Here is a 57671-nt window from a genome sequence, read left to right on the forward strand (position 1 = left end):
CTGCCCCGACGCTCGCGCCGGTGCCGGGGATAGACCTCGACACCTACATAGAGCAACTGCTGCAACGATTTTCGAGTCTGGCCGTTCGAGACACCCTCGAACGTCAGATCGTCGACGCCTCCGCGCGAATCCCGAAATTCGTGCTGCCGGTACTGCGAGATCGGTTGGCGCACGATCGGACCGTCGATCATTGCGCGTTGATACTCGCCGGATGGTGTGGGGTGTACGAGCGTGGGGACGTTCCCATGATCGACGCCGATGCGGAGCGTCTGCAGCGACTGTCGTGGGAGGACCACGACAATCCCGGAGCATTCCTGACCAATCGCGCAGTGTTCGGGGACCTCTCGGTTAGTCCGCGACTACGAGGTGCGTACCAGCGAGCCAAGCGTTCGCTGCAGGACAACGGTGCCAGGGGCGCGGTACGACGACTGCTGGAACAGTCGTCGGTGAGTCACACCTTGTAGTAGACCATCTGGTGACTGGTGGCCAGCAAAACCCCGCCCTCGGTCCACAATTCGGCAGTCTGGTCGAAGTAGCCCTGGTGAAATCGGCGTGCCCGTGCGGTGCCGAGGACGTATCCGTCGGAATGCTGCTCGAGATCCTCGGGCGTAGCGAAGTAATGGGTAGTCAACGAGATCGTCCCAGCCGGAACATACTTGCCGAGCCGCTGGAAGATCCGCGGATAGAACACATCGCTCAGCGAGGTCAGGGCCGCGAAGTCCATTGGCCGCGGTGGTGTATCGCGGATCCACAGAGTTTCGGTCGAGTCAGCGGACTCCTGATCGCTCAGTGCGCCGTGCACGAAACGCATCTCGTAGTTCTGTGCCCACGCGATGGCGTCGGGAAGACCGCCCTGCTTCGTGTCGGCGGGGGAGGGAACGTCAGGGACCGCCGCCTCGATGTTGTCCCAGGTCTCCCGACGCGAACCGAACACCGCGGTCGCGGTCGTCGCCACCGCACCGTTCTGAGTCAGTTCGAGATACCAGTGCTGGTTGCTTCGGTTGGTCCGCACAGGGCGAGCTGAGATCTCGAAATCACCCCCGGCGACAGGACCGGCGAAGTTCACCGTCAACGAGACCGGTGTTCCCTGGCCTTCTGGATGCAGTTCGACGGCCCGGATGAACGTGGCCGCGGTGATGCCACCGAACGGGCCGACCATGTTGTTGTACGACGGCGACGTACGTCCGGCGTACGTGCCCTCGCCGACACTCTCGAGTGCGACTGCTACGTCGAACGGGTGCATTGACTCTCCTACGGCCTCGGACGGTGTGCCATCCGATCGTAGTGTCGCCGAGAATCAGTCCAGGTCCTGGCCACGCTTCTCCGGCATCCACACCATCGTCAAGAACGAGATCACGGCTGCTGCAGCGAGATAGTAGAAGAACCAGTCGGCGTGGCCTGCGTCGGACAAGGCATTGACCAGTAGGGGAGCGGTGCCACCGAACAACGCAACCGTGAGGTTGTACCAGGCCCCGATACCTACACCTCGAAGCTCTGCCGGGAAGGCTTCGGCCAGAACGGCAGGAATGATGGCCGAGCACATCGCGAACAGCAGCAGGCCGACGCAGAAGACGATCAGCAGTTTGACGAACGACGGCCCGATCAGCTTGGAGAGCGGGACGATCAGAATCGCGAACAGTGCAGCGTAGGTGAGTAATTGCGGCTTGCGGCCGATTCGGTCCGCGAGAGCACCCATGGGGTACTGCAACGCGACGAACATCGCTGTCGCAATCGACAAGGCCACGAACACGTCGTTGGCCTCCGCTCCGCGCTGCTTGACGGCGTAGGGCGTCATCGCGGAGAAGAACGTGTAGTAGGCGAGAGTGGCGAGGAGAACGAATCCCACGACTTGCAGGACGGCACGAGGATGGTGCTTCATGGTCATCCACAACGGGTTTCGCACGGCCTTCGCCTTCACTGCGTTGCGTTCCTGGTTGTCGGCTTCGGCCATGCCGCGTCGCATCCAGAGTCCCACTACTCCGAGCAGCCCGCCGATGACGAACGGTACGCGCCAGCCCCACGAGCTCAGTTGGTCGTCGTCGAGCACGAAGGTCAGATACGCGCCCAGTAGTGAGGCAAGGAGAATGGCCGTGCCGGTGGAGATGTAATAGAAGGACGAGTATCGCCCCCGCCTGTCGTTCGGGGCGATCTCGGCGAGGTAGGCCGACGCATTGGAGACTTCACCGCCCATCGACATGCCCTGGACGATCCGGGCCAGCAACAGCAGAATCGGAGCGATCCACCCTGCTACGGAAAACGTGGGGAGGACCGCGATCGCGAACGACCCACCCGACATCATCGCGATCGTCAGGATCATTGCCTGACGTCGCCCTCTGAGATCGGAAAAACGTCCGATCAGCAAGCCCCCGAGCGGCCTGAAGAAGAACGCCACCGAGTACGTCGCCAAGGTGCTCAACAGAGCCACAGCCGGGTTGTCACCGGAGAAGATCTGGGTCGCGAAGTAGATCGAGAATGTCGCATAGACCGTCCAGTCGTACCACTCGACGGCATTGCCGATACTGACTGCGAGTAGTTGCTTCTTGGGCATCACGTGCCGAGTGGACGTCGATTCGGACTTCACTGACATGGCGATCTCCTTGTCGGGGGCGTGCGTCGAAAAGCCTATGCCTCCACAGCTCCCGGGTGCGGAACCACCGAGCCCGATTCGCTCAGGGAATGATTCGTTGCCGCCGGAGATCTGTGACGATGCCGGCGAACATCGCCTCGGTGTCCACGAAACGATGAAAACCCATACGGCGGGCCTTGGAGCCGTCGGATATGACGTCGTAGTCCCAGGAGAACACGAAGTCACCGAACGCCCAGGACGACACATCGCGGTAGGGAGTGGGCTTCAGCTCGTGCTCGGCAACGATCGAATTCCACAGTGGCTCTTTGTCGGCCATGACGTCGGCCAGCGACATCGGCAGTGGGGTGGCGGTGTCCAACCCGAAGATGTCCGCGATGCGCGGCCACATGTCGTTCCAGCGGAACAGGTCGCCATTGGTGATGTTGAATGCCTGGTTCGCGCACGCCGGCGTAGTTGCGGCCCAGACGGTCGCTTCGGCGAGCAACGACGCATCGGTCATTTCCAGCAGAGATCCGAAAGCGCCGGGCTTGCCCGGGAACCGCATGGGCACGCCCAGCTTCTTGCACATGGTGGCGTAGACAGCGATGACGGTGGCCAGATTCATCGGATTCCCCAGCGCTACACCGCACACCACCGATGGCCGGATAGCCGACCAGGACCACCTCTTTCCGACCTGACGGCTTTCGAGGAACTGTTGTTGGTCGACGTTGAACTCGGGCGGCATGTGCGGTGGATCGGATTCGCGCGCAGGGGTTTTGAACGGTCCGAGATGCGCGCCGTAGACCTTGTAACCCTGCATCAGGCTGACATGTTCCAGGTTCGGAGAACTGTCCTCGATCACGGTGACCACGTTGACGAGCATCGCCAGATTGGGAGGCACCAGCTCGGCCCACGTGGGGAGTTCCTGGTACGCGGCGTAGAAGATGTGCGTGACGTCTGTCAGGTGCGAGAGTCGGCGTCGAGTCTCGTCGCCGTCGAGCAGGTCCACCGCAATGTGCCGGACGCGTTCGCAGTCGATACCGCCGCGGCGGGACAGGCCGATGATGTTCCAATCCCCGGTCCGCTGCAGGTGTTCGACCAGATTTCCGCCGATCACGCCGTTGGCCCCCACGACTACTGCTGTCTTCATCGGCTTCTCCTTATCTGAATATCGCGATATTGCGATGTCCGAGTAAGTAGACCACAGATCGCGATATTGCGATATTGGAGTACGCTTCGAGGGTGGCTGACGAACTGAATCCAGCGGAGCTTGCGGCAGTGTTCGGTGCTCTCAGCAACCCGGCGCGATTGGCGATCATGCAATGGCTCAAGGAGCCGAGCGACTTTCCGCCGCAGCTCGAACCGGCCGAACAGGTAGGGGTGTGCCTCAAACACATTCAGTCGAGGGCCGGCGTCTCGCAGTCGACTGCCTCGCAATACATGGCGGTGCTACAACGCGCCCACCTGGTGACCAGCACCAAAATCGGGCCCTGGGTGCACTACAAACGCAACGCCGAGTACCTCGACCGATTGGCCGAAACGATCAAGACCGATCTGTGACGTCTCCACTGCGTCGGCGCGACCTCTGTATGTGGCCTGCCAGCAGGTTGATGATGCCGGACAGTGCGATGATGCGCCGACTCTGACGGGCCAGCCATGTCGAAGTGAGGGCTGCGAAACCGGCAAATACGCAGAGGAAGATAGATGCGATGAGTAACGCGTCCCGCTTCATTACAGTAGCCACGACGAACATGGCACCGCCGATTAAGAAGAGGATCAATTCCGTAACCGGTTGTCGCTGAGGCGGATCGGCAGTCACAGTGGGTGTCCCCTCGCGAGATCGACCGCACGAGTGAGCGATGCTGCCTCGAATACCAGACCGTGCGCAGCTGCCGCCGCGGCGGAACGCTCACTCAGTACGACGGGGTCGGTCGCCCGGGCGATCGTCGCGAGATCGATGCGTTGCAGCAGCTTTTTCGTCACGGGCCGCTTGCTGTCCCAGAAAGCCAGAGCAGCAATGAGATCGGTGGCTTCGGGCCCGGTCAGTAACGCGTGGGCGACGGAGCAGGTTGCGGGGTCCTCGAAAGGGAGCAGATAGGTGGCATCGTCGAACACGGCTGGTTTGCCGTCGTAGGGACCGACCATCCTGAATTGTGGAATCTTGTGGAACCCGGAGATCGCAATCTTGTAGGGCGCGAACGTGTACGGGCCTACACCGAAGATGCAGAACCGGGCTCTATTGCGATAGATCGACGACTTCCGCCCGTCGAGCGTCGCGGCGTTGGCGTTGAGGTATGCCCACAACTTCGGTGCGGTGTGCGCCAACTGCTCGGTGTCGTCACCGGTATGCGACTGCGGCACGATCATCCACCTGGATACCGAGTCCAGCTTGTCGCGGTAGACATCGGTGCACTTGAAGAGAGGGAACAGGTAGTCGGCTTCGATGTCCACGCCGGTTCCCAGTTTGGTTCGCGGGCCGCCATTCTCGGCCAACTCCATCACCGCGGTGGCGTCGTGCTTGATGCCTTGCCGCCACACCAGAGGGCTGGTGCCGTCGAAGTGCTTGCTGCGCTGATATGCATCGACGTTCGCGACGAGTTGGCCGTCGACGACTCCGATTCTGTTGTCCGGCTGCGACGCATCGATGCTCGGAAATGTCTCTGCGGTGTAGTCGGTCTGGCCCGGCCCGAGTTCGACAAGGAACCAGCAGGCATCGACCCCTGCGTCGAACCACTTTTTGGCATCGACCATTCGTAGGCTCGAACCGGTCACCGGAAGCTGATGCCGAGCACAGTGCAGCAGAACGTTTCGAGCTACCTGGGTCTTGCAGATCATCGCGATGGTTGCGGGTCGATCTGCGAATTCGGTGAGCAACTTGATCCAAATGAACTCTGCGATATCGAAGTTGGAGCTGCCGGTGATGGCGTCGATGCCGCGAGCGTTCTTCGTGTTCGTGCGTGCGGGTCGATTGGCGGAATCGAGCACCGACAGTTGCGAGTTGGTGACCCACGGTGGGTTGCCGATCACGAGGGTCGCGCCGGGCCCCGAACTCCACTCGATATCTCGGGCCAGATCGAAGTCGAAGATCGACGCTGTGATGATCCTGCCGAATTGTGCTGCTGACGAAGCATACTCGGGCTGCACCTCGATCCCGATGCGCTCTGCTTCGGGGTGACTTTGGGCTATCACCGACAGGAAGTTCCCGACACCGCAGGTGGGTTCGAGGACGCGGGTCCAGTCGCGACGAGGCAGGGCGTTGACCAAGGCGCGCGCCAACTCGGTCGGAGTCTGAAAGTCTCCGAACTCGTTGTTGGGCATCGATGCCTCCGGCAGTGGTGCGGATAGGTTCCTTCTGTGGCACTCAACCACACCACTGCCGGAGGCATTAAAGTGAACGGGGATGAAGTACTCGCGCGTTGCACTGTCGCTGACAACTCTTGTATTCATCGGTGCCCTCATGTGTGTCGCCGTGACTGCAGGTGACGTGTTACCTGCACACTTCACCGGCTCCGGAAGGGTCGACCGCGTGGAGTCCAAGTCATCGTTTCTGCTCACCACGGGTGGCATCGGGTTCGTGCTGATCGGGTTCTTCGCGAGTGTCGGGTGGTGGCTCCCCAGACTTCCGGCCCAGCTCGTGAACTTGCCGAGTCGGCGAATGCACGACTACTGGACTGCGCCCGAAAACAGGCCCACGCTCAATCGCAAAATGGCAGAGGATCTCGACTGGATGGGTGCGGCAACCGCCTTGTTGCTCGCGTGGATCGTCGGGGTGTCCGGTAGTACGGTGGGCGACTCGGTCAGCGTCTGGGTTCTCGCGGTACCGACGACGCTGTACCTGCTGGCCATTCTGGGATACGTGGTGTTCATCATCAAAGGTGGCCGGTACCGCGTTCCGAAGGACTGACTCAGGGAAATGGTTGCAGCATTGCCAGTTTGGTGCCCGACTGCACCAGATAGCCGCCATCGGCGGCGTCGACCAGCGTCTCGAAGCTCATCGATTCGTCGTCCGGAAACATCATCGATGTGGACGCTGTCCACTCGGTCTCACCGGTAGTGATGTCGACCGCGGACAGATCTGTGCCGGACGAGGTCAACAACAGATCGCCATCGTGTCCGAGAACGTTGCCGTTCAGGTCGGCCTGCCACAGATGCTCGCCGTCTCGCAGATCGAGCGCTGTGGTGCCGCTGGATGACTGCAGCAACCCGACATGGCCGATGATGTACCTCAGGGTGGCGTAGGTGCGGGGCTCGTTGAGTTCGTCTCCGGGAGAGTCGTACGACAAGGCGTCGTCGCGCCACAGTTGCTCACCTGTGGTGCGGTCGAAGGCCGCATCGCCGAGAACGATCGGGATCGACGTGTCGGTGGGCTCGTCGATCGAAGGCTGTTGCACGATAGAGCTATCCGATCGGGCTAGGACCGTGCCGTCCAGTCGGAATGCGACGGACCCTTGCGATTCGGAACCCGTACCCTCGCAGTCTTGTAGCGAGGCAATGGCCAGGTCGCCCATGGTGCGTCCCACTGCTCCGAGGCAATCCTCCAGGCTGTCCGTCTTCCACAGTTGCCGGCCGGTCGAGGCGTCGAACGTGGAGAAATCGCCTCCGACATCGAACGTTCCGATCTCTCCATTCACCTCGAGCGCGGTGGCGTAGTCGTCCTCCCAACCGGCCCAAGCATGCAATGGAGCCGTCCAGTCGGCGCTCGGATTTTCCAGCGTTCCGCGGTGCAGGAGTACGTCGTCGTCTTCGAGGTTGCCCGATGTCGTGTACACGCGGTCGTTCGCCACGGTGACGGCGAAAAGATCGAGATCGGTGGGATAGTTCCGCGATTCGCCGGTGGCCGGATCGAAGGTGACGTAGCCCGGAGTTTCGCCCCAGATGGGCTGGTGGCACACGAGTCGTCCGTCGAGCGGCTCGTCGGCGCATGCCGCCAGGTCCGGGGCCGGGGTCTTCCACAGAACTGTGCCGTCGGTGGTGTCGATTCCGACCATGACGGCCTCGTTGTTGCCGGATTCCGACGACACGACGGCCAGTGTGAGAGCTGTACGGCCGATCACTATCGAGCCGAGACCCCAGGCATACATGGAACCGGTACGAGGAGAGGCGAAGGTAGCTCCCTCCAACCCCATGTCCGCCGCATCGACGGCCCACGCCAGCCCGGGTGAGTCGTCCGAGGAGTCGGTGATCTTCTTGATGGTCGTCGATCGTTCCTGTGTCACAACGGCTACCGCAGCACCGACCGACAGCGTCGCGACGATCGCCGCAACGACCAATTTTCTGGTGCCGTTCCATCGCGTCATCGAAGGTCCAATCCTGCTGTGTTCGCCAGGTTTTCGAGCAGTGCCGGATCCTGCACCAGTTCAGTCGTCGACACCGAGATCTCGAGCCCTGACGGCGTGACGACGGAAACCGAGGAGCCTGGTCCGTACTCATCCGGCGACACGAGCTGGGGCTCCTCCGTTGTCGTCGAATCGGATTCGTTGTCAGGCGTGGCCCGGGTAACGCTGATCGTGAGTTGCCCGGCAGTGCTGTTCACCGTCTGACAAAGCCCCGAACTGAATTCACCGGTGTGCAACGCACCCAACGGTGGTGTCGGAGCGAGCGCCGCCGCATCTGCCCGCCGGAGAGCGTCATTGAGCCTAAGGGTCTCGTCGGGGGAGAAGAAGGCAGATGAACTGTCGTCCCAACCGGCGCTGCACTCGGTGACGTTGCCTGGCGTGCCAGGAGGTACCGGAGCTGAGATTCGCAGGTTCGGATCTGTGGCAACGCGAACGAGGTCGTCGAGTGCGAGGGTGAACGCGTTCTCGTCGTCTCCTCCGGCCAGGTAGACGGATACAGTCGAGCGGTCCGCGTGGTACGCGGTGGCCATCCGCGTGTAGGTGCGAGCACCGTTGGTTTCGCTCCACGTGTCGTCGGTATCGACCACCGTGCCGTCCGGCATTGTCCGACGTTCGTCGAGTTGGCCCGCGACGCATGCCGGCGGCTCCGCCGAATCACGCGGTCCCACACCGACGCTGAGGTACTCGGGGTTCTCGCCCCTGGACAGCTGCACCGACGCGTTCGCCGAGTCGAGGACGAAGTCCTGACCCTCCGATGTGGGAATCGGCCCGAAGTACAGTGATTTCGACGCAGAGATGTTCGAGGGAAGTGCGGCCATCAGTGCCTCGGACATGAGATGGGCTTTGGGGCCGCTGTACCAGGGCGCGGATGGGTTGTCGTAGGACTCCTCACCGGTGCTGATCAAGCTGGAGTACGACGGTTCGGTGGAAGCCTCGACGGTGTCGCATCCGGGGATGCTCGCCGACGGATCGACCTCCGGAGTGACGTAGACGTACTCCTGTTGCGGCGGCTCGGGCGTCGGAGTCACCGAAGTCTCTGGTAGCGAGGTCAATTCGGGCTCCTCGGCTGGGGTAGTCAATCCCGCTGCGACCACACCCAATGCCACTACCGATACGATGACGAGTGTGTTGAGCAGCGCGGAATGGCTGCGTTCTGCGGACTTCGTGTCCTCGTCCATGACCCTCGCTCCTCTCGGCACCAGTGCGACGAACGTCGCGCAGTATTCATACCATTCGTTTTGCTAATCGAGGGCTTGGCTTGTCCGCTCCATACCAAACTTTAGATCAGTAAGGTTTGGTATGGTTCATCGATGGCGGATGATCAGGACTCGAGCCGATGGCCTGCGGTCGAATTCGAGCGTCGACCATGGCAGGTGTCCGATACCTACACCTCGCGCGCCCAGCGTCGGCTGCATCAGGGTGACTATCGCGCGTGCGTGCCGGCGCGTATCGCGGACGTGGACCTGACACTGCCCGCGCAGCTGATCGCGGAATCGGAGGACGCGCTCCGTGAAATCGTTCGCTTCGACCAGTACGCCTCGGTGCAACTCGGCTCCTCCGTAGAACTCGCACCGATGAGTTCGATTCTTCTGCGAACGGAAAGCTCGGCGTCCTCGCAGATCGAGAATCTGACCGTGGGAGCCAGGGCACTTGCACTCGCCGAATTGGGTGCGCCCACAACGCGGAACGCCTCGATCGTGTCGGCAAACGTCCGTGCGATGGAAGCAGCACTCGAGGTCGGATCATCGATCGGAGAAGCAAGCGTGCTTCAGATGCACCGATCGCTGATGGAGTCCAACGGCGATCCGTTCCCGGGGCAATGGCGAACTCAGCAAGTCTGGATCGGGGGATCGGACATAGGCCCGCACCGTGCCGCTTTCGTTCCACCGCACCACGACCGGCTTCCGGGTGCACTTGCCGACCTGTTCGAGTTCGCAGCTCGTTCGGACTTGCCCGTCATCCCGCATATCGCCGTCACGCATGCGCAATTCGAAACGCTTCACCCGTTCACGGACGGAAACGGGCGAACGGGCCGAGCCATAGTCCACGCGATGCTGCGGAGGGCAGAAGTGACGGAGCGAGTGACGGTTCCACTGTCTGCTGGGCTCCTCACGGACACCGCAGGCTACTTCCGAAGTCTGGATGCCTACCGCGCCGGGGATGTCGAGGCGATCGTGCGAAGCCTCACCGCTGCCACGTTCCACGCCGTCGAAGGTGGGCGGCGATTGGTAGACGAGCTGTCCGACGTCAGAACCGAGTACACCGATCGCGTCGTCGCACGCAGCGACTCGGTTGTGTGGAAACTACTCGACGCGCTGGTGGCGCAACCGGTCGTCGACAACGCCTACGTACGAAACACTTTCGCCGTCAGCGAGATTGCGGCTCAGCGGGCAATCGACAAGCTGATCGAGGTGGGAATTTTGCACCAGACGTCGAAGGGGCGACGAAACAGGGTGTGGCAGGCCGAGGAGATACTTGCCGCTCTCGACGACTTCGCGGACGGCATCCGGCGGGTCCGATAACACGCACTCGGTCGATGCTCAGTGCACACCGAGACCGTCGAGGAGGAGGTCAGCGACGAAGTTCGCGTTGTCCTGCGGGCTGTTCTGTCGTCGTGTGAAGCATCGCATCAGCAGCGTATTGGTGATGCCTGCTGCGAGATCGACTGGGCTCGAGCTCTTTCGGAACACCCCGCTGTCCTGACCCCGCGCGATGACCGGCCCGATGATTGCCGGCAGGTTGAGTTTCTCCTTGATCGAGATCAACCCCTCCGGCTCGCCGTACGTGTCGTGTGCGACGGCGACGAGGAGAGCGTCCATGAATTCGACTTCGTCGGCGGCGAGCTGCGCGCACCGCAGCATGTGATTTCGTAGAATCGTGAGTTCATCGAGGCCCAGCAACTGGTCGTCGGCTACCGACTCGCGAAGATGATCGACCCGATTCTGCAGGGCTGCAACGATGACGGACGGCTTGGTCGGAAACAGTGTCTTGCAGGCCGTCCTCGGCACTCCTGCGATGTCGGCGACGTCGTCCATTCGCGTCATGAAGTAGCCGCGCTTTCCGAACTCGTCGCGCGCAGCTGTGACGATCGCAGCGCGAGGATCGCGAGGAAGCGGGCGTTCCTCGACCGGTGAATCGACTTCTCCCACATCATCGAGGTGCTGATGACGTCCGGACGTGTCGACGACGGCCCCGAGAAAGGCAAGCACCGCGTCGGACATCACCTCGGCCGATACGGACGCGGCGTCCGCCTGACTGCGGAGGCGAAATCCATCGATGATTGCGTTGACCGTCACTGCGAACGTTCGGGCTGTGAAGGGACGGCGAAAGGCCCCGCCGTCGGGGTCGAACAGTGCCTCGAATGCGTCCAGTACGGCTTCGTCTCGGACGCGGTAAGTGCTGGCGAGTGTCGGAGAAGAAGGCCCGCTGAAAACGTGGTCGAGAAGTGACTCGGTGACTCTGTTCCGGTCGACGAGCGCCGGAAAGTGAAGCGCAACGAGCGCCGACACCGTCGCGCGAATCGATGCACCGCTGGCCGTCGCCTGGGTCCGAACAGTCTCGTGAACGTCGGTGGGCAGCGGCGTGCGGGACAGATGCTCGACCACCTTGTCGAGAAAGTCGGCCTTGGTGCTGAACTTCCGGAAGAACGTCGCTGTCGACGAGTCGGATGCGTGGACGACGTCCTCGACGCGCACACCGCGTTCGAGAATCCTTCGAGGATCCGCGACCAACAATGTGACAGCTGCCTCAACAAAATGGGTGGCAGTCGCGTCGAGCTCGTTCATGAGGACGGTCTTTACCGAGGTGAGGCCGACCACGACGGTGCCGGTGACAGTATTCACTCTCGGGTGAGAGCTAACTCGGTCATTCGTCGGAGTGACGTCACGGAGCGAGTGCGATGTCATTGGCGGTGATCGCACCGCCGGGACAGCGGTGGTGCCCGAAATCAAGGATCTCCATGACAGTTCTCGACATCCGAATCGGCGACGCCCCCGATCCACGGCTCAGCGCTCGTGAAATCGAAGTACTCACCACATGGTTGGTGTCCGACTCCAAGTCGGAGGCGTCGCGGGCGCTCTACCTGGCGATGGGGACCGTGAACACTCACCTGACCCGCATTCGAGCCAAGTATTCCACGGTCGGGCGCAGCGCACCCACCAAAGCGACGTTGCTGGCGAGGGCGCTGCAGGACGGTTTCATCGACATCGACGAGTTGTGAGGGTCTACCGAACCTCAACGCGCCTGGACTTCATTTTCTTGACCACGAACCACGCGATCAACGCCACAACGATGCCGATGACGATGTACTGGAACACCGAGGCGTAGTTCTCGACGTAGTGCCAGTTCTCGCCGAGGAAGTAACCGGCGAGCACGAAGATCGAGTTCCAGATCAGGCTGCCCAGAGTCGTGTACAGCGTGAACTGCAGTATCGGCATCCGTGATACTCCGGCCGGAATGGAAATGCCCGAGCGGACTACCGGGATCATGCGGCCGAAGAACACCGCAGACCGACCGTGACGGGTGAACCAGTCCTCCGCTTTGGTCAGATCCTCGGTTCCGACGAACGGCATCTTCTCGACGATGGCGTACATCCGGTCACGTCCGAGTTTGATGCCCAGCCAGTAGAGAACCAGAGCGCCGAGCACCGATCCGGCCGTCGTCCAGAACAACGCACCGAAGAGCGTCATCCCGCCCTGAGATGCGGTGAAGCCCGCCAACGGCAGGATGATCTCGCTGGGAAGCGGCGGGAAGAAGTTCTCCGCAGCGACGGCAATACCGGCACCGGGACCGCCGATAGCCTCCATCAAACTCACCGCCCACCCGGCGATTCCGCCGAGTTCAGTGCTGGTCGCGGCAAGGGTGGAGAGCTCACTCATGACTACGACTGTACGAAAGGTCTCGACCGAAAATCTGCTCACCAGGAGAAATGCCAAGAAATTGAGACATATGGAACACTTGCGAGGGTGAAACGAGCCCTCCAGGTACTGCCCGTTGTTGCCGCCGCCACACTCCTGCTGGGTGCCTGCGGGTCCTCCGATCCGGAGCCGACCCCCGCTTCCGCTCCCACTGAATCGTCAGCTCCGGCGTCCTCCGCTCCGTCGTCTGTATCGGCTTCGTCCGGCCCATCGAACGCCGGCGTCTACAACCTGCCGGGCACAGGAGTGTTCCCCGAAGGCATCACCGCCGCCGACGACACGTTCTACGTCACCTCCACTTCCGACGGTGCCGTGTTCCGCGGAACCGTCGGATCGCCGGATGTATCGGTGTTCCTGCCCGGCGGTGCGGACGGACGCACTGGCGCTGCCGGGATCGATGTCACCGATGACGACGATCGGCCCGATTACTTGGTGATCGCCGGTGGCGCGACAGGCAAGGTGTGGGTGTACGACGCCAATTCCGGTGATCTGGTGGCAACGTTCACCAACGGTCTCGGCCCCGACGCGACGTTCCTCAACGACGTCGCGATTGCCGACAACGGCGATACCTTTGTGACGGACTCACGCAGCCCGGCGCTGTACCGCATTCCCTTCGATCAGATCGTGGCTGGGACGCAGGACGCTCCGTTGGAACCGTTCGTGAGTTTCGACGGCACTCCGTTTGTATATGGAGACGGGTTCAATGCGAACGGCATCGTCGAGAACGACAACGAGACAGCGCTGATCGTCGTGCAGTCGAGCACCGGCAACCTGTATCGCATCGACAAGACTTCCAAGGAGGTCACACAGGTCGATCTCGGTGGAGCGACGCTCATGAACGGCGATGGCATGGAGATGGACGACGACACGCTGTATGTCGTCCGCAATCGGGACGGTCTGATCTCGAAGGTCGATCTCGACGATGACGGCAGGACCGGCGCGGTCACAGGCGAGATCACCGACGCATCGTTCGCCTACCCCACCACCGTTGCAGCAGTCGATGATCGGCTGCTCGTGGTGAACAGTCAGTTCGACAAGCGTGGGGGAGAACCCGTCGAGCCATTCACCGTCAGCTCTCTTCCCGAGTAGAGCGGCTTCGCCGCATGTGCGCGGAAATTCGTAGCAGAGACCGACTTTCCGCGCACAACGATCCAAGGGGGTTCGAGCAACGGTTCGGGCACCATGGAGGTCGGACGCGACCGACGTCGTCCGTGAGAGGGGTCTTCGTGTCGATTCGTCCGGCCGAGGTCGGCGCCGTGTCGATCGTGTTGGGAGCGCTGGTCGTTCTGGTTCTCGATGCTCACACTGCGTTGCAGACGCCTTCGCATCTTCGGCGCACCATCAGTGAATATGGACTCGGCGCACAGCAGTGGGTGTTCTCGATCGGGGTCGTCCTGCTCGCGTTGGGTTCTGCTTTCACTCTGCTGGCCGCGGTGCGACAACGGCTCACCCGACCCACCTCGGTAGCGTCCTTGTGTCTGATGCTGTGGACTATCGGCCTTGTTGCCGTTGTCGCCGTGCCGAAGCAGGATTGGTCGAACGACGCGTCACTGAGCCTCGGCGGGACGATCCATCGACTCGGTGCGGCAGTGGCGTTCGTCAGCATCCCCGTCGCGGTCTTCGCGTTCTCGCGACCCTGGATTCGGCAGGGGCCATGGACTGTCCGGGCACGAACAACACTGTGGCTGAGCGTGCTGTCCATCTGCACGCTGCTGCCGATCGCATACGCACTTGTTGTCGGTGCCGTCGGCACGCGACCTTGGTATCGGGTGGTCACACTCGGATACGTGGAGCGGGTACTCGTCGTTGCCGAAGTGATCGCATTGATCTCGCTGGCCTTGTGGGTGTGGGCAGCCGAACGTAGGAGTCCTGCTTCCGTGAAGTCAGAGGAGATCGAGGCCTCGCAGCCCGCCTAGGGAACCGATCGCGCGTTGCGTGCGTCCAACCTGTCAGTGCCGTCGGCGTCGAGAGGTTGAATGAATGCGTTTGATGTCCGGACGTCGAATTGCTGTGGCGTGCAGCGCGGTGCTGTTGCTGACGGGATGCGCCGGGTCGACGAATGGAAGCCCGGTCGCGAGCGAGGACACATCCACGTCGGCGGTGACACCGGGTCCACGCGAGCCATTCGATCCATGCACTATCCCGAAATCTGCGGTGACAGCCAGCGGCTTGGACGTGAGTACTGAGCGACCCGACTTCGCGGGCATCACGACGTACCCCGGATGGAAGGGCTGTACTTGGGACGGCACTGCGCTGAACAGCTGGTACTACGTCGCCGTGTTGTCGTCGCTGGAGTCCATCAACGAACTACTGGGCAGTCCTTCGTTCGTGCGCGGTGCGGAGGTGAGCCTCTCGGGCCGCACTGCAGTTCAACTGCGGCACGCAGACGAATTGAAATCCCTGGGTTGCGCAGTTGCTTTCGGCACGGGTGACGGTCTGATCGTGCTCGACCTGCAGAAGAAGGGTTCGCGAGATCTCGAAGGTGAACCCTGCGCCGAGGTCAACCAACACGCGGTCGACTTCGAACCGTATTTGCCGAAGTGAATCAGAAGGGTGCTGACTACCTTGGAGCCATACGGTTTGAATCAGAATCTGGACCACTGGCGGAGTCTTCGAGACCGAGCAGCGGCGGGCGAAGTCGAGGTCGAATCAGGAGTGGCAGAGAGGTGCGACGCTGCGTGCGGCGACTACTTGACGAAGCTGGATCGCATGCTGGAGATGACCGCCTCCCTCGCGTGGCCTGAGTCCTGGGGTGACCTGGACTCGGCCAAACAGCTTCAGGCGAAGTTCACGCGGCTGGCGACAGGAGATGAAGGCTCCGCTCGCTTTGTGATCAAGCAGCAGATCGAGATCATCAAGACCATGCGCGAGTTCTTTCAACACTATTTCGCGAGTGTCGAAGCCGTGGACAGTGCCACCGCGGCAACAGTCGAAGCGCTGTCGCCACCGCGATAGACGAAAAATCCCGACGACCCAGTTGCTCGGTCGTCGGGATCGGTCGTTCGAAACGTCCTGCTAGCGAGCCAGTTCCACTTCGGCTTCCTCGTCGACGAAGGGATCGCCGTTTCGCGGAGCGTTGTAGCGCTTGAGATTCAAGATGCCTTCCCGCTTGGCGACGATGGTCGGCACCAGAGCCTGGCCGGTGACATTGACCGCGGTACGGCCCATGTCGACGATCGGTTCCACTGCGAGCAGCAGGCCGACGCCGGCGAGAGGCAGTCCCAAGGTCGACAGCGTAAGAGTCAGCATCACCGTCGCGCCTGTCGTTCCTGCTGTTGCCGCTGAACCGATCACAGACACGACGATGATCAGCAGGTAGTCGGTGATGGTCAGGTCGATACCGTAGAACTGCGCGACGAACAGTGCTGCGATGGCGGGATAGATTGCCGCGCAACCGTCCATCTTCGTCGTCGCCCCGAGCGGTACCGCGAACGAGGCGTACTCACGCGGAACGCCGAGGTTGCGTTCGGTGACACGCTCGGTGAGAGGCAGAGTGCCGATCGACGACCGCGAGACGAAACCGAGCTGGGTCGCCGGCCACACGCCCGAGTAGAAGGCGCGCACCGAGAGACCATGTGCGCGAACGATCAACGGGTACACCACGAAGAACACAACAGCCAGGCCGACGTAGATCGAGACGGTGAACACCCCGAGCGAACCGATCGCGTCCCAGCCGTAGGTGGCCACAGCATTGCCGATCAGAGCAGCAGTGCCGATCGGCGCGAGGCGAATGATCCACCACAGCACCTTCTGGACAATGGCCAGCAACGAGGCGTTGAACGCGAGGAAGGGCTCGGCCTTCTTGCCGACCTTGAGTGCAGCGATACCGATGGCAGCGGCGATCACCAGCAACTGCAGGATGTTGAAGCTCAACGACGTGGTCGCGGTACCGCTCTCGGCAACCGTGGTCTTCGCGCCGAGCGCGAGGAAGTTGTTCGGCACCAAACCGGTGAGGAACGACCACCAGGATCCGACGCTGGACGGATCTCCTGCCGAGTCCGCCCCAGCGCTGGTCCGCGATCCGGGCTGGGCGACCAGACCGATGACGATGCCGATGATCACTGCAATGAACGCCGTGATGGCGAACCACCACAGCGTCTGGATTGCCAGACGCGCAGCATTCGTGACTTCACGAAGGTTGGCGATGGAACTGACGATGGCCGTGAAGACCAGCGGAATGACCGCGACGGTGAGTAGTTTCACGTAGCTCGAACCGATGGTCGAGAGGGTACCGACCAACCAGTTTTCGTTGCCATCGGCCGCGTCGGGCATCGATCGAGCGATCAGCCCGAACACGACACCGAGTACGAGACCGGCAACGATTTGTGGACCGAACGCGGTTGCCCAGGTAGGGACACGGCGCGTACGGGTAGCGCTGGGCGCAGACATGGTTATGCCTTTCGAAAAGAAGAGACGCCGACACAGGTGGGCGAGAGAATGCTCATCGGGCCGATGTGCCCGACGGAGAGGTTGCGGTCTAGAGGACCGTCAACAGGTAGCGCTGGCTTGCAGACGCAAGTCGACGTAGCGTCGAGAGGTCAGCAGCGGATTCACTGGTAAGACGGTACTCGTCCGACAATCGCCGCGACGGGGCAGGGTTCACTGTGGAATCGATGAGGGTGCGCTGCGCGATCGACGGTTCCCCGATTTCGTGAGCTACGTTGAGGTCTCCGCAGCCGACGAAACGAGATCATGAGTACGACGACAAAGTCCCGAGGACCGGTTCGGCGACTACTGCAAGCGATGTGCGCTGTCGTCGCAGCGCTGGTCGCGGTCGTTCTGGCATCGGCCGGATGGGTTGCGTACGCGACGGCGGGCAAGGTCTACGACGTCGACGACGCACCGGACGCGCCAGTAGGGATCGTTCTCGGTGCCCAGGTGCGCGACGGCAAACCGATGCGCTTTCTCGCCGGTCGGCTCGACACCGCCATTCAGTTGATGGAGGCAGGAAAGATCAAGGCAATCCTTGTCTCCGGTGATGCAGACGGCAAGTCCGGCAACGAGATTCAGGCTATGACCGAGTACCTGATCGAGCATGGAATCGACCCTGACGTCATCATCGGAGACGATCACGGCATCGATACCTACGACACGTGCGCCCGCGCGAAAGAGACGTTCGGCGTCGAACGTGGACTCATCATCAGTCAACCCCTTCACGTCTCGCGCGCCGTGGCGCTGTGCGAGGACATGGATCTGGAGGTCGACGGCGTGACCGCCGATTGCATCGACTGCAACACGCTCGCTGTTGTGCGGAACTACGCACGAGAGTTGTTGGCACGCCCCAAAGCAGTTCTCGATCTGTGGTCCGGTCGTGATCCAGTCGTCGTGTCCCCGCCGAACGATTCACTTGCGACAATCACCGGCAAATGAGTGTGCCCGACGGCGGTATCGCGGTCCCGACCGTCGTACGAGAGTTGGCAGGGTGCGACGGAATCGAACCTGTGTGGTCGAATCTGTTGGGAGGCATGACATTCCGCCTCGGCCAGGCGCGCTACGTCAAGTGGACGCCGGTCGAAAGCTCGATCGACCTGGAAGACGAGCGGTGTCGTCTGGACTGGGTAATTCGGTACACCCCGGTTCCGAAAGTCCTCGAAACCGGTTCGGACGCTACCGGGTCCTGGATGATGACTGAGGCTCTGCCGTGGGAGAACGCCGTCGCCGATCGCTGGATGGAGGACCCGGCCACCGCGGTCCGAGCGGCGGCAACCGGCCTTCGCGCCTTTCACGATGCAGTCCCCGTCGCGCAGTGCCCGTTCGACTGGTCGGTGGTCTCTCGTATCGGCGATCGCGAGTTGCCGGTGAAATCTCCGTCGGTCGATCAACTGGTCGTGTGTCACGGCGACGCCTGCATGCCGAACACCCTGATCGCCGCCGACGGATCCTGCGCAGCGCACGTGGACATGGGCAGCATGGGCGTCGCCGATCGTTGGGCAGACCTGGCACCGGCAATCTGGAGTACCGAGTACAACTTCGGCCGGAGCTACTGCGATGCATTCTTGGATGCGTACGGCATAGACCTCGACCGTGAACGGCTCGATTACTACTTGTGGTTGTGGGAGTCGACCTGATCGGCGACGCGGAGCGTTCGCACCGACGCGACTACAGTGAGCGAGTCGGTTCGACGACTCAGCGAACCCCGTGTTTTACAGGAGTGGACGCTTGAGCTGGATTCGCTTGAACGACGTTGCCAAGGGATACGACCAGAAGGTGATGTTGCGTGAGGTGTTCTTCCGCCTCGCCGACGGCGATCGCATCGGTCTGATCGGCCGCAACGGCACAGGCAAGACCACTCTGCTGCAGCTTCTTCTCGGCCGAGAGACCCCGGATTCGGGGACCGTCGACGTCACCGAGGGCGCTCGCATCGGCTACTTCTCGCAGTTCTCCGAACTGGACGGCGATCGCAGCATTCAAGCGGAGCTCGAATCTCTCTTCGGTGCTGTCCACGCAATCGAGACCGAGTTGGCCGAGGTCGAGGCCGCATTGGGCGGTGACCTGGACGAGAAGCAGATGTACAAGCTCGTCGACCGCCAAGCCGAACTGCTCGACGCCATGGAGAACAGTGGCGGTTGGACCTACCACCAGCAGATCGACACCGTGCTGTCGATGCTGGGATTCAACGCCGAACGACGGGAGCTCCCCGTCGATCGACTGTCCGGTGGCTGGCGCAACCGCGCGGCGTTGGCCAAGATCCTCATCGAGGCCCCGGACGTCCTGCTCCTCGACGAGCCGACGAACTTCCTCGATGTTGCCGGAATCGCGTGGCTCGAACGCTGGCTACGAGACTTCCGCGGTGCGCTACTCGTTGTCTCGCACGACCGCGCATTCCTCGAGCAGGTCGTCACCAGCATCGTCGAAATCGAGAACCATCACCTGCAGACCTATGACGGTAGCTACTCGGAATACGTGCAGCAGAAGCAGTTTCGACTCAAGAACCTCGAACGTGAGTTCAGCAACGAACAGCAGCTGCTGGCCTACGAGCAAGAAGCGATCAGTGATCGTAAGGAAGCAGTGAAGAACCCCAGCGGAGTGCTCAAACGTCGACTGGCGAACATCAAGAAGAGCAAGAGCCCCCGCCCGGTCGACACGGTGGTCACCGCAATCTACGGCGGTTTGCATGTGCACGACAACCTCGCGGAGATCACGGGAATCTCGAAAAGCTTTGGCGAACAACGACTCTTCGAGAACATCTCGTTCACCGTGCACCGCGGTGACCGTATCGCCATCACTGGGCCCAATGGATGCGGAAAGACCACGCTGGTCGACATCCTCGTCGGTGCCGAGCAACCCGACAGTGGCAAGATCAAATGGAAGACCAAGGCACCGTCCTTCATCTATTACAACCAGGTGCTCGCCGATCTCGATCTCGACGACACTGTCTCGCACTCGGTCAACGCGATGCCGGGCAGTCTCGCTCTGACGGCGACGAAGAAAGAAGTCCACCGCTTTCTCACGTTGCTGCAGTTCTCCGAGATGGATCTGAAATCGAAGATCGGCGTGCTGTCCGGAGGGCAGAAGGCACGAGTTGCATTGGCGCAGTGCCTGTTGTTCGGCGCAGGCGTCATCGTGCTCGACGAGCCCACCAACCACCTCGACCTACAGAGCACCCAGGTGCTAGAACGTGCGCTGATGGCCTTCCCCGGTGCTGTGATTCTGGTGAGCCACGACAGGTTCTTCGTCGAGAAGGTGGCATTTCGGCAGCTGTCGTTCGACGGCAAGGGCGGCGTCACCGAAATCGCCGGTGTGCAGATGGCGTGACGAGAGAAGCTATCCGTTGATCTTGGACGCGGACGTGCCCCACTCGGCGTCGCGCAACTCCTTTTTCCTGATCTTGCCCGTCGATGTCTTCGGCAGCTCGACGATGAACTCGACGTTGCGAGGAGCCTTGTACGACGCGATGGCCGATTTCACGTGCGCCACGAGCTCGGCTTCCGAGACGTCCGCGCCGGGTACCAGCACCACGAACGCCTTCGGCCGCTCTCCCCACTTGTCGTCGGGCACCCCGATGACCGCAACGTCCGCGACGGCAGGATGGCTCGCCAGTGCCTGTTCCACCTCGATGGTGGAGATGTTCTCGCCGCCGGAGATGACGACGTCCTTGGCGCGATCGAGTAGCTGAACGTAGCCGTCGGGATGCATCATCCCGAGGTCACCGGAATGGAACCAGCCGCCCGCGAAAGCCTGTGTCGTTCCGGCCGTGTCGTTGTAATACCCCTTCATGACGTTGTTGCCGCGCATGACGATCTCACCCATTTCGGTGCCGTCGGGTTCGACATCGATCAAAACCCCACCGGGGCCAGGCTTGTCGCGGACCACCCGTAAACGGTCCGCAGTGAGCATGCCGACTCCCTGTCGAGCCAAGCGACGGGCCTGTTCGTCGGCGTCCAGTTCGAGCCATTCCTGCTTCGCCTCGCACACCGAATACGGACCGTAGGTTTCGGTGAGGCCGTAGACGTGTACGAGCGTTGCTCCCAATGCTCGAATCTTGGCGATGATCGTCGGGCTCGGAGGAGCTCCCGCAGTGACGATGGTCAACGGTCGATCGAGTGAATGTGCCTCTGCAGCAGTGGCGAGAGTGGTCAACACGGTCGGCGCACCGGCAAGGTGATCGACGCCGTTGTCGATGGCCGACCAGATGGCGTCGCCGCGCACTCCGCGAAGGCACACGTGTGTGCCGGACGCGGCCGTGACCGCCCACGTGGTGCACCACCCGTTGCAGTGGAACATCGGCAGAGTCCACAGATATCGGGTGTCGACCCCGAATCCCTGGTGGTGAAGTTCTCCCAGGGAATTGAGGTAAGCACCGCGGTGGGTGTACATCACGCCCTTGGGTCGACCGGTGGTGCCCGAGGTGTAGTTGATCGTGATGGTGGACGTCTCGTCGTCGACCTCCCAGTCCAGCGGTTCGTCCGTGCCCCGTTCGAGGAACGCGTCATATCGCGTGGTGTGCGGCAGCCTGTCGTACGTGCCGTCCACCGAGGGGGTCTCGACGATCTCGGTGACCGAATCTGCGATGGGATCTGTTCCGAGACCGGCCAGCAGTGCCGAATCACCCACCAACAGAACCGAACCGGAGTGATCGCAGATGTACCGAACTTCGTCCGGTGAGAGCCTGGTGTTGATCGCGACCAGAACGGCGCCGGCCAGTGGCACCGCGTAATGCGCGAACAGTAGCTCTGCCGAGTTCGACGCCATGTAGGCCACCCGATCGCCGTGGCCGACCCCCGACGCGCGCAGTGCATGCGCGAGCCGGGTGACGGCGGCGGCGAACTGCTCGTAGGTGAAGGTGCGCGGACCATCCTCCACGGCGATCTTGTGGGGATGAACCTCCGCAGCGCGTTCGAGAAAGCGAAGTGGTGTCAGCGGAGTATCCAGACCGGTCATGCCAGCCAATGTAGCGCGCACTACGAGGCCAGATCTGATTTGTCGATACGTTCGCGCCCACCGGTAAGGTCGGCGCGTTCGGCGGCGGCACGGCCTGCACGTCGACCCGCATGATCGCGTGCCTCGATACGCACCTCCGTTGTCGACGGATACATGGCCGTGAATGCCTTGTTCACGGCATCGCTGCGCTCGGCCAAGATCGGCAGCAAGGCGCTACCGTGATGCTCCGACGCCGCCTTTGTAGCTCGCTCCCGAGCTTCCAGCAAGCGCTGGCCGATACGGTGGGCGTACGCGATCAGAAAAGATTTTCTGAAGCTGCGACCTCGGGCTTCCGGTGATTCGGCGAGTTCGTCGAGTGCGCGAGAAGACTGCACGAGTAGCGATGTGAACAGCAGCTCGCACAAATCCAGATCGACTTCGAGCCCGACGATGTTGACCAGAGCGAATCGCTTGTACCACAGGGTTCGGGCACCATTTGCTTCGCAAACACTGTGCAGGAGAAGAGACTTGGCCTCCGAGTACGGACTGTCGACCAAGATGCGGCGGGTGGTTACGTCGCCGATCGAACCGCGCGGGTTGTCGGACTCGAGCAGCGCATGGTCGATGGCATAGCGGGTCATGAGATCTTGAGCCTTCGCCGAAAACGCCTCGGCCTCGGCTGGAAACTGGGTGGACTCCGCCTTTGCCAGTAACCCCCGGATCTTGCCCAGCATCTTGGAATCCGAGACGCCACTCTTGCGGGCCGATGACGGTGCGGGCGAGGATCGAACCGACGACCACTGCGATGGAATGGGAACCAGCTTGTCGAGTGAACCCAGTGAGGTCGTATGACCGAGGACGGTCAACACCGTGTTCCAGGAGTCGGACGTGGAGACCCGAGGCCTCGCACACCACATTCGGAGGCGTTCGACGGACACGCCTGCGGTGGAATCGATTTTCAGATCGATCAGTTGCTCTCGCCAGGAATCGGGTGCGTTGGTGAGGGCAGAGGAACGCCCCGCATGGGTGGCGATCGCCTCCACCACGAGCATCCCGGCCGCGCCCCCGACCATCTTTCGAGTAGCGTGCGCGAGTTCGGCCGGCTGCCAACCGATCTCGAACAACCTGTCGACAGAGTGGTCGAGTATCCGTGCTGATACGGCGTACGCAGGATCGACCTCGGGCGTGCACTCGAATTTCGCGAGACGGTCTGCAACCAGCCGAACGTACGCCTTCCACCCCGACCCTCGAGTGGCGTAGTCGAGGCCCATTTCGACGAGGCGAACCGGATCCGCGTCCGGCCGGATTTGACCGGTGCGGTGAAAATTTTGAAAGCTGTCCAGATCGATACGACTCATCGTCGTCCCCTCCACGTCCCCCGGTGTGGTCCCCGAACTTTTCGGTGAATCGCAGAGTAGGGGAGGGGTCCGACAAGTTATTCGAACATGTCAGCGAGGAGCGAGCATCAGCAGCAGTTCTTCCACCGACGGCAGGCCGGGAATCACGGGAAGGTTCGGTACGGGAGAAGCAGCGGGCGGTGCCGTCAACTCGACGCCGCCCAGCGCTGCCAGGACGTCGTCGGTCTGTGAGCGGCGCGGTCCATACGTGTTGGAAGCCACGACGAATTCGTCACCGATCGACGCGGACGCAACCACGCTCGATCCGTCGTCGGCCCATCCCCATTTGCTACCGGTCACGCCGGGTAGTTGCTGGGTGCCCCAGTCCTGCACGGTTCCGTCGGCTGCAACCGGTGCGGCGGAGTTCATCCAGCCGAGGACCGGGCTGGCGGGGTCTGTTCGCTTCTTCGCCGCCAGGAATCGCACAGTGTCGGCTGTGCTGGTGTAGGAACTGCCCCAGAAACCGCCCCGCGAGGTAGAGGTGAGTCCGAACTCCGTTGCCGTCGAATCGATGGCCTGGGGATATTTGTTGTCGAGTACCGAGGCGGCACCGTCGTCACTGACCTGGACCATGCGCGCGGCCAGGTCGCGATCTCGCGGCGAACCGTCTCCGAAGCGCACGACGTAGTCGGCCATGTAGAGCTTGACCGTCGACAACCCCGGGCGCGCCGAATTGTCCTCCGCGCTGCCGACGTACGTACCCGTCGGGACGTGTTCGTACGAGATCGACGTCCGTGCCGGCACATCTGCCAGATCGCCCGGTGTGGGCAGAGCCTGCGCCGGTGCGGCGCACGCGAGCGCCATGGCAATTCCGACAAATGGGACAGCGGCTGTGGCTGTGATGCGACGCAGGCCCGGCATCTCGGTCTCCTCGAGGTGTTGGCCCGCCGCGAATCGGTGGCCGATGAAAGTACCTACCCTAATAGTAGACGCTTCAACCTCACGCCCGGACCGGATGAATGTGGCTTTGTTGCACTCAGAACGACTGACAGTCGCATTGATCCCGACCGGGTGGGTGTCGGAGCCGAGCGGTCAGGATCGGCGCAGTGCCAGCAATTTGTCTTTCGAGCGACGCAGCGACCCTCGACCCGAGTTCGCCGTCCATGCGCTCGGCAGATCGATCGGATCGGTCAGGCGGCCTGCGTTGAAGTCGTCGACCAGATGTCCGACGGTCTCCTGAGCACACGATTTGTTGGTGCCGATGAAGCCCGAAGGCCCTCTCTTGATCCACCCGGTGACGTACGTACCGGTCGACGGGGATCCGCCCACTTCCTCGAGTACGCGGCCGCCGAGGTTGGGGATGATGCCGACTGCATGATCGAACGGAATTCCTGGCAGCGCGACGCCGCGGTATCCGATGGAGGTGAGGACGAGGCCGGCGTCGATCGTTTCGATCTCGCCGGTGGCGGTGCTGCGCACCACATCGTCGGTGTCGGCGGTCAGACCCATGCGCTCGAACTCGACCCCGGTGACCCGATCCGTGCCCAGGATTCGAGTGGGGGAGAGCAGGTAGCGCAGCGTGATGCGCTTTCGGCCGTCGATGTGCTCGGGTGACTCGTCGACGTGCCGCAGCAGTTGCAGCTTCTGGGCGACCGCGTGAGGCAGGTCGTTGGTGCCGGCCAGTCGTACCGTCACCGGATCCAGTGCGAGCTCGCTGCGATCGACGGTGAGATCGATATCGGGGACGGTCAGCAGTCCCGCGAATTCGGGCACGGTGAATGCGGATTGCGCCACGCCGCGCCGACCGACGACCATCACCTCTCGAATGGCACTGTGGCGCAGCGCTTCCAAGGCGTGGGGGGCGATGTCGGTCGCGGCGAGTGCGTCGGGGTCCATGGTCAGGATCCGGGCCACGTCGAGTGCGACGTTGCCGTTGCCGATGACGACCGCTCGTTCGTGTGACAGATGGAACGTGCGGTGAGCGTGATCGGGATGGCCGTTGTACCAGGCGACGAAGTCGGTCGCCGAAGTGCGCCCGGGCAGTTCGGCTCCGGGGATACCGAGTTCGCGATCCGACGACGCTCCGACCGCATAGATCACGGCGTGATGGGTGTCCATCAACTCGTCGTGCGTCACGTCTTTTCCTACCTCGACGCCGAGGTGATAGGTGAATCCCTCTTGCGCCGAGATGGTTTCGAACAGCCGTGACACTTGACGTGTCTTCTGGTGGTCGGGTGCAACACCCAGGCGTGCCAGACCGTGCGGTTGCGGAAGCCGATCGTAGACATCGACGCTGACCCCCGGCTGCGTGAGCAGCTCGTCGGCCGCGTACATCGCCGAGGGTCCGGACCCGACGATCGCCACTCGGAGCGGTTGGCGATCTCTCGACACCGAGGCGGCCGGCGTGACCGGGGCCAGAATCGGCCGTGGCGGCCGCTCCTGCTTGTAGAAGTCGGCGTTGATGGTCAGGAACGGAAGTTGAGCCTCGGTCAGTTTGGCCTGGGGAACGATGGCGTCCACCGGGCAGGCCGACACACAGGCACCGCAGTCGACACACGATTGCGGGTCGATGTGCAGCATTTCCGCCGTCAGGAAGTCCGGCTCGTCGGGGGTGGGGTGTATGCAGTTGACTGGGCACGCGTAGACGCACGACGCGTCGCTGCAACATGATTGGGTGACGACGTGGGGCATGTGGGGTTCCTGACGGCGGGCGCTGCTGTACGGATAACTGGCGCGTGGGGTGTCGAGAGGGCTATGCGGCGAACTGGCTGGAGCTGCGGTCCGGCTCACTACGGAAACGCGATGCCTTGCCGTCGATTCCACACAGCTTCCACATCAGGCGAGCCGCCCGGTTCATCATTCCGGTATCGGTGGCCAGCATGCGCACATCACCGAAGTAGTCCTGCAGAGCGTGCTGCGACTGCTCGGTTCCCCAGAAGAGGTCCGTCTTGACACTCTTCGGAATGTCGAACTTCGTCCAGAATTTCTTCGGCGGGATGACGATGACGTCGCACAGAATGCGCATCGTGACGGGGAAGGCCAGCGACAGCAGGAAGCGTCCGATCTTGGACATCTTGGGCACACGACGACGCAGGAGCTGGTGCGCGAAGGAGATGTGGCGAGCCTCCTCGGCCACGTGAATGGCCATCACGCTCTGCATGATCGGATGGATCTCTTCGCCGGAGCGAAGCACCGACTTCTGGATGTGGTCGATGGGTTCCTCGCCTGCGAGGACGCCGACGAAGAACAATTCGGGTAGCAGCGTCGCGAACAGGGGGATGAACGGCGAGAGCATCTTCATCGGTCGACTCATGCCGGGAGTGTCGGAACCCACCCGATTGACCATCTCCTGGAACATCAGGGTGTGGTTGCACTCTTCGATGGATTCGTGGGTGCAGTAGCGCGCCTCGGCCGAACCGTTGGGCAGCGAGAATACGTACTGCATCATGCCGCGGATCAGAATGTTCTCGAACTGCAGGCCGACCTTGGCGACATTGGCCTGACGCCACATGCCGATCTCGATCTGCCGGTCCAGCGGCAGGGACTTGTACCAGTCATGGCCCCCGATAGGGTCGGTCTTGGCGGGCAGTACCCAGCGGGGATCATTGGCGGGAACCGCGAACTTCTCGGACTCCCAGTCGATGTCGACGTAAGGATCGAAGTGTTTGTGCACCGAACCCTCGGACAGCAACGTGAGTGTTTCGTTGTACTGCTGCTCATCCGTGGCGTCGATGTCCACCGAAACGGACGTGGTGCCGGTCGTCAGTGTCATGGCTTCTCCAAACGTGATGCGAACATGGAGTTAATGTAACCCCAGTTAACATGAAAGGGAAGCCCGTCGAAACTTTGCTGTTCGGATGGCGCTACTGATCGTCCGAACGCTCGTCGGACACCTCCGCGACTTCGTCGGTCTCGAATAGCTGCAATTGGATCGCCGACGGATCGACCACAGGAGTGACCTGTTCGGGGGTGCTCCGCAGCACCTCCCGCAGGGCAGCCACTGCGCTGCCCCAATTCGCGGCCTCGCGATCCGCCTCGTCCACATCGCAGTGTTCGTCGCCCAGGTCCGCGGCTACCGCCATGCCGCGCCACGATGCCTCCTGCTCGGCGCTGATGCGGAGATACGACACGACCACGTCACGGTCCGAAGAGCAGCACTCGAGGACGGTGCGTGGCTCGACAGCATCGGGCGAATCCGCGATCAGCTCAATCAACGCGAGCAGACCGTCCGGGAAGTCGTCACCTTCGAGGACCGGAGGGGTCGGTTCGCCGAGCCTGCCCCCGAAGTCCTCGGCGAACTTGTCGTCGACCTGCTCCCACACGTGCGAGAGCATCCGGACCGCCCACAGCAGGTGATCGGCCACGAACGGTGATCCGCTGACACGTACCTGGGCCACAATGCAGTCCTGGACGAGATGCAACATCACATCCGGAAGCTGCACGTTGAGATCGACCAGCAACTCGGCCGCGCGGGTGCGACCGGTGACCGCGTGCACCAACGTCGAGTTGATCTCGACGACCGGCTCGGTGGATTTGACCGTGACGTATGCGGTGCCGTTGACGAATCGCAGAGGGATGTCGCCGTCGGGGTCGTGATCGGGCGGAAAGCCGAACCAGGGTTCGAGTGCACGATCGACGAGTTGCTGCAGGTGGTCCTTCCCTTTCGGCTGCACGCACAGTGGAACGACTGCCGAGACGGGTTCGGTGCTGGCCTCGAAGCTCGGCACGTCGTAGCGTCCGGTGGCCCGCGAACTCAGAAAAGACGGGTGTGGCAGGCCCCAGATGTCACGGAACACCGCGACCGTCTTCTTCGCCAGATCATCGGACCACGAGCGATTGCGGTCGACGTGGGGTGGCGTCGGCTCGGAATCCCGAGACGTTCGAAAGCCCAACGCGTTCAGTGCTTCTCGCTGAGCGTCAGTGATGGCGCGACTACTGTGTAGGTGCTCGTTGGCGGGCAGCTCGCAACGAACCATGTCGAGATCCCAGGCGTAGAACTGGACGCAGGCCGCGGTGTCCGGAACGCCGTCCGTGCTGTCGTATCGAGACTCGATCACCAAGGCGTCACCGTCGCGCATGGCGCTGACGTACTCGCCGAGCCGGCGCTGGAAGTGCATCCATGCCGAGTCGACGTCGAAGTCGAACTCGAGTGAATCGCTCATGTCGGCTCCTTACCCGAATCGCGCTGAGATAACGCGGCGTCGGTCACGCTAGCGGCGAGCACCGACAGAGTCTCGGCGCGCGCGAGTGCGTTCACGACGACGCCGAGTCCTCGAGCGGCCCGTGCGTCTCCTCGTCCAGCGCCCCGAAAGGGTGCGCCTCGGCCACCCCGTCCAGAACAGCGGGACGCAGCGCATGTGGAACCGCCAGGACCTCTTCGATTCGCACGAGAATGCCTTGCTCGATCAGAGATCGAACCCGGTGGTCAATCAGCTGCGCCGTCCGCAGGTCCTCACCTTCCAAATCGGCGTAGTCCTCGCCCTCGTTGTTCAGAGGCAGCTCGTCGGTCATCGCGGCCAGCAGGGTCTGAACCGCGAACGTGTTGGCCAGCGAACGGGACACGTCGGGGTCGTCGGCGTCTCCGGACAGCTGCACTCGGACGTGTTCGGCAACCAGCTCATGAACGGTCTCCGCCTCACGCTTGGCCAGAGACGGGGCGTTGTCGCCGAGCTTGGCCGTGTCGCCGTCGATCCGGACCAGTTCGGTCGCGATGGCCGTCGACCAGTAATCGACGGCTGCAACGTCCGAGGACTCGGTGAGTCCGGCGGGGTCGAGTGGAGCCGGGCCGACGGCGGTGCGTAGATGGACGTCGTCCGACACTGCCAGTCCGTCGGCGACGCGAGCAACGATGTCATCGAGCGCAGGCAACAGCGGCAGAGCCGAAATGGCCGCAAGCTCTTGGTCGAGCGAGACGTTCGGCAGATCGATGTCGTCTGCGTCGAGCATGTCGGGCTCGTCGCCTTCGAGGAAGTCGGAGAGGTCTTCCATGCAGTGTGCGTAGTCCTCCGGGCTGCCGTCCCACAGATCGGTCTCGTCGAGGAACGTCAGATACTGCAGTGACGTGAGAACGAGGTTCACTGCCGTGTCCTCGGCTGTCTCCGATTCCTCCTGCAGAATGCGTTCTGCAGCATCCACCAGCAGGTGCGCATCGGCGGGAATCCACGCGCTGGGGGAGAACCCGTGGCGCGCACCGGACAACTGGGTCAGTGTCGACGACACCAACCGTGAGATTGCCTCGGCCTGCTCCGACATCTCGCTCTCGTCGAGCCACTCGACGAAACCGTCGATCAGATCGCTGATCCGCTCGGATACGACACCGGTCGGTGCCGGCCGAGATTGCTGGTGACGCCGTTGCCGGGCCTTGGTCTTTTCTGCACGTTTCTGTCCGCGGTTGGCAGGCCGCTTCGATCCCATGGCTCGCAGCTTATCCGCTGACATGTCCGGTTTCGTCGCGTGACGCCTCTAGCCGCGAAGGAACGAGTCCGCAGAAGCGGCCAGTGCAGCATCGGGTGCCCGGCGATACAACTCGGCCGGGCGACCGCCACCTGCCGTCGTCGTCGTGCTCGTTCCCTCGAGTGCGGTGATGACGTGGCGGCGAAACGTGTCTTTGGAGAACGCGCGATCGAAGACGATTTCGTACAGCGACCGCAGTTCGAGGAGCGTGAAGGTGGAATCCAGGAATCCTGCAGGGTCGATCTCTCGCGCGTAGCGAGCTCGGAGGTCCAGCACTGCCTCGGTGACCATCTCGCTGTGATCGAACGCCAGCGTCGAGCCCGGCACCACACCGTCGATGGCGACCGATTCGGCTGTCGCAGGCAGTGATCGACTCGGTGTGGCTGCGCCGTGCGCCATCGACAGCACCCAACCGCGGTCGTCGCGGCCGGGCTCGTCGAAGAGCTTGAGTTGGTGGAACTGCAGATCGACGATGTTCGCCTTGGACTCGAGTGCGCGTTCGGCGGCTTCGGTCAGGGTTTCCGACGGGCGCAGAAACGTTCCGGGAAGTGCGAGGCCCCGCTCAGAGGGCACGACAACGACCTGTAGCTGCTGTTCACGGACCGTCAGGACCGCGACATCGACCGCAACCGAAGGTCGCGGGTAATCGGTCAGAGCCTTGCCGTCTCGGTCCGTCCACGTCATGGGTTGCAGCTTAGCGCAAGTCTGATCTATTGTTAGATCAACAACGATCTAAGGGGCAGCGAATGAACTTGACCGACAATCAGCGGGATCGGGCGCGTGGGGTACTGCTCGGCACTGCAGTGGGCGATGCGTTGGGCGCGGGGTACGAATTCGGATATCCGACGCCGGAGACTGCCATTGCGATGATCGGCGGCGGCGCGTTCGACTGGGCCCCGGGGGAGTGGACCGATGACACGTCGATGGCACTGTGCGTTGCGAGCGCTCTCGAGATCGGCGGAGACGTCGACGAGGTGGCAGCGAACTTCCGCGCCTGGTTCGCGGTGAATCCTCCCGACGTCGGCAATCAGACCCGGAAAGTGCTGTCGCAGAGAGCGAGCACCGGATCGGAGATGGCCGCGGTCGCGGCGTCGCTGTCCGGCCGGACCGGTGGAAACGGCTCGTTGATGCGCACCGCGCCCGTCGCGCTGGCCTATCTCGACGACGTGGCCGAATGCCGGGCTGCTGCGGAGCGGATCAGCGCGCTGACCCACTCCGATTCTCGTGCCGGTCAGGCGTGTCAACTGTGGTCGCACGCGATCCGGCACGCGGTGCTGCACGGAACGTACGACGGTATCGCCGACTTCCTGCGCCACGAAGAACCCGATGTCCGGGACTTCTGGCAGCCGCTGCTCGACAGCGCTCGGGAGGGCGAGCCGACCGACTTCCCGAAGAACGGTTGGGTCGTGCACGCGCTCCAAACGGCCTGGTGGGCGATACTTCGCGCGGCAGACGCATCGTTGCCCCTTCCTGCCGCGCTAGAACTGTGTGTCCGAGCAGGCGGGGACACCGACACCACCGCCGCGATCGCGGGCGGACTTCTCGGTGCACGGTGGGGCGCGTCGGCGGTCCCGACGCAGTGGCGCGAGCTGGTCCACGGCTACCCGGGGCTGCGCGCCGACGACCTCGATCGCATCGCCATCGCGATCGCCGAGAGAAAGGACGACGCATGACGATCATCGACGTAGTGCATGGTGATATCACCGAGGTGGCCGCAGACGCGATCGTCAACGCGGCCAACACCCGACTCCTCGGCGGTGGCGGGGTGGACGGCGCGCTGCATCGGGCCGGGGGTCCCACGATCCTCGCGGAATGCAAGGCGTTGCGGGCCACCACCTTGCCCCACGGCCTCGACACCGGTGCCGCTGTGGCCACCACCGCAGGCAGGTTGCGCGCCAGTTGCGTGATCCACACCGTCGGCCCGCGCTATTCGAAGAACGAAGACAGATCCGAACTACTACGCCTGTGCTACCAGCGCAGCCTGGCGCTGGCGGCGTCGATGAATCTGAAATCCATCGCCTTTCCGCTCATTTCGGCCGGGTCCTACGGTTGGCCGATGCACGACGCCATCACCCAACAGGTCGTTGCCGTCAAGGCAGCGCGGCCATCCGTGGACCTCGTCATGCTCGTCGCATACTCCCGCGAGGCTGCCGAGCTGACACAGCGGATGGTGAATTAGTTCTCGCAGCCGACCCCGTCCCCGTCGCGGTCGAGTTTGCTCGCGTATCCCGGGTCGCCGGCGTAGATAGGGGCTGCGCCTGCTGCACGCACCGCGGAGCAGTTTGCGTAGTAGACGCTCTCCGGCACCGCTGCCAGCGGCGCGGGAACGGTGTAGACGGGCTCGGGTGTGTACACCGGCTCCGGAATGTAGACGGGTTCGGGAATGAAGACGGGCTCGGGAGCGGGGATGTACTCCGACGTCGTCGGTATTTCCACGATCGCGGCGACGGGCTCTGTTGTGGGTGCGGCCGTGGTCGTCGTGGTCGGTGCCGGTGTGGTGGTCGTCGGACGTGCGGAGGTCGTCGTCACGGTGGGTAGCGCGGGCACGGCCGCGACCGGGGTGACGGCCACCTTCTCGGGTTCGGTCGATCCCGTCATTCCCATGACGATCAATGCCGGAAGAACAGCGATCGCCGGTACGGCCCAACCCTTGCGTCCACGCTCGGGGGACAACCGCAGATACGCGATGCCCGAGGCGACCATCAACGCTCCGACGAGTATTGCACCGAATTCGAACGATGCGATCGCTCCGATCAAGAAGACGGCACCGAAAATGATTGCGCCACAAGCAATGATCACACCGATGAGAGGGCGTCGAGAAGGAGCTGGCTCGGGTGCGGGGCGCTGGAACGGTGGTGGGTAGGCACTGGTCATGTCGGATCGTCCTCGGGTCACGGGGTGTCGGTCTCGCGGCGAAGGGTGTCCGCGAGACGGGAGCAACCCCACGTTCTTCCGAACCGGGCGGTCGCATTTCCTTCCACCATGTCGCACCGCGTGCGAGCGTCGTTACACCTCGAGCCGAGACGGCACGCCCCGGCTCAGTAGTGCTCGCGAAAACCGCCGATAGCGGTGATGGAATTGCCGTCGGGATCCGTGGCCGTGGACAGCCGAACGCCCTTGTTCGCTTCGACGATGTCGGCGAAGTCGATTCCGCGCGAGTGGGCCGCCGACACGAACGATTCGAGGTCGTCGACCGCCACATTGAACAGCGACGAGCCTGCACGCTCGAAATCCACAGTCACCTGCACCCATGCTCCGGGAGCGGCCTGCCACTCCACCAGTGTCGACATCGGATTGTTGTCCGCCGGACGGTCGAACAACTTCTCGTACCAAGCGTTCGCGATATCGATGTCCCGGACCGCCACGACCGCGAAAATGTATCTGAACATGCCGTTCTCCTCCGTTGCTGTCGGGTTCTGCATATACGGACCGGTGCCGAGGGCTCGACTCACCGGACAGAACTTGTCGGTGGCTCGAGTAGGGTCGTCACCAGTCCGAATTCGGGCGTTCTCAGACGAGCAGGCAGGGGACTTCGACCGTGTTGACGCTCCACCGCGCCGAACGTGCAGGAACGCTCGCTGCAGCCCTCGCCGATGTACTGTCCGAGCCGCTGCCCGATGCCTTCGTGCCCGAAATCGTGTCGGTGCCGGCAAGAGGTGTCGAGCGGTGGCTCACCCAGCGTCTGTCGAGCGTCCTGGGTGCTCCGGACGGTGATGGAATAGCTGCGAACATCGAGTTTCCGAGCCCGGCGAGGTTGGTCGCGCGCACCATCTCCGAGGTCGACGGCATCGATCCCGACGACGACCCGTGGTCTCACAATCGAGTGCTGTGGACCGCGCTGTCGGTGATCGACGACTGCCGCACCGAACCGTGGGCCGCGGTGCTCTCCAAGCATCTGGGTTCGGGATCGGACGATCATCGGGTAGGGCGCCGCTGGTCGACGGCCGCGCACATCGCGGAGCTGTTCCGCGGCTATGGATCTCAGCGACCCCAGATGCTGCGCGACTGGCGCGCCGGACGATTCACCGACGGGCTCGGCCAGGAACTGGACGACGGCCTGACGTGGCAACCGCGGATATGGAGCCTGGTACGCGAGCGGATCGGCAGTCCGAGTCCCGCCGAGCGCCTTCCCGATACGTGTTCGACACTGCGATCGGAACCGAACGCGGTGGACCTACCGTTCAGGTTGTCGGTGTTCGGTCCGACTCGGCTGACCGCCGACCAGCTCGACATCCTGCACGCGCTCGCGCACCACCGCGACGTCCACATCTGGATCCCACACCCCAGCCCGTCGATGTGGTCCACACTCGCCGACATCCCGGCGGCCACCCGACGGCGCGACGATGTGACCGCTCTGGCCGTCGAGCACCCGCTGCTGGCGAGTCTGTCGCGCGACGTGCGGGAACTGCAGGCAACCATCGGCTCGATCACCGATCACACCGTGCACCACGAAGGGCCCGGACCAACGCGGACCTTGCTCGGAACGATCCAATCCGACATCGCCGGCGACGAAGTGCCCTCCCACGCAACGACGGACGGCGATCCGGCGCTCGCAGACGGCACCGTGCAGATTCACGCATGTCATGGGCCTGCCCGCCAGGTCGAGGTGCTGCGCGAGTCTCTGCTGCATCTGTTCACCGACGACCCGACTCTCGAACCCCGTGACGTGCTCGTCATGTGCCCGGACGTCGAGACCTATGCGCCGCTAATCCGTGCCAATTTCGGCCAGGCCACGTTGGTGCATCCCGGTCATCGACTGCGGGTCCGGCTCGCCGATCGGGGCCTGCGTCGCACCAATCCGGTACTGGATGTGGTGGCTACGGTGCTCGACTTCTCCGAGGGGCGAGTGACGGCCAGCGAACTACTCGATTTCGCGGCGAGCGGCCCGGTGCGGCAGAAGTTCTCGTTCACCGACGACGACCTCGAACGCCTGCGCGAATGGGTCGCCACGTCCGGAGCTCGCTGGGGTTTGACGGTACGACAACGAGAATCCTTCGGTTTGAACAACTTTCGGCAGAACACCTTCAAGTCCGCACTCGACCGTATCCTCCTCGGGGTAGCGGCGGACGAGAGTGGGAACGACTATCTCGACCTCGCGCTGCCCCTCGACGACGTGGACAGTAACGACATCGGGCTTGCGGGCCGATTCGCCGAGCTGGTCGACCGGCTCGCCTCGGTACTACGGGCGCTGTCCGGGCGCGCCCCGGTGACCGAATGGACGCGGCAGCTCGGCCGCACCCTCGATCTGCTTGCCGACGTGCCCACCGCCGACGAATGGCAACTGGCGCAAGCGCATCGCGAGATCGCCGAGGCCACCGAACACGGCGACACCGCCGAGCTGCGGCTGGCGGACGTGCGCGCCATGCTCGGTGGCCGGCTCACCGGCCGCCCCACCCGAGCGAACTTTCGCACCGGAGAGCTCACCGTGTGCACGATGGTGCCGATGCGATCGGTCCCGCACCGCGTCGTGATCCTTCTCGGTCTCGACGACGAGGTGTTCCCCCGCGTCGGCAGCCTCGACGGAGACGACGTCCTCGCACGCGACCCGGCCGTCGGCGAACGCGACATCCGCAGCGAGGACCGCCAACTACTGCTCGACGCCGTGATGTCCGCCGAAGAAAAGCTACTGCTCTTCTACACCGGTGCCGACCCCGTCGACGGATCGACCAAGCCGCCCGCGATCCCGCTGCGCGAGTTGATGGACGTCCTCGACGTGACCGCCGGCAAAAGCGTCGAACACCGGCATCCGCTGCAGCCCTTCGATCCTCGCAATTTCGAGGCCCGACACCCGTTCAGCTTCGACACGGTGGCGTTGGCAGGCGCCGTGTCTCAGCAGCGACCGTCCGTACCGGTGCCGTTGTTCCTGCCCGATGCACTGCCCCCAGCGAATTCGGGCGACGTGGAACTCGCCGACGTGATCGCGTTCGTGGAGAATCCGGTTCAGGCGTTTCTGCGTCAACGTCTCGGGTTTCGAGTTCCCGAGCTCGAAGACGATCTGGCGGACAGTCTCGACATCGAACTGGATCCGTTGGCTCGGTGGAACATCGGCGATCGGATGTTGGCAGCGGTGCTGGCCGGCACGGACATCGGCGAATTCGCCGACGCCGAGTGGCGGCGCGGCACGTTGCCTCCGTTTCATCAAGGTCGACGCGAGATGTCCGACATCCGCCGAGTCGTCGGAATCATCGCCGACGCGGCCGCGCCGTTTCACGAAGGCCCGGCCGAGACCACCGACATCGTGGTCGATCTCGGTGATGGGCGACGTCTGACCGGTACCGTCACCGGCATTCACGACCGGACACTCGTGCGTTCGTCCTATTCACGGCTGGCGGCCAAGCACAGGCTCGCGGCGTGGGTGCGTCTGCTGGCGGTGGCAGCGTCCGAGCCGGGGGAGTGGAGCGCGGTCACCATCGGGCGCGCCAGCGGAATGCGTCCGCCTCGCCGGTCCCGCCTGACGACCCCTCCGAATCCCCTCGCGGTACTCCGCGACGTGGTGGACCTGCGGGATCGCGGATTGGTTGCGCCGCTGCCGATCTCGACCGGGACGGCAGCTGCCTACGCGGAGAAGCGGTTCGGCGGCGGATCGATCGAGGACGGTTACGAATCTGCCGGTTGGGCGTGGCGCGGCGATTTCGGTGACGGCACCGACCGATCGTTGCGATACGTGCACGGCCCGTCGCTCTCGTTCGGAACGTTGCTCGATCCGAGCCCTCTCGACGACGAGACCGACCCCGCGAACGAGCAGAGCCGCTTCGGAGTTCTCTCCCGCCGGTTGTGGGATCCATTGCTGACCGCAGAGAACATGGGGAACGCATGACCGCCGCACGCGGATTCGACCTCCTCGGTCCGATGCCGACCGGGACGACCGTGCTCGAGGCCAGCGCCGGAACGGGCAAGACGTACGCGATCGTCGGACTTGCGGCGCGGTACATCGCCGAAGGACTGGCCGAGATCTCGGATCTACTGCTGGTGACGTTCAGTCGCGCCGCGACCCAGGAACTGCGCGATCGCACCCGCAGCCGGTTCGCGTCGATCGCCCGAGACCTCGGTGATCCGGACTCTGCGCGTGGTGCGCGCGACCCTCTCGTCGCCTTTCTCGCCGCGGCAGACGACGAGGAAGTGGACAGGCGGCGCCGGCGACTGCGTAAAGCGCTGTCGGACTTCGACGCCGGGACGATCGTCACCACGCACAGCTTCTGCCAACGCATGCTCGACGGGCTGGGTATCGCGGGTGAGCGCGAACCCGAATCCACGTTCGTCGAGTCGGTGTCGGATCTGCTCGAGCAGGTGGTCGACGATCTGTATCTGCAGATGTTCAGCGGCGACGACGAGGCACCACCGTTCGGGCGACGCGACGCCCAACAACTGGCCGCGGCAGCCGTCGGAGATCAACAGTCGATCCTGTACCCCGACATCGACGACCTCGACGGTGACGACGGCAACCGGGAAGCCGCCCTGCGGGTGCAGTTCGCTCGGGAGGCCCGCCGTGAGGTCGAGCGTCGCAAACGTCTTCTCGGCATCCGCGACTATAACGATCTACTCGGACTGCTGCACTCGGTGTTGTCCGATCCCGTGCACGGGGAGGCAGCATGCGCGCGCGTGCGAGACCGGTTCCGTGTCGTGTTGATCGACGAATTCCAGGACACCGACCCCATGCAGTGGGACATCCTGCGCCGGGCCTTTCACGGCTACACGACATTGATCCTCGTCGGAGATCCGAAGCAGGCCATCTACGCTTTCCGCGGTGCCGAAGTGCTGAGTTATCTGGATGCGGTGCAGTCGGCCGATCATCTGTACGAGCTGACGGCGAACTGGCGTAGCGACTCCGGGCTCCTCGACGCGTTGGACCATCTCTACGGAGGTGCCGCCCTCGGACACGACGATATCGTCGTCCATCGCGTCGAAGCGCGGAACCCGTTCTCGCGCATGACAGGACATCCTCCGTTGCGGCTGCGCTATCTGCCCCGAACCGGAGCAGGACCGTTGCGTTCGGGATTCCCGGCGGTGGATCGACTTCGCTCTCGGGTGGCTGCGGATGTGGCGGCCGAGATCGTGACGCTCCTGTCCGGAAACGCCGTCATGGACCGGCCGGACGGGCCGAGGACGGTCGAACCGCGGGACATTGCGGTGTTGACTCGCACGACCAAACAGGTTGCGCTGATTCGAGATGCGCTCGACGCAGTGGGTGTGCCGTCGGTGGTGTCGAGCAGCACCAGCGTCTTCGGCACCGACAGTGCTCGACACTGGTTGTGGCTACTGCAAGCGATCGAACAACCGCACCGCACCGACCGCGTCAGACTCGCAGCCCTGACACCTTTGCTCGGTTGGACTGCCGCCCAACTCGATTCCGGGGCCGAGGACGCACTGTCGCAGGTGAGCAGCCGGCTGCGTGAGTACTCTGTGCTGTTCGACGAGGCGGGTTTCGCGGCAGTGTTCGAGCGGGTGTCGGCGCAGTCGGGTCTCGATGCTAGGTTGCTCGCGGTCGAGGCGGGGGAGCGCACGATGACCGACCTGCGGCACATCGCCCAACTGCTCAATCGTGCAGCGGTATCCGAATCGTACGGAATCACCGCTCTCACTCGGTGGCTCACCGATCGAATCAAGGAGCCGACAGCCGGCGGGTCCACCGATCGCAGTCGCCGGCTCGACAGTGACTCGGCGGCAGTGCAGATCATGACAACGCACGGGAGCAAGGGGCTGGAATTTCCCGTCGTCTACCTTCCGTACGCCTGGGACACTCTCTACTTCAGCTCACCGTCGATCCTGCTGCTGCACGAGGACGGCCACCGCATCCGGGACGTCGGCGGTCCCTCCGGGGCCGGCTACGCAGCACGGAAGCTCGTCAACGATCGTGAAGAAGCCGGAGAAGAACTACGGCTGCTGTACGTGGGACTCACCAGAGCCCAGTGTCAGGTGGTGTTGTGGTGGGCACCGGGACGCAACACTGCTACGTCGTCGTTGCACCGCATGCTGTTCGGCCGCATTCCGGGGATTGCGCAGCCGGAGCCGTCGTACAAGGTTCTCGACGACGCCACTACCGCCAACCGCGTGCAATCCTGGGGCGGTCCGTCAGCGGATCTGATCTCGATCGAGGCAGTCGGCCCCACACCACCCTCGGATCAGCAGTGGGTGCGCCCCGAGGAGGAACACCGCGACGTCACTGCCGCTCGCTTCGGGCGTGCTCTGGATCTGCTGTGGCGTCGAACGTCGTACTCGGCCTTGACCGCTCACGCGCACGATGCGTCGCCCGTCGAGCCGGAGGTGGGGGTGACCAGTGAGGCCGAGCGGCCCGAGAAAGCGGATGAGCCTGTCGAACCTCCGCTGGGAAGCGCGAAGCCGGACGAGTCCGTGGACGGGATTGCGTCACCGATGAACGGAATGCCGGCCGGTGCCGCATTCGGAACGCTGGTGCACGAGGCCCTCGAACACGTCGATACCTCCGCAGCCGATCTACTGCCCGAACTCGAGCAACGCTGCAGAGCTGCCGTTGCCTCACGGATGGCAGATGTCGATCCGACGGCTCTGGCAGCCGCTCTGTTGCCGGTGATGCAGACACCGCTGGGCTTCGGGACGCTGGCCGACATCGCGCCGAACGACCACCTGGCCGAGTTGGATTTCGAGCTGCCTTTGGCCGGAGGCGACGACCCGGTGGAATCGAGCGTGACTCTGACATCGGTTGCGCAGCTGCTGCGTCGACATCTCGACCCGGCGGATGTCCTCGCGGACTACGCCGATCTGCTCGATGCAGTGGAAGCCACCCCACTGCGCGGCTTTCTCACCGGAAGTATCGACTCCGTTCTTCGGGTACCCGGCCCTCGCTACATCGTGGTCGACTACAAGACCAACCGCCTGGCCCGAGGCGATCTGACGACCGGCAATTTCACGCGCGAGAAGATGGCGCAGGAGATGATGCGGTCGCACTATCCGCTGCAGGCCATTCTGTATGCCGTTGCGTTGCACAGGTATTTGCGATGGCGTCAACCGAACTACCGGCCGGAGACGCATCTCGGCGGAGTACGGTACCTGTTCGTTCGGGGCATGGTGGGGCCGCAGACTCCGGCCGGCTGCGGTGTGTTCGACTGGGATCCGCCTGCGGCGCTGGTGGTCGAGTTGTCGGATCTGCTCGCCGGAAAGGTGCAACGATGACGAGTGTCTCGACGGCGCTGCGAGGCAGCGGAATTCTGCGGTCCTTCAACGACGCCGGTGTACTGACAGCGGCCGACGTGCACGTGGCGTTGCGGCTCGGTGCCCTGGCCGGGGAAGCCTCCGAACCGGTGCTGCTCGCCACGGCTCTGACGGTGCGCGCAGTGCGATCCGGATCGATATGTCTCGACCTGCAGCGACTGCGTGATGTCACGGTGGACGAGGAATCGGACGTGGATCCAAGCCTTCTTCCCTGGCCCGATCTGTCCGACGTTCTCGACGGGTTGGCGGTCAGCCCGCTCGTGGTCGGCAGCGCCAACGGGCCGCTGACGCCGCTGAAGCTGGTGCGCACCGACCTGGGTGAACTGCTGTACCTGGATCGATATCACCTGCAGGAGAACACAGTTCGAGGCATACTCGACGCTCGATCGCAGTCGCACCCCGTCGTCGACGGTGCAAAGATCGACCGTGCGTTGGCCGAATTGTTCATCGACGAATCCGGCGCACCCACCACCCCTCCCGATCGACAACGCATTGCAGCAGCCCTGGCGGCGACGCACTGGACCACGGTCATAGCGGGCGGGCCGGGCACCGGTAAGACCCACACGGTGGCTCGAATTCTGGCGCTGTTGGTTCGAGAACACGGCAGCGATGTGAGAATCGGTCTTGCCGCCCCCACCGGCAAGGCTGCCGCTCGTCTGCAGGAGTCGGTGGCCGAGCAAGCGGGACTGCTGGGTCTCCCGGCAGAACTGAAAGCAATGACTCTGCATCGCCTGCTCGGGTGGAAACCGGGCAGCAAGACCAGGTTTCGTCATGACTCCCACAATCGACTGCCGTACGACGTGGTGGTCGTCGACGAGACGTCGATGGTGTCGTTGACGATGATGTGCCGGCTGCTCGAAGCAGTTCGACCGGAATCGCGGTTGATACTGGTGGGCGATCCCGATCAGTTGACGTCCGTCGACGCCGGAGCAGTGTTGGCCGACCTCGTCGCACGGCCGGTCACTGGCACCGAGAACCCTGTGTTGGCGCACCTGGTCGACGCGGATTTCGACGCAGCCGAGGATCCGGACGAGGCGGCGCTCAGTGCGTTCGAGCGAGACAGGTTGCGCGGCGGAGTGGTTCGGCTCAGCCGCGGTCGACGATTCGGTGGCGCGATCGCCCGTCTGGCCGTCGCAGTTCGAGACGGCCGCGGTGACGAGGTGATGAAACTACTCGAATCCGGTGACGACCAGATCTCGTTCCATGCACCCGAGGACACCGACGCATTGCGGGCCGACGTGGTCGACACCGCCGCCGAGGTCACAGCGGCGGCAACCCGCGGTGACGCCGCCGCGGCGCTGCTGGGACTGGAGAAGCATCGACTTCTGTGCGCGCACCGTGAGGGGCGGTGGGGCGTTGCGCTGTGGGATCGGCTGGCACTCGAGTGGGTGGGAGAAGCGAACAAGGCCTTCCTCGACCCCGCCTACTGGTACCCCGGTCAGCCGCTGCTGGTGACGGCCAACGATCACGAAGCGCGAATCTACAACGGAGACACGGGTGTTGTGGTGTCGGGTGAGAACGGAACTCCGATGGCTGCTTTCGCGCGGGGTCGCGGCCACGTTCTCATTCACCCGAACGTCCTCTCTGCCGTCCAGACCGTGTACGCGATGACGATTCACCGGAGCCAGGGAAGTCAGTACGACACCGTGTCGGTTCTGTTGCCCGCCGAAGCATCGACTCTGCTCACTCGCGAGTTGCTCTACACCGCGATCACCCGTGCGCGGTCGCATGTACGGGTGATCGGCACCGAGGAGGCCATCCGAGCCGGAGTCGAACGTCAGGTCCTGCGGGCCAGCGGATTGCGGCGAAGGATTCTGTAGCAGTTCAGCGACAGGCGTGCCGGTCCGATCCGGCTGCAGCTGCGATACTGCGGGCAACCAACAGCCAGGTTCGGGCCAGTCCCGTCCACACCGCGATCGAGGTGCCTGTTCCCTCGGCTGCGCTGCGGTCCGAGTGTGCGGCAGCCGAGCGATGCAGGGCGAGCGCGTGTACACCGAGTTCATCGATGTCCGCCCCCACGCACACCGAGTGCACTGTTTGCGCGTCGGCTTTTCGACCGGTCAATTGGCACAGGGTGTGCAGTGATCGCAGTTCGTCGGGAACGTCGGTGATGTCGGACGGGGGATCGGTCGGCGTCGACTCGGCACTGCCGTCCACGGCAGCGCTGGTCCGGACGCCGACGATTCCGCGCTGGAGGTCGATCGGCCCCGAGGCGGCTCCGTCTGCGGCGACGCCCCACACGCTGAGAAACGACGGATGGGGAACGTTCCACAGCTCGCGGAACGCCCGGGTCACCATCTCGGCGACGAGAGCAGCGTCTGCCCTCGAATCCGTTCGCGTGAGATCGATGACCGACCCGTCTGCGACGGGCTTGCCGCGGTCCAGCCACCCGAAGTCGAGCAGCTGAACGTCGAGGGTGACCGACTCGGGTGCCTGTGGATACAGCAGCGAGGGCAGCGACGCGATCGACACCAGAGCCCCGTCTCGAGTTGCTGCGATGTCGATGTACGGCCGGAGCCCGCGCTCGCCCGGGCTGGCTTGCGCGGCCGTCACAGTGATGTAGTCCCGCATCGGCAGCGACCGCAGGTGCGCGTGCAGATTCTCGGTGAACGTGCCCCATGCACGCGCGGTGGTGGAGTCGAAATGGTCGTTCTGCACTGCGTTCACGGTGCACACCCTCTACTCGGACGAGAACTTCATTGCTGTGCCCGTGACGGTAGCGAGGGGGTCCGACAAGAACGGCCCGTCAGTAGACGTCGCGCAGATAGCGCTTGGCGCGCTTGAGGTCGTTCACGTAGTCCTCCGCGGCGTCGGAGGAGTGCCCACCGTGTTCGGCGACAACCTCGTGGAGTGCCTCGTCGACTCCCTGCGCCATGCGTGACGCGTCTCCGCAGACGTAGATCTGTGCGCCTTCTTCGAGCCAGCCGTACAGCTGCTTTCCAGCCTCGCGCATGCGGTGCTGTATATAGATCTTCTCGAACTGGTCGCGCGAGAACGCCAGATCCAGCCTGGTCAACAGACCGTCACGCTCGAAGTCCGTGAGTTCGTCCTCGTAGAGGAAGTCGCTCGCTCGATGTTGGTCTCCGAAGAACAGCCAGTTTCGGCCCGATGCACCGCGAGCCCGACGTTCGTGCAGAAACGCACGGAACGGTGCTACTCCGGTGCCCGGACCGATCATGATGATCGGAGTGTCGTCGGAAGGGAGTCGGAACGACTTGTTGGCCGAGAGAAACACTCCCGCTTCCTGCGCGTTGCCGACGCGATCTGCCAGGTACGTCGAGCACACCCCGCCGCGATCTCGCTCGGCCGATCGGTATCTCACGGTCGACACGGTGAGGTGAACGCTTCCTTCGTGCGCTGTCGGCGACGACGAGATCGAATAGACGCGGTGCTGCAGGGGACGGAGCAGGCCCAGGAATTCGGCGGGGTCGAGAGCACCCGACCGATCGAGGTCGAGAACGTCGACGACGTCGCGTCCCCATGTCCACGCGTCGAACGACGCCCGGTCGCCGTTCTGCAGCACGTGGTCCAGTTCGGCATCACCGGCCCGCTCGGCGATGGCTTCTATCAGGTCCATCGACGGTATGCCGATTTCGTATTCGGTGGTCAGGGCCTGGGCGAGGGTGATTTCTCCGGACTTGGTGTGGACGGCCGTGTCTGCGGGGACACCGAGACGGTCGATGACGGCCGAGACCAGTGCGGCGTCGTTGACGGGTTTGACGCCGAATCCGTCTCCCGCCTCGTAGGTGATTCCGCTGTCACCGAGGTCGATCGAGAAGTGTCGTACTTCTTTCGCAGAGGTGGGACCGGACAGCAATCGGTTGCTCGACACCTGTGCGCGGTACGGATTCTTCCGATTCCACGGTGACCGCTTCGATGCTGTTCGGGTGGTGCCGAGGTCGCCGGTTCGAGCGTCGATGTCCTGTACCTGCCTTGCCGTAGCTGTCGTGATCGGTCGAATGTCGAGAGTTCGCGAACCCTGCGGTTTCGAAATGCCCGAACTGATCGAAACCTTAGTAGGGACCGCTCAGTTGCGGTGCAGCACCTCGATACCGTCCACGGAGTAGACGACGTCGTATCCGGTGGTCAGTGCCCGGTCGATCGCCTGCCGATCGCCGCGTTCGTCGGTCGGCCAACCCGCGGGCCGTTCTCGGTTGACGACGATCCAATCCGGGACGGTCGAGTCGGTCGGTCGCTGCGGAAACACCGAGACGTCGTGGTCGGCGACGAGTTGTGCCACGAGGTTGTTCGACGCCGCAACGCGGTCACCGGCCGGGATCCACGCCGAGATGTCGCGGGCAGTGGCTGCTTGTGGATCGACTCGCCACTCCTCGGCGTGCACCATCCGCGACATGGGCAGGAACGGTAGTGCCACCAATGCGAATGCAGCGACGAAGGCGACGATCGCTCGTCGACCTCGTTCGGTCAGCTGGGCGTGGCGCTCGCTGCGTGCCAAGGCGTCGATCAGGGCGATGAAGACGATCACCATCAGAATGGCGTTGTAGTGGTAGATCGGTTTCCAGAAGTTGGTGTTGTCGCTGAGGAAACGCCAGGCAACCGTCGGTACTGCGACCAGCAGGAGTGGAGAGCGCAGCGCGAAGAACCCCGTGACGGCAAGCAGTAGAAACGCCGTTGCGGCACGGGAGTCTCCGGCAACCAGCCCGTGCGCGGTATCGGCGATCCCTTCGCCGATGGGCGGCAATTTCGAGCCCTGGCCGTACGAGTCGTCGGAGCTCAGCGCCGGCACTATCACCTTGACGGCCACTATCACCCAGGTCAGCCCCCACACCGCGGTCATCGCGCCCAGGATGCGCGGGCGGCCGGTGGTGAACAGGGCAACCAGCGCGCCGATGACGACGACCGTCAAACCCATGTCCTCTTTGACGAACACCAACGGAAGAGCCCAGGCCAGAGCGGGCACCCAGCGTTCGCGAACGAGAGCCACCAGGGACATTGCCAGTAACGGCATCGCGAAGGCCACTTCGTGGAAGTCGAAGTTCAGCGCGGCTTGTACGCCCCACGACAGGCCGAACGCGCCGGCAATCACTGTTCCGACGACAGTGCCGAATTTCTGCACCGCCAATCGACTGATCGGAATCACCGCGAGCGCGAACAGAACCGCCTGAGCGACGAGCAGCGTCTCGGCATGAGGGAAGACGCGATACACCGGACCCAGCAGGGCCGTGATCGGCGAGAAGTGATCACCGAGGGTGTTGTAGCCGGTGCCCAGCAGATCGGAGGTCGGAGCCCGAAACTGCGAGTACGACGCGACCTGCTGCACGAATATTCCGAGGTCGAAGCCCGATGTGCGCAGTTGACGGTGGCCGAGAACGGACATCGTCGAGTACAGCGATGCAAGGAGTACGAACGCGACGGTCGGGACCATCTCATCGGGAGACCGGAGTCTCCTGCGCAGACGGCCGATGACACGTGTGCCGGTCGTAGTTGCGGCGACGCTATCGCCGTCGGTGACGACCTGGGATTGCTCGGTAGTGGTCACGAGATGGCATGTCTACCGGACCGACGTGAGATCTTCCTGAGAAACGCCGGTCAGCGCTTGCGTTTCTTTCCTTGCGTGCGCCGCGGCGGCTGCGAGGTCAGGTGGTAGTACAGCGCGTCCTCGGAGTCCTCCACGACGACGTCGATGTAGTCGCCCACCTCGAGGTAATCGTTGACTGCGATGCGATCGGTCGAGCCGATCACGGCTTTGACCGACCGTGCGGGGACGAGCCCACGGCGCCCGTCCGGACCGACGGCCAGGGCGTAGCGGGGGCCGGTGCGCGTGACGCGTGCCCGGATGAAATCGGGGTCCTTGGGGATCGGGTCGGGTGCCACCACGCTGCCGTCCTTCGAGGCGGCGGTCAGCGAGTCGAGCTGCGCGGCGAGATCGTCGGCCATGGCGTCGACTTGATCGAGCAGGTGCGCCATGTGCGCGGCGTAATCGGTGTGCTTCTTGGTCGGTTTGAGTGCTTCACCGGGCTTGTACATGTCCTCATGGGTCAGCTCGCCCCACGCGTCCTGCAGCCGCGTCTTGACCTGAACCTCCACCTTCACGTCGAGGTCGCCCTGATGAGTGGCCACTCGTACGACAAGCACAGCGTGATATGCCCGGTATCCGCTCGGCTTGGGAAACGAGACGTAGTCGGTGGGCGGCTGCGCGAACCGCACCGAGCATTTCGGATCGGTACACGCGCGCTCGAGTGCGGTGACGAACGAGAGCTGGTCCCGTGGGGTCTTGCACAGCACCTTGATGCCGACCAGATCGGGCAGTGCGTCGGCCACGGCGTCGGCGTCGTGCGGTTCGCTGATGCGTCCCTCGGACAGATATCGACGGAGTTTGTCGGCAGATCTGCCAGGGTCCTTGATCCGCGCGGTCTGGGCATTGAGTCTGTCTCGGTCGACATCTTCGAGTATCTCGTCGGCGATGGTCTCGAGAAAATTCTGTGCGGTGACGAGTGCGGCTTCCCACGCGCGACGACGATGCAGATACAGCTCTTCTACCAAGTCGTCGATGCTGCTGAGCGATGTCACGAGCCGAGGTTAACCCAGAGGCCCGACCAATCCCGGCGGTGGCGCGCGATCGGCCGTCGATGCGGGCGAACCCGGTTTAAGCTCTTCCGCATGACCGTGGCATCTGTGCAGAACGACGACTTCGTCGCGCAGTTCGATCCGTTCCGTCGCGAGCTGTTGGCGCACTGTTACCGCATGACCGGGTCCATCCACGACGCCGAGGACATGCTCCAGGAGACCTACATCCGCGCCTGGCGGGGGTACGCCAAGTACGAGGGCCGATCGTCGCTGCGCACCTGGCTGTATCGAATCGCAACGAACACGTGCCTCACCGCCCTCGAGGGGCGAGCCAAGCGTCCGCTTCCTACCGGACTCGGCGCGCCGAGTTCGGGCCCGACCGACGAGCTGGTGCAGAACAACGAGGTGCCGTGGCTCGAACCGATTGCCGACTCGGATCTGGCCGACTCGAACGACCCGGCCACGTTGGTGGTGGGGAGGGAGTCGGTTCGCCTCGCGTTCGTCGCGTCGCTGCAGCATCTGTCGTCGAGACAACGCGCAGTGCTGTTGATGCGCGAGGTGTTGCAGTGGAAGGCCTCCGAGGTCGCCGAGGTTCTCGCCACGACGACCACTGCGGTCAACAGCCTCCTGCAGCGGGCCCGCGAGCGACTGGAGGAGATCGCTCCGGAACTGGACAACGTGGAACCCATCGAATCTGCCGAACTGCGCCAGCTCCTGGCCCAGTACGTGGAGTGCTTCGAGCGTTACGACATCGACCGGCTGGTCACACTCTTCACCTCGGACGCGGTGTGGGAGATGCCCCCGTTCGTCGGCTGGTATCAGGGAGCCGAGACGATCGGATCTCTCATCCGAAACAATTGCCCCGCACAGGGAGCGGGCGACATGCGGATGGTGGCGACATCAGCGAACGGTCAACCTGCGTACGGGCTCTACATGGTGGGCGAGGACGGAATACATCGACCGTTCCAACTACACGTTCTCGACGTCGACGCTCGAGGCGTCGGGCATGTCGCCTGCTTCTTCGATCTGTCGCTGTTCGATCGATTCGGACTGCCCGACCGCCTCTGAGCGACATCAGCTCGTCGGAACGGCCGAGGGGTCCATCCACATCACTTCCCACACGTGATCGTCCAGATCACGGAATGCTCGGCCGTACATGAACCCATGATCCTGCGGTTCCATCCACTTCGATCCACCCGCAGCGATGGCCGCGTCCGTGAGTGAGTCGACCTCGGCGCGGCTGTCGGCCGAAATACACATCAGTACCTCACGAGCCGACGTCGTGTCGCAGATCGAATCGGAGATGAAATCCCCGAACCTCGATGTGGCCAGAAACATCACCGTCGCCTGGTCGCTGACGATCATCGAGGCGGTGTTCTCGTCGCTGAAAATGTCGTTGAACTCGAAGCCGAGACCCTCGAAGAATGCGCGGGTGGCCACGACATCGCGGACGGGCATATTGGCGAACAGCAAACGGGACATGGATGACACCTATTCGTCGGGTACCGGCACGACCGTCGAACAACGGTCGTGCCGGTACTGACAACGGTCCGTCGACAAATTCACCGGTGCCGTGTCCAGACACAACGCGACCCCGCCGAGACGTGCTCGACGGGGCCGCGGACTGCGAAATAAAGGGGAAGGACGTTACCGGGTGATCTGCGCGAGGCGGGAAAGCATCCGCGAGAAAACACGGCCGTCGTTGCCGAGATCGGCGTAGGGGTCTGCTGTGGTGTCCGACACGGTGGCGTCGGGCGTCACGGCAGCGAGGGTGCGCGCCAAGCGGGTGCGGCGCTCGATGGCGTCGAGGATGTTGGCGTCCAGCGTTGAAACTTCGTCGAAGAGTTGGTCGACGTCTGCGATCGCATTGTCGGCATTGCTGGTGCCGGCTGCGAGCGAATCGATCTGAACAGTCACATCGTCTCCTTTTGTTCGCGTCCTGAGGTGTGAGTCGTTCGTCCGAGCCGAACCGTTACAACCCAAAATGTGTGAACGCGATGTTTCGTCTCGCAAACCAAGATGCCCACTGGACGGGCCTGGGCCAACCTTTACGGGGTGTGATGCTGCATACAGTTCGTTCGGTTCGATTTGCTCCGGCCTTCCGAACCGAGGCGTCGGAGTGGTTGCGCTCACGCCGTTCCGGGTAGCCAGGTCGTCGATACCCCCACGTGCAAGGAGTGAGCGATGCGATACGACTACCTGATCATCGGCGGCGGAATGGTTGCCGACAGTGCTGCTCGTGGGATTCGTGAACACGACGCAACGGGTTCCATCGGGATCTTCGGAGCCGACTCCGACGAGCCGTACACGCGCCCCGCGTTGTCGAAGAAGTTGTGGACCGACAGCGACTTCGGCCGTGATCAGGTTCCGCTCGGCACCGCCTCGGACACCGGTGCCGAGGTCCATACGGGTACGCGTATCGCGTCGGTGGACCGGTCGAAGCAGGCGGTCACGACAGCGGCCGGTGAGACCCACGAGTACGGAACGCTCTTGTTCGCAACCGGCGCAGCGCCGACGCAGATCGACCTGTCGCCCAGTCCACGAGTGATCTACTTCCGCACCTTCGCCGATTACCGGATGTTGCGGGAACTGACCGAGACCGCGGAGCACATAGCGGTGGTGGGCGGCGGCTACATCGGAACGGAAATCGCAGCAGCGCTGTCTCAACAGGGTGTCAAAGTCACCCTCGTCACGTCCGACGACGTCGTGGGCAGCCACATGTTCCCCCGCTTGCTGGCCGCCGGATTCGACAAAGGGTTCTCCGATCACGGGGTCACCGTGCGCCGAGGAACCAAGGTCACGTCGGGTGCGGAGGCGTCGGCTCGTGTCCAGCTGCAATTGGACGACGGGTCCGCGGTGGAAGCAGATGGGGTCGTGTTCGGCCTCGGTGTCCGGCCCAGCACAGACCTGGCCGAGGCGGCAGGTCTCGAGGTGGACAACGGCATCGTCGTCGACGAGTTCCTGCGCACCGCGGACGAGCACATCTACGCGGCCGGCGACGTGGCCAACTATCCGGACGCCATTCTCGGTCGCCGACGCATCGAGCACGTGGACAACGCCACCGAGATGGGCAAAGCGGCGGGCCGCAACATGGCAGGTGCCGGCGCGGCCTACACCTACACTCCGTACTTCTACTCCGACGTGTACGACGACGGCTACCAGGCAATCGGAACGGTGGCAACGTCGCTGAACACGGTGGAGGACTGGAAGACGATCGGCAAGGAAGGCGTCGTCTACTACCTCGACGACGATGCCGTCGTGCGCGGGGTACTGATGTGGAATGTCTGGGAGGGGCTGGACGAGGCGCGCACCTTGCTGGCCGAGAAGAAGCCGCACACGGAGGAAACCCTGAAGGGGTTGATCTGAACTTTCTGGAACACTCGACGGCGAGCACGCCGGACCGCGGTGCGACCGAGGAGAAATCATGTCTCAGTTCGATGCAGGCGATTCGGCACAGCAGCGCGCTCGATTCGATGACCGGGTGCATCGCCTCTGTGCCGACTGTCGGCTACCCGGCCATTCCGAGCCCTTGTCCGACGCCGCCGCAAAGGCCGTCGCGGCGGGCAGGGTCGACGGAGCAACCAGAACGGTGCTCATCGCTCGGTGGCGTGCGGGGCGTTCTCTCCCGTCGGTCGGGGGATTCGGAACCTTGCGGCAGTTGGTGGACGAGCGAGATCGATGGCGTGCCAAGGATTCGTCGGGTAAGCCCGGCGCGGCCTTGGTCTACAAGTTGCGAGCCGCGGAGTCGAACAAGCGGATCGAGCATCTGCGAACCACGGTGGTGATGTCGAACCGGCACTACGCCAACGGCGTCCGCGCGGCACGTAAGGAACGTCGCGAAGGTATTCATCTCGACCTGGAACAGCGCGACGCGGTCTTCGATGCATTGATGCACACGCCCGCACCCCTCAAGTACGGGGTGCTCGCCGAGCGAGGTCTGACGTTGGCGGACGCCGCAAAGGATCGAGTCAGCACGCTTGCACGTAGAACGCCCATCGACAAACGGGTGCAGTGGGCAGCCGGGGTGGTCGATCAGTTGATCGATCGCAAAGACGACCGATTCTCGGACCGCTACGACACGCTGCTGTTTCTCGCGGGCACCTCGTTCGATCGCATACATCGCTCGCCGGCGTGGCAGTCGACGTACTTCGAGTTTCAGCGAAGCCAGGTCGATCTGTTCGTCGAGCTCGCCGAAATCTCGGTCGATGCAACGTCTTTGCGCTCGGTAGGGGACGAGTTGATCCGTATTGGTCGGACGATGGTCGACGAGGACACGGCGGAACAGGTCGAATCACGTCGCCGCGCACTGGAAGTCGTATGGACCCAGTTGACGGGACGAGTGGCTGCGTTGGTTCGTTTGGCCGATCTGGTCGAGTCTTCGGAGGGTGAAGCACGTACGTCGGACGCCATGGCTCGTGCCCACAGCCTGGACGACCGAATCGACGATCTCGTCGGACGGTCGGGCAGCCGGGAGATGTCGGCAGAGAACACGCATTTCGTCGGTGATCAGGTGCACTCCCAGTGGCGCGATCAGGTGCCGACATCGACACCCGACCGCGCCGTCGAGCTAGGCGATGATCGCGAAGAGAATGCCGGCAACCGCGAAGCTGACCACGGACAGAATCGTCTCGAGGACGGTCCACGTCTGTAGCGTTTGCTTGACGGTGAGGTTGAAGAACTTCGAGATGATCCAGAAGCCTCCGTCGTTGACGTGGCTCGCGATGATCGAGCCCGCTGCGATGGACATGGCGATCAATGCGACGGCGGGGGCCGAGTAGTCCTGCGCTGCGACAAGTGGGCCCACGATGCCACCGGTGGTGACGATCGCGACGGTGGCCGAACCCTGTGCGACACGCAGTGCACAACTGATGATGTACGCCAGGACGATGATCGGTAGACCTGCCGCCGCCATGGTGTCGGCCAGTGCGGTGCCGATCCCTGTGGCAGAGATGACCTTTCCGAAGAAAGCACCCGCGCCGACGACGAGCAACAGCATGCCGACCGGGCGCAGCGACTCACCTGTGAGCTTGCTCAGCTCCTGAACGGTGGACCCGCGGCGGATGCCCAGAACGTAGAACGCGATCAGCACGGCAATGAGAAGTGCGACGGCCGGAGTGCCGAAGAATGTCAGCACTTCGAGCAGATTGCCCGGGTCGAGCAGGATGCTGCCGAAGGTGGCACCGAGGATGAGGACCAGCGGCACCGCGATGATCGCGCCGATGGTGCCCACCGAGGGAGGCGTCGTGACCACCGGTCGTGCGGTGGTGACGGCACCGGCGCCACCGTTCGAGTCGCGGGGCGAGTCGTCCCCGTCGTTGATGAAGTCGTCCGGAACCTCGACGATGATCCGCTTACCGATCCAGTTTCCCCACACCAGGCCTGCAGCGATGAATCCGGGTATGCCACAGATGAAGCCGAACAGGATCAGCCAACCGAGATTGACCTCGAGCAGTCCACCGAGTGCCACCGGCCCGGGGTGCGGCGGCAAGAATGCGTGCGTCATCGACAAGCCGGCGAGCATCGGCAACGCGTACAGCACCAGCGACTTTCCGCCTTGGCGCGCGGCGACGTACACCAGCGGGGCGAGCACGAAGATGCCGATGTCGAAGAACACCGGGATACCGAAGATCAATCCGAGCAGGCCCATCGCGACGGGTGCGCCGCGTTCGCCGAAAATTCCGAGCAACTTGGCGGTCAACGCCTGTGCGCCGCCGGACTTCTCGAGTATGGCCCCCAGTACGGTGCCGAGGCCGATGATGACGGCGATATGCCCGAGAATTCCGCCGAAGCCGGTCTCGAGCAACGACTCGTTGCTCTTGATCGCGGTTCCGACGATTTGATTGACCGGAAGACCGGCAGCCAGGGCCAGGCCGAGTCCGACGATGAGCAGTGCGACGAACGGTTCCAGTTTGATCTTGATGATCACGACGAGCAACACGGCGATTGCTATGCCGCACAGCACCAGAAGGCCGGGTGTGGAGGTTCTCAGCCAGTCGACGGCAGAATTCATGACAGTTCTTTCTCGTTGGCGGTTTCGATGGCGTTGACGAATGCCCGGGCTCGTGCTGCGATGTCGTCCCACTGAGCGGTAGCAACAGAATTCGGTGGCACCACATCCGTGCCGGCAGTTACAGCCACTGCTCCGGCTGCCAGAAAGTGCGCGGCATTTGCGGCGTTGACGCCGCCGGACGGTACGAGACGTGCATCCGGGAACGGACCGAGCAGATCCTTGAAATAGGCCGGTCCGACGGTGCGCGCCGGGAAAATCTTCACCGCGTCTGCACCGAGGTCGAGCGCGGTCATCACCTCGGACGGAGTGAGTGCCCCCATCATCAGCGGTATGCGCGCGGCGGTCACCACGGCGGCGACGTCTGACCGCAGCCCGGGTGTCACGACGAAACTGGCACCCGAGTCCAGGGCGGCCCGGGCTTGATCGGCTGTGAGGACCGTTCCGGCCCCGACGATGGCACCCGCATCGGATGCGGCGCGGATGAGGTCGAGGACTCCCGGCGTGGTGAACGTGAGCTCCACGGCGCGAATTCCGCCGCCGGCCAGGGCGTGTGCGAGTGCGGCGGGATCCGAGATGTGCGGCGCGCGCACCACGGCGAGTGCGCGGTCTTCGAGAATTGCCGTCAGTGCATTCACGCCGTCTGCTTTCTGGCTGAGTCCATACGCAGGGCATGGCCTGCCAAGGAGTGGGTGGGAAGGAAATCGTCTATCGCGAACGAGCCGTTGACCATCACGTGGCTGATTCCCTCGGCCTGCTGTTTGGGCTCTTCGAACGTGGCGGTGTCTCGAACGGTGTCCGGGTCGAACATCACGAGATCGGCAGCATGGCCCACGGCGATCGTGCCGCGCCTGCGCAGTCGTAACCGTGCAGCCGGACGACCCGTGAGGTGATTGATGCACTCCTCGAGTGAGAGCAGTTGCTCGTCCCGCACGTAGTGGCCCAGATAGCGGGGGAACGTTCCCCACGCACGCGGATGTGGCTTTTCGCCTACGAGAATGGCGTCACTGCCGCCCATGTGGCGCGGATGCTGCATGATCTCGCGAACGTTCTCCTCGTGCCCGACGTGCTGCAGGATGGTCGTGGCCAGAGCGTCGCGGCGTAGAAAGTCGAAGAACACGTCGACCGGTTCGAGCCCTTCGTCCGCCGAGATGTCGGCCATCGTGCGACCGACGTACCGGTCGAGTTCCGGGTTCGATACTCCGCTGAGCTGAATCGTCTCCCACTCGACGGTGACTCCGTGGCAGCCGTCCGAGCCGTCGACATCGACGTCCTGCGCTATGCGGCGACGCTCGGCCGGATCGTCGAGTCGTTCCAGCGCTCGGTCCGGCCCACCCGACATCGCCCAACTCGGCAGCAGCGCAGACAGAGTCGTGGCCCCGGGTAGGTACGGATACGTATCGAGCGTGACGTCGCAGCCGTCGGCGATCGCGGAGTCGACAAGATCGAGAAATTCACGTGCCCGACCACGATTGACACCGAAGTTCATCGTTGCGTGGGTCAGATGCAGGGCGCATCCGGTTTCTCTGGAGAGATCGAGCATCTCCTGGTAGGCGTCGAGTGCACCCGCGCCGTACGACCGAGTGTGGGGAGCATAGAACCCGCCGAAGTCTGCCACTACCTCACACAGTGCTCGTAATTCGCTTGTGTCGGCATACATTCCGGGTGTGTAGGTGAGTCCGCTCGACATTCCGACGGCACCGTCCTGCAGGCCCTGCGCCAGCAACTCCTGCATGTGGGTGATCTCGGACGGCGTTGCGGGACGTCGATCGGCACCGACGGCCAGGTAGCGCAGCGTTCCCTGCGGAACCAGATATGCGGCGTTCGGAGTGATGCCACGGTCGAGTCGGGCGAGATACTCGGCAACCGTTCGCCAGGAGAAGTCCAGATCGACGGGATTGCCGTTCCACCCGGCGATCTGTCGCCGGATGACGTCCAACGTCGCATCGTCGATGGGCGCGTACGCGATGCCGTCCTGTCCGATCACCTCGGTGGTGACACCCTGGCTGATCTTGGCGAAGTGCCCAGGATCGGTCAGCAACCCCAGATCGGAGTGCGCATGCATGTCGATGAAGCCGGGGGACAGGACGTGACCTGGTGCTGCATCGACGATTCTGTCTGCACTGGAAAGGCTTCCGGGCTCGACGAGTGCTGCAATGGTGCCATCACGGACGAGAACGTCCCGACGCAGCCGCGCGGAACCGGTGCCGTCGATGACGTCGAACCCGCGAAATAGTGTGTCCGCCATCAAGTTCTGCTTCCTAGAAAAAGGTGTGTATCAGATCGACCACGAGTGGGTCGTCGCTGTCCGAGTCGTCCACGACGGGGATCAGACGCCATTTGTCGAACGCAGTGCAGGGGTGAGAGAGGCCGAGCCGCAGCACCGCCCCCACCGGAAGTGCGTCGGCGTCGTCTGCCGGTAGTCGAAGAAAAGCATGCTGGTCGTTGAGTGCCGTCACCTCCGCACCCTGATCCAGGAGCTCATTACCTCGAACACGTTGCGGGACGGGCATTCCTTCGTCGAAAGGAAAGTCGCGCTTGCCTGCGTCCAGCAATGCGAGGCCGGGCTCGGGGCGTGACACCACTCGCGCCCATCCGTGCATCGCAGAAACCAACGGCGTCTCGGTTCGGGCGGGAGTCAGCGGTGAGATCTGCGAATAGAAGCCGTCGTCGTGCGCCACGTAGGCCCCGGATCGGAGCACGACGTCGGTGCGCACGCCGTTGCCCGAGGTCAGAGAATGCAGGCGTTCGACCACCAGATCCTGGTACGCGCTCCCGCCTGCGGTCACAATGGCGTGATCTCCGTATAGTCCCTCGGCATCGAAGGTGCGATGCAGTGCGGCGAGAGTGTCGAGGTAGGTGCGTACTGCCGCGAGGCCGGCCTCGGAACGGTCGTGGCTCAGGGCACCCTCGTAGCCGCCCACACCGGCCAGTGCGAGGCGCGGTGACGCGGCGATCTCCCGTCCTACTGCGACGGCCTCCTCGGTCGTTCGCGCGCCGGTTCGTCCGTGCTCGCCGCCGAGTTCGACGACGACGGACACCGGTCGATCGCCGTGGTCGGCAAGGATGCGGTTCATCTCTCGCACCGTGGCGACGCTGTCCGCCCAGCAGTAGAACTCGAACTCGGGATGCGAGTCCAGTTCGGCAGCAACCCAATTCAGAGCAACAGGATCGACTTCGGCATTGGCGAGAACGATTCTCTCTACACCGAATGCGCGTGCCACCTGAACTTGCCAACCGGTAGCGAGGGTGATGGCCCAGCAGCCCGCATCCAGTTGCTGCTTCCACAGTTGGGGAGCCATGGTCGTTTTGCCGTGGGGTGCCAGGAGGACGCCCGCCTTCTTGGTCCACTGCGCCATCACATCGACGTTCGATGCGATGCGTGTCCTGTCGAGGGTGAGTACTGGGGTGGTGAACTCCGACAGCCGCGGCGCGGTGGCCAGAAAGCTCTCGGCGCTCTGTCCCCACGATCTCGCTGGAAACGATTTGTGTTCGGGCCCCAGGAGTCGTCGACTCAGCGCCTCGACTCCGGCAGTGTCGATCACGGCAGTCTCCTCGAGTTCTGCGTTGCGCTATATGCAACGACGGTTGCGTATCATGTCTTTCATTTGTAGTCTGCATCCAACGATGCATTCCCGCAAGAGTTCGAGGAGACGGACATGGCAGCCCCCCGGGTGGTGTGTGTAGGCGAAGGCCTCGCTGTCCTCGTCGCGGACCCTGGCCCACTGGAACGGTCGGAGACGTTCCATCGGACGGCTGGAGGTGCGGAAGCCAACGTGGCTCGTGTCCTCGTCCAACTGGGAATCGAGGCTGCGTGGGTCTCGCGGGTGGGTGACGACGGGTTCGGCCGATATCTGGTCGCGGAACTCGACGCTGCCGGTGTGGACACGTCGGGCGTGATCGTCGATAGCGGGCGGCCGACGGGCCTCTACATCAAGGAGCGCGGATCGGGGTCCGATCACCGTCACGACCTGCCTCTGGGAGACAGCGCGATGACGTACTACCGGTCTCTTTCGGCTGCTACTGCGCTCTCGCCCAACGATATTCACGACGAGGTGCGAGCGGCGATCGACTGCGCCGACATCGTCCATTTCACCGGCATCACCGTCGCCATCTCACCCACTGCGGAACAATTGACGCGAAGCCTCATGGCCGGCCCCTCCACTGTCAGCTTCGATCTCAACTATCGGCCGGCCTTGTGGGCCGGGCGTTCGGACGACGCGGCCCGCGTCCTCGGTGAGCACGTCCGCGGTAGCGACATCGTGTCGATGGGTGCCGACGAGGCCGCTTCGGTGTTCGGGACCTCGAGTCCAGTGGAAGTACGCGAGATGTTTCCCGAGCCCCGTCATCTGGTGATCAAGAACGATGCGCACACGGTGACGGCATTCGAGGGAGTCGCGCGAGTCGACGTCCCCGCATTGACACTCGACGTCGTCGAAAAGATCGGTGCAGGTGACGCTTTCGCCGGCGGCTTTCTGGCCGCGTTGCTGATGGGATACAGCGCGGCGCAGCGTGTGCGATTCGGACATCTCTGTGCCGCAGGCGCATTGACCGGCCACGGTGATGTAGCGAAAGTCCTGCCGCACGACGAACTGGCAGCACTGGCCGGAATCGACGACAATGCGTGGGCGACACTCGACTACGCGGCCGTGGCAGCGGTGCACACCGAGGCGGCGTTGTGAGCCAGAGCTTGTCGAGGGCGCTGACGATCCTGGGTTTGCTCGGGGACGGATCGAAGTCACTCGACGAACTCGCCGCAGTCCTCGTTGTGCACAAGACGACGGTGCTGCGACTTCTTAGGACCATGGAATCGGACAGGTTTGTCAGCCATGGAGCAGATCACCGGTACCAACTCGGTTCGAGGCTGTTCGAGCTCGCAAATCACGCGCTCGAACAGCGAGACGTGCGCACCGTCGCGCGACCGCATCTCGCTGCACTGAACTCCGACACGGGCCAGACGGTGCACCTGGCCACGTACGAGGC

General features: G+C 63.4%; 51 protein-coding genes (2 of these 51 only partly in view). 22 read left to right on the forward strand and 29 right to left on the reverse strand.

Going from position 1 to position 57671, the window contains the following annotated elements; translation table 11 throughout:
• Window positions 1–464: the 3' portion of a mannitol dehydrogenase family protein gene (locus ASH04_RS25025; protein WP_057474862.1), read on the forward strand. 1015 nt of this gene lie to the left of the window's left edge; only the last 464 of its 1479 coding nucleotides appear in the window; its start codon lies beyond the left edge, outside the window; the stop codon is at window positions 462–464.
• On the opposite strand, the gene ASH04_RS25030 is transcribed toward ASH04_RS25025, so the two are convergent.
• The 3 genes from ASH04_RS25030 to ASH04_RS25040 form a co-directional block, all read right to left on the reverse strand.
• Window positions 452–1243, reverse strand: coding sequence for an acyl-CoA thioesterase (locus tag ASH04_RS25030; protein ID WP_057474863.1), 792 nt, complete (start codon window positions 1241–1243; stop codon window positions 452–454). The two genes, ASH04_RS25025 and ASH04_RS25030, sit on opposite strands and share 13 nt — an antisense overlap.
• Window positions 1244–1297: 54 nt before the next feature.
• Window positions 1298–2587, reverse strand: coding sequence for an MFS transporter (locus ASH04_RS25035; RefSeq protein ID WP_032368944.1), 1290 nt, complete (start codon window positions 2585–2587; stop codon window positions 1298–1300).
• 82 nt (window positions 2588–2669) lie between these two features.
• The gene (locus ASH04_RS25040) at window positions 2670–3716 is read right to left on the reverse strand and encodes an SDR family oxidoreductase (protein WP_057474864.1); all 1047 of its coding nucleotides are present in this window, start codon (window positions 3714–3716) and stop codon (window positions 2670–2672) included.
• Window positions 3717–3883: 167 nt separating this feature from the next.
• Here ASH04_RS25040 and ASH04_RS25045 point away from each other — a divergent pair, with 167 nt between their 5' ends.
• Window positions 3884–4126, forward strand: a complete 243-nt coding sequence (locus tag ASH04_RS25045) for an ArsR/SmtB family transcription factor (RefSeq protein WP_371831438.1) — start codon at window positions 3884–3886, stop codon at window positions 4124–4126.
• Window positions 4127–4381: 255 nt separating this feature from the next.
• Here ASH04_RS25045 and ASH04_RS25055 read toward each other — a convergent pair whose 3' ends face one another.
• Complete coding sequence (locus ASH04_RS25055; protein ID WP_057474866.1) at window positions 4382–5884, reverse strand: modification methylase NspV; 1503 nt, start codon at window positions 5882–5884, stop codon at window positions 4382–4384.
• Between the two features lie 82 nt (window positions 5885–5966).
• Here ASH04_RS25055 and ASH04_RS25060 point away from each other — a divergent pair, with 82 nt between their 5' ends.
• A complete protein-coding gene (locus ASH04_RS25060) occupies window positions 5967–6470 on the forward strand; it encodes a hypothetical protein (RefSeq protein WP_032364385.1) in 504 nt (167 codons plus the stop codon).
• Window position 6471: 1 nt separating this feature from the next.
• Here ASH04_RS25060 and ASH04_RS25065 read toward each other — a convergent pair whose 3' ends face one another.
• Window positions 6472–7863 (reverse strand): outer membrane protein assembly factor BamB family protein, encoded by a 1392-nt coding sequence (locus ASH04_RS25065; protein ID WP_057474867.1) that lies wholly within the window; start codon window positions 7861–7863, stop codon window positions 6472–6474.
• Window positions 7860–9080 carry a hypothetical protein gene (locus ASH04_RS25070; protein WP_057474868.1) on the reverse strand — a complete coding sequence of 407 codons (1221 nt, stop codon included), beginning with the start codon at window positions 9078–9080 and terminating at the stop codon, window positions 7860–7862. Before ASH04_RS25070 ends, ASH04_RS25065 begins: the two co-directional genes overlap by 4 nt.
• 132 nt (window positions 9081–9212) lie before the next feature.
• On the opposite strand from ASH04_RS25070, the gene ASH04_RS25075 reads away from it, so the two are divergent.
• Window positions 9213–10424 (forward strand): Fic family protein, encoded by a 1212-nt coding sequence (locus ASH04_RS25075; RefSeq protein ID WP_057474869.1) that lies wholly within the window; start codon window positions 9213–9215, stop codon window positions 10422–10424.
• Between the two features lie 18 nt (window positions 10425–10442).
• On the opposite strand, the gene ASH04_RS25080 is transcribed toward ASH04_RS25075, so the two are convergent.
• Window positions 10443–11687 (reverse strand): TetR family transcriptional regulator C-terminal domain-containing protein, encoded by a 1245-nt coding sequence (locus ASH04_RS25080; protein ID WP_057474916.1) that lies wholly within the window; start codon window positions 11685–11687, stop codon window positions 10443–10445.
• 173 nt (window positions 11688–11860) lie between these two features.
• On the opposite strand from ASH04_RS25080, the gene ASH04_RS25085 reads away from it, so the two are divergent.
• Window positions 11861–12121: a LuxR C-terminal-related transcriptional regulator gene (locus ASH04_RS25085; RefSeq protein WP_057474870.1), complete on the forward strand. Its 261-nt coding sequence runs from the start codon at window positions 11861–11863 to the stop codon at window positions 12119–12121.
• Between the two features lie 4 nt (window positions 12122–12125).
• On the opposite strand, the gene ASH04_RS25090 is transcribed toward ASH04_RS25085, so the two are convergent.
• A complete protein-coding gene (locus tag ASH04_RS25090; RefSeq protein ID WP_032384898.1) occupies window positions 12126–12779 on the reverse strand; it encodes a DedA family protein in 654 nt (217 codons plus the stop codon).
• 87 nt (window positions 12780–12866) lie between these two features.
• On the opposite strand from ASH04_RS25090, the gene ASH04_RS25095 reads away from it, so the two are divergent.
• The 4 genes from ASH04_RS25095 to ASH04_RS26740 all read left to right on the forward strand — a co-directional run bounded on the left by ASH04_RS25095 (window position 12867) and on the right by ASH04_RS26740 (window position 15773).
• Window positions 12867–13907, forward strand: coding sequence for a hypothetical protein (locus ASH04_RS25095; protein ID WP_057474871.1), 1041 nt, complete (start codon window positions 12867–12869; stop codon window positions 13905–13907).
• 137 nt (window positions 13908–14044) lie between these two features.
• A complete protein-coding gene (locus tag ASH04_RS25100) occupies window positions 14045–14734 on the forward strand; it encodes a DUF998 domain-containing protein (RefSeq protein ID WP_235580095.1) in 690 nt (229 codons plus the stop codon).
• Between the two features lie 73 nt (window positions 14735–14807).
• A complete protein-coding gene (locus ASH04_RS25105; RefSeq protein WP_235580099.1) occupies window positions 14808–15362 on the forward strand; it encodes a DUF3558 domain-containing protein in 555 nt (184 codons plus the stop codon).
• Window positions 15363–15527: 165 nt separating this feature from the next.
• Window positions 15528–15773 (forward strand): hypothetical protein, encoded by a 246-nt coding sequence (locus ASH04_RS26740; protein ID WP_143537157.1) that lies wholly within the window; start codon window positions 15528–15530, stop codon window positions 15771–15773.
• A gap of 60 nt (window positions 15774–15833) precedes the next feature.
• On the opposite strand, the gene ASH04_RS25115 is transcribed toward ASH04_RS26740, so the two are convergent.
• Window positions 15834–17207, reverse strand: coding sequence for a dicarboxylate/amino acid:cation symporter (locus tag ASH04_RS25115; RefSeq protein WP_057474874.1), 1374 nt, complete (start codon window positions 17205–17207; stop codon window positions 15834–15836).
• A gap of 303 nt (window positions 17208–17510) precedes the next feature.
• On the opposite strand from ASH04_RS25115, the gene ASH04_RS25120 reads away from it, so the two are divergent.
• The 3 genes from ASH04_RS25120 to ASH04_RS25130 all read left to right on the forward strand — a co-directional run bounded on the left by ASH04_RS25120 (window position 17511) and on the right by ASH04_RS25130 (window position 20573).
• A complete protein-coding gene (locus ASH04_RS25120) occupies window positions 17511–18188 on the forward strand; it encodes a SanA/YdcF family protein (protein ID WP_057474875.1) in 678 nt (225 codons plus the stop codon).
• Window positions 18185–18886 carry an aminoglycoside 3'-phosphotransferase gene (locus ASH04_RS25125; protein WP_057474876.1) on the forward strand — a complete coding sequence of 234 codons (702 nt, stop codon included), beginning with the start codon at window positions 18185–18187 and terminating at the stop codon, window positions 18884–18886. Before ASH04_RS25120 ends, ASH04_RS25125 begins: the two co-directional genes overlap by 4 nt.
• A 91-nt stretch (window positions 18887–18977) precedes the next feature.
• Window positions 18978–20573, forward strand: coding sequence for an ABC-F family ATP-binding cassette domain-containing protein (locus tag ASH04_RS25130; protein ID WP_032384902.1), 1596 nt, complete (start codon window positions 18978–18980; stop codon window positions 20571–20573).
• 9 nt (window positions 20574–20582) lie between these two features.
• Here the strand turns inward: ASH04_RS25130 and ASH04_RS25135 are convergent, their stop codons facing one another.
• From ASH04_RS25135 to ASH04_RS25170, 8 genes are all read right to left on the reverse strand, one after another.
• On the reverse strand, window positions 20583–22199 hold the full coding sequence (locus ASH04_RS25135) for an AMP-binding protein (RefSeq protein WP_057474877.1): 1617 nt from the start codon (window positions 22197–22199) through the stop codon (window positions 20583–20585).
• Window positions 22200–22219: 20 nt separating this feature from the next.
• Complete coding sequence (locus tag ASH04_RS25140) at window positions 22220–23536, reverse strand: DUF2786 domain-containing protein (RefSeq protein WP_156394664.1); 1317 nt, start codon at window positions 23534–23536, stop codon at window positions 22220–22222.
• A 90-nt stretch (window positions 23537–23626) separates the two neighbouring features.
• Complete coding sequence (locus tag ASH04_RS25145; RefSeq protein ID WP_032384904.1) at window positions 23627–24436, reverse strand: hypothetical protein; 810 nt, start codon at window positions 24434–24436, stop codon at window positions 23627–23629.
• A 171-nt stretch (window positions 24437–24607) separates the two neighbouring features.
• Window positions 24608–26206 (reverse strand): FAD-dependent oxidoreductase, encoded by a 1599-nt coding sequence (locus tag ASH04_RS25150; RefSeq protein ID WP_057474879.1) that lies wholly within the window; start codon window positions 26204–26206, stop codon window positions 24608–24610.
• Window positions 26207–26267: 61 nt separating this feature from the next.
• Complete coding sequence (locus ASH04_RS25155) at window positions 26268–27287, reverse strand: AurF N-oxygenase family protein (protein WP_057474880.1); 1020 nt, start codon at window positions 27285–27287, stop codon at window positions 26268–26270.
• A 91-nt stretch (window positions 27288–27378) separates the two neighbouring features.
• The gene (locus ASH04_RS25160; protein WP_051365202.1) at window positions 27379–28677 is read right to left on the reverse strand and encodes a T3SS (YopN, CesT) and YbjN peptide-binding chaperone 1; all 1299 of its coding nucleotides are present in this window, start codon (window positions 28675–28677) and stop codon (window positions 27379–27381) included.
• 91 nt (window positions 28678–28768) lie between these two features.
• Window positions 28769–29929 carry a hypothetical protein gene (locus ASH04_RS25165; RefSeq protein ID WP_053068818.1) on the reverse strand — a complete coding sequence of 387 codons (1161 nt, stop codon included), beginning with the start codon at window positions 29927–29929 and terminating at the stop codon, window positions 28769–28771.
• A 48-nt stretch (window positions 29930–29977) separates the two neighbouring features.
• Window positions 29978–30652, reverse strand: a complete 675-nt coding sequence (locus ASH04_RS25170; RefSeq protein ID WP_027497703.1) for an NUDIX hydrolase — start codon at window positions 30650–30652, stop codon at window positions 29978–29980.
• Between the two features lie 62 nt (window positions 30653–30714).
• Between ASH04_RS25170 and ASH04_RS25175 the strand changes: the two genes are divergently transcribed.
• Window positions 30715–31641 carry an ADP-ribosylglycohydrolase family protein gene (locus ASH04_RS25175; RefSeq protein WP_057474881.1) on the forward strand — a complete coding sequence of 309 codons (927 nt, stop codon included), beginning with the start codon at window positions 30715–30717 and terminating at the stop codon, window positions 31639–31641.
• Window positions 31638–32147: an O-acetyl-ADP-ribose deacetylase gene (locus tag ASH04_RS25180; protein ID WP_057474882.1), complete on the forward strand. Its 510-nt coding sequence runs from the start codon at window positions 31638–31640 to the stop codon at window positions 32145–32147. The genes ASH04_RS25175 and ASH04_RS25180 overlap by 4 nt, the downstream gene beginning before the upstream one ends.
• On the opposite strand, the gene ASH04_RS26335 is transcribed toward ASH04_RS25180, so the two are convergent.
• The gene (locus tag ASH04_RS26335) at window positions 32144–32842 is read right to left on the reverse strand and encodes an excalibur calcium-binding domain-containing protein (RefSeq protein WP_082519423.1); all 699 of its coding nucleotides are present in this window, start codon (window positions 32840–32842) and stop codon (window positions 32144–32146) included. The two genes, ASH04_RS25180 and ASH04_RS26335, sit on opposite strands and share 4 nt — an antisense overlap.
• Window positions 32843–33006: 164 nt before the next feature.
• The gene (locus ASH04_RS25190; RefSeq protein ID WP_057474919.1) at window positions 33007–33357 is read right to left on the reverse strand and encodes a VOC family protein; all 351 of its coding nucleotides are present in this window, start codon (window positions 33355–33357) and stop codon (window positions 33007–33009) included.
• Window positions 33358–33506: 149 nt separating this feature from the next.
• Here ASH04_RS25190 and recC point away from each other — a divergent pair, with 149 nt between their 5' ends.
• From recC to recD, 3 genes are read left to right on the forward strand one after another with little or no spacing between them, the layout of a single operon-like run.
• Window positions 33507–36785 carry an exodeoxyribonuclease V subunit gamma gene (recC, locus tag ASH04_RS25195; protein ID WP_057474883.1) on the forward strand — a complete coding sequence of 1093 codons (3279 nt, stop codon included), beginning with the start codon at window positions 33507–33509 and terminating at the stop codon, window positions 36783–36785.
• Window positions 36782–40114: a UvrD-helicase domain-containing protein gene (locus ASH04_RS25200; protein ID WP_057474884.1), complete on the forward strand. Its 3333-nt coding sequence runs from the start codon at window positions 36782–36784 to the stop codon at window positions 40112–40114. The genes recC and ASH04_RS25200 overlap by 4 nt, the downstream gene beginning before the upstream one ends.
• On the forward strand, window positions 40111–41973 hold the full coding sequence (gene recD / locus ASH04_RS25205; RefSeq protein WP_057474885.1) for an exodeoxyribonuclease V subunit alpha: 1863 nt from the start codon (window positions 40111–40113) through the stop codon (window positions 41971–41973). Before ASH04_RS25200 ends, recD begins: the two co-directional genes overlap by 4 nt.
• Before the next feature lie 4 nt (window positions 41974–41977).
• On the opposite strand, the gene ASH04_RS25210 is transcribed toward recD, so the two are convergent.
• From ASH04_RS25210 to ASH04_RS25225, 4 genes are all read right to left on the reverse strand, one after another.
• A complete protein-coding gene (locus ASH04_RS25210; protein WP_057474886.1) occupies window positions 41978–42820 on the reverse strand; it encodes a TY-Chap domain-containing protein in 843 nt (280 codons plus the stop codon).
• 79 nt (window positions 42821–42899) lie between these two features.
• Window positions 42900–44159, reverse strand: a complete 1260-nt coding sequence (locus ASH04_RS25215) for a sulfite reductase subunit alpha (RefSeq protein ID WP_442971288.1) — start codon at window positions 44157–44159, stop codon at window positions 42900–42902.
• A gap of 21 nt (window positions 44160–44180) precedes the next feature.
• Entirely contained in the window at window positions 44181–45653 is a 1473-nt protein-coding gene (locus ASH04_RS25220) for a DUF2079 domain-containing protein (RefSeq protein WP_200937365.1), read from the reverse strand.
• A 50-nt stretch (window positions 45654–45703) separates the two neighbouring features.
• On the reverse strand, window positions 45704–46684 hold the full coding sequence (locus ASH04_RS25225) for a GTP pyrophosphokinase (RefSeq protein WP_027497694.1): 981 nt from the start codon (window positions 46682–46684) through the stop codon (window positions 45704–45706).
• Between the two features lie 90 nt (window positions 46685–46774).
• On the opposite strand from ASH04_RS25225, the gene ASH04_RS25230 reads away from it, so the two are divergent.
• Window positions 46775–47749 (forward strand): sigma-70 family RNA polymerase sigma factor, encoded by a 975-nt coding sequence (locus ASH04_RS25230; RefSeq protein WP_027497693.1) that lies wholly within the window; start codon window positions 46775–46777, stop codon window positions 47747–47749.
• A 6-nt stretch (window positions 47750–47755) separates the two neighbouring features.
• Here the strand turns inward: ASH04_RS25230 and ASH04_RS25235 are convergent, their stop codons facing one another.
• A complete protein-coding gene (locus ASH04_RS25235) occupies window positions 47756–48163 on the reverse strand; it encodes a VOC family protein (protein ID WP_032372903.1) in 408 nt (135 codons plus the stop codon).
• Window positions 48164–48328: 165 nt separating this feature from the next.
• Window positions 48329–48598, reverse strand: coding sequence for a hypothetical protein (locus tag ASH04_RS25240; protein ID WP_032364406.1), 270 nt, complete (start codon window positions 48596–48598; stop codon window positions 48329–48331).
• A gap of 267 nt (window positions 48599–48865) precedes the next feature.
• Between ASH04_RS25240 and ASH04_RS25245 the strand changes: the two genes are divergently transcribed.
• Together ASH04_RS25245 and ASH04_RS25250 are read left to right on the forward strand one after the other, a co-directional pair.
• Window positions 48866–50047, forward strand: coding sequence for an NAD(P)/FAD-dependent oxidoreductase (locus tag ASH04_RS25245; RefSeq protein WP_057474888.1), 1182 nt, complete (start codon window positions 48866–48868; stop codon window positions 50045–50047).
• 58 nt (window positions 50048–50105) lie between these two features.
• Window positions 50106–51332, forward strand: coding sequence for a hypothetical protein (locus tag ASH04_RS25250; RefSeq protein ID WP_057474889.1), 1227 nt, complete (start codon window positions 50106–50108; stop codon window positions 51330–51332).
• Here ASH04_RS25250 and ASH04_RS25255 read toward each other — a convergent pair.
• The 4 genes from ASH04_RS25255 to ASH04_RS25270 are packed head-to-tail and all read right to left on the reverse strand — an operon-like array spanning window position 51249 to window position 56233.
• Window positions 51249–52691 carry a GntP family permease gene (locus tag ASH04_RS25255; RefSeq protein ID WP_027497689.1) on the reverse strand — a complete coding sequence of 481 codons (1443 nt, stop codon included), beginning with the start codon at window positions 52689–52691 and terminating at the stop codon, window positions 51249–51251. The two genes, ASH04_RS25250 and ASH04_RS25255, sit on opposite strands and share 84 nt — an antisense overlap.
• Complete coding sequence (locus tag ASH04_RS25260; protein WP_057474890.1) at window positions 52688–53326, reverse strand: bifunctional 4-hydroxy-2-oxoglutarate aldolase/2-dehydro-3-deoxy-phosphogluconate aldolase; 639 nt, start codon at window positions 53324–53326, stop codon at window positions 52688–52690. The genes ASH04_RS25255 and ASH04_RS25260 overlap by 4 nt, the downstream gene beginning before the upstream one ends.
• Window positions 53323–54936 (reverse strand): N-acyl-D-amino-acid deacylase family protein, encoded by a 1614-nt coding sequence (locus ASH04_RS25265; RefSeq protein ID WP_057474891.1) that lies wholly within the window; start codon window positions 54934–54936, stop codon window positions 53323–53325. The genes ASH04_RS25260 and ASH04_RS25265 overlap by 4 nt, the downstream gene beginning before the upstream one ends.
• Window positions 54937–54949: 13 nt before the next feature.
• Window positions 54950–56233: an alanine racemase gene (locus ASH04_RS25270; protein WP_057474892.1), complete on the reverse strand. Its 1284-nt coding sequence runs from the start codon at window positions 56231–56233 to the stop codon at window positions 54950–54952.
• Between the two features lie 114 nt (window positions 56234–56347).
• Between ASH04_RS25270 and ASH04_RS25275 the strand changes: the two genes are divergently transcribed.
• Both ASH04_RS25275 and ASH04_RS25280 read left to right on the forward strand, forming a co-directional pair.
• Complete coding sequence (locus ASH04_RS25275; RefSeq protein ID WP_057474893.1) at window positions 56348–57370, forward strand: sugar kinase; 1023 nt, start codon at window positions 56348–56350, stop codon at window positions 57368–57370.
• A protein-coding gene (locus ASH04_RS25280) for an IclR family transcriptional regulator (protein WP_057474921.1) crosses the window boundary here: on the forward strand, window positions 57367–57671 show its 5' end (the start). It continues 493 nt past the right edge of the window; 305 of the gene's 798 nt are visible here — the first part of the coding sequence; it begins with the start codon at window positions 57367–57369; its stop codon lies off the right edge, out of view. The genes ASH04_RS25275 and ASH04_RS25280 overlap by 4 nt, the downstream gene beginning before the upstream one ends.

The sequence above is a fragment of the Rhodococcus sp. Leaf233 genome, from assembly GCF_001426165.1.
GTDB classification, from domain to species: domain Bacteria; phylum Actinomycetota; class Actinomycetes; order Mycobacteriales; family Mycobacteriaceae; genus Rhodococcoides; species Rhodococcoides fascians.

Bases quoted from the DNA above. Each gene is read 5' to 3' on its own strand.
- ASH04_RS26335 (WP_082519423.1), bottom strand. From the start codon at position 32,842: ATGACCAGTGCCTACCCACCACCGTTCCAGCGCCCCGCACCCGAGCCA.
- recD (WP_057474885.1), top strand. From the start codon at position 40,111: ATGACGAGTGTCTCGACGGCGCTGCGAGGCAGCGGAATTCTGCGGTCC.
- ASH04_RS25265 (WP_057474891.1), bottom strand. From the start codon at position 54,936: ATGGCGGACACACTATTTCGCGGGTTCGACGTCATCGACGGCACCGGT.
- ASH04_RS25235 (WP_032372903.1), bottom strand. From the start codon at position 48,163: ATGTCCCGTTTGCTGTTCGCCAATATGCCCGTCCGCGATGTCGTGGCC.
- ASH04_RS25245 (WP_057474888.1), top strand. From the start codon at position 48,866: ATGCGATACGACTACCTGATCATCGGCGGCGGAATGGTTGCCGACAGT.
- ASH04_RS25060 (WP_032364385.1), top strand. From the start codon at position 5,967: ATGAAGTACTCGCGCGTTGCACTGTCGCTGACAACTCTTGTATTCATC.
- ASH04_RS25230 (WP_027497693.1), top strand. From the start codon at position 46,775: ATGACCGTGGCATCTGTGCAGAACGACGACTTCGTCGCGCAGTTCGAT.
- ASH04_RS25070 (WP_057474868.1), bottom strand. From the start codon at position 9,080: ATGGACGAGGACACGAAGTCCGCAGAACGCAGCCATTCCGCGCTGCTC.
- ASH04_RS25120 (WP_057474875.1), top strand. From the start codon at position 17,511: ATGAGTACGACGACAAAGTCCCGAGGACCGGTTCGGCGACTACTGCAA.
- ASH04_RS25135 (WP_057474877.1), bottom strand. From the start codon at position 22,199: ATGACCGGTCTGGATACTCCGCTGACACCACTTCGCTTTCTCGAACGC.
- ASH04_RS25030 (WP_057474863.1), bottom strand. From the start codon at position 1,243: ATGCACCCGTTCGACGTAGCAGTCGCACTCGAGAGTGTCGGCGAGGGC.
- ASH04_RS25075 (WP_057474869.1), top strand. From the start codon at position 9,213: ATGGCGGATGATCAGGACTCGAGCCGATGGCCTGCGGTCGAATTCGAG.
- ASH04_RS25170 (WP_027497703.1), bottom strand. From the start codon at position 30,652: ATGACGTGGACGGACCGAGACGGCAAGGCTCTGACCGATTACCCGCGA.
- ASH04_RS25045 (WP_371831438.1), top strand. From the start codon at position 3,884: ATGCAATGGCTCAAGGAGCCGAGCGACTTTCCGCCGCAGCTCGAACCG.
- ASH04_RS25160 (WP_051365202.1), bottom strand. From the start codon at position 28,677: ATGAGCGATTCACTCGAGTTCGACTTCGACGTCGACTCGGCATGGATG.
- ASH04_RS25055 (WP_057474866.1), bottom strand. From the start codon at position 5,884: ATGCCCAACAACGAGTTCGGAGACTTTCAGACTCCGACCGAGTTGGCG.
- ASH04_RS26740 (WP_143537157.1), top strand. From the start codon at position 15,528: ATGCTGGAGATGACCGCCTCCCTCGCGTGGCCTGAGTCCTGGGGTGAC.
- ASH04_RS25175 (WP_057474881.1), top strand. From the start codon at position 30,715: ATGAACTTGACCGACAATCAGCGGGATCGGGCGCGTGGGGTACTGCTC.
- ASH04_RS25155 (WP_057474880.1), bottom strand. From the start codon at position 27,287: ATGACACTGACGACCGGCACCACGTCCGTTTCGGTGGACATCGACGCC.
- ASH04_RS25275 (WP_057474893.1), top strand. From the start codon at position 56,348: ATGGCAGCCCCCCGGGTGGTGTGTGTAGGCGAAGGCCTCGCTGTCCTC.
- ASH04_RS25065 (WP_057474867.1), bottom strand. From the start codon at position 7,863: ATGACGCGATGGAACGGCACCAGAAAATTGGTCGTTGCGGCGATCGTC.
- ASH04_RS25115 (WP_057474874.1), bottom strand. From the start codon at position 17,207: ATGTCTGCGCCCAGCGCTACCCGTACGCGCCGTGTCCCTACCTGGGCA.
- ASH04_RS25180 (WP_057474882.1), top strand. From the start codon at position 31,638: ATGACGATCATCGACGTAGTGCATGGTGATATCACCGAGGTGGCCGCA.
- ASH04_RS25140 (WP_156394664.1), bottom strand. From the start codon at position 23,536: ATGAGTCGTATCGATCTGGACAGCTTTCAAAATTTTCACCGCACCGGT.
- ASH04_RS25190 (WP_057474919.1), bottom strand. From the start codon at position 33,357: ATGTTCAGATACATTTTCGCGGTCGTGGCGGTCCGGGACATCGATATC.
- ASH04_RS25040 (WP_057474864.1), bottom strand. From the start codon at position 3,716: ATGAAGACAGCAGTAGTCGTGGGGGCCAACGGCGTGATCGGCGGAAAT.
- ASH04_RS25090 (WP_032384898.1), bottom strand. From the start codon at position 12,779: ATGAGTGAGCTCTCCACCCTTGCCGCGACCAGCACTGAACTCGGCGGA.
- ASH04_RS25250 (WP_057474889.1), top strand. From the start codon at position 50,106: ATGTCTCAGTTCGATGCAGGCGATTCGGCACAGCAGCGCGCTCGATTC.
- ASH04_RS25150 (WP_057474879.1), bottom strand. From the start codon at position 26,206: ATGCCCCACGTCGTCACCCAATCATGTTGCAGCGACGCGTCGTGCGTC.
- ASH04_RS25255 (WP_027497689.1), bottom strand. From the start codon at position 52,691: ATGAATTCTGCCGTCGACTGGCTGAGAACCTCCACACCCGGCCTTCTG.
- ASH04_RS25105 (WP_235580099.1), top strand. From the start codon at position 14,808: ATGTCCGGACGTCGAATTGCTGTGGCGTGCAGCGCGGTGCTGTTGCTG.
- ASH04_RS25035 (WP_032368944.1), bottom strand. From the start codon at position 2,587: ATGTCAGTGAAGTCCGAATCGACGTCCACTCGGCACGTGATGCCCAAG.
- ASH04_RS25080 (WP_057474916.1), bottom strand. From the start codon at position 11,687: ATGAACGAGCTCGACGCGACTGCCACCCATTTTGTTGAGGCAGCTGTC.
- ASH04_RS25200 (WP_057474884.1), top strand. From the start codon at position 36,782: ATGACCGCCGCACGCGGATTCGACCTCCTCGGTCCGATGCCGACCGGG.
- ASH04_RS25145 (WP_032384904.1), bottom strand. From the start codon at position 24,436: ATGCCGGGCCTGCGTCGCATCACAGCCACAGCCGCTGTCCCATTTGTC.
- ASH04_RS25165 (WP_053068818.1), bottom strand. From the start codon at position 29,929: ATGGGATCGAAGCGGCCTGCCAACCGCGGACAGAAACGTGCAGAAAAG.
- ASH04_RS25085 (WP_057474870.1), top strand. From the start codon at position 11,861: ATGACAGTTCTCGACATCCGAATCGGCGACGCCCCCGATCCACGGCTC.
- ASH04_RS25125 (WP_057474876.1), top strand. From the start codon at position 18,185: ATGAGTGTGCCCGACGGCGGTATCGCGGTCCCGACCGTCGTACGAGAG.